General features: G+C 39.6%; 54 protein-coding genes, 4 tRNA genes and 1 pseudogene (2 of these 59 cut by a window edge). 33 read left to right on the forward strand and 26 right to left on the reverse strand.

All coding sequences use genetic code 11. The features are described from left to right. The 4 genes from N5J47_RS06225 to N5J47_RS06240 all read right to left on the reverse strand — a co-directional run. On the reverse strand, positions 1-442 hold the 5' portion of the coding sequence (locus N5J47_RS06225; protein WP_267979053.1) for a GNAT family N-acetyltransferase. It extends 2 nt beyond the left edge of the window; only the first 442 of its 444 coding nucleotides appear in the window; its start codon is at positions 440-442; the stop codon is cut by the window's left edge — 1 of its three bases falls inside, at position 1. A 98-nt stretch (positions 443-540) separates the two neighbouring features. Then, complete coding sequence (locus N5J47_RS06230; protein WP_267979054.1) at positions 541-849, reverse strand: type II toxin-antitoxin system RelB/DinJ family antitoxin; 309 nt, start codon at positions 847-849, stop codon at positions 541-543. Positions 850-958: 109 nt separating this feature from the next. Then, a complete protein-coding gene (locus N5J47_RS06235) occupies positions 959-1,867 on the reverse strand; it encodes a pseudouridine synthase (RefSeq protein WP_279960301.1) in 909 nt (302 codons plus the stop codon). Between the two features lies 1 nt (position 1,868). Further along, complete coding sequence (locus N5J47_RS06240; RefSeq protein WP_279960300.1) at positions 1,869-2,495, reverse strand: hypothetical protein; 627 nt, start codon at positions 2,493-2,495, stop codon at positions 1,869-1,871. Between the two features lie 106 nt (positions 2,496-2,601). Here N5J47_RS06240 and tsaE point away from each other — a divergent pair, with 106 nt between their 5' ends. The 5 genes from tsaE (at position 2,602) to N5J47_RS06265 (ending at position 7,436) form a co-directional block, all read left to right on the forward strand. After that, complete coding sequence (gene tsaE, locus N5J47_RS06245; protein WP_279960340.1) at positions 2,602-3,078, forward strand: tRNA (adenosine(37)-N6)-threonylcarbamoyltransferase complex ATPase subunit type 1 TsaE; 477 nt, start codon at positions 2,602-2,604, stop codon at positions 3,076-3,078. After that, a complete protein-coding gene (mutL, locus tag N5J47_RS06250; RefSeq protein WP_279960299.1) occupies positions 3,068-5,017 on the forward strand; it encodes a DNA mismatch repair endonuclease MutL in 1,950 nt (649 codons plus the stop codon). The genes tsaE and mutL overlap by 11 nt, the downstream gene beginning before the upstream one ends. Positions 5,018-5,023: 6 nt before the next feature. Then, positions 5,024-5,968, forward strand: coding sequence for a tRNA (adenosine(37)-N6)-dimethylallyltransferase MiaA (gene miaA, locus N5J47_RS06255; protein ID WP_279960298.1), 945 nt, complete (start codon positions 5,024-5,026; stop codon positions 5,966-5,968). Between the two features lie 90 nt (positions 5,969-6,058). Then, positions 6,059-6,496, forward strand: a complete 438-nt coding sequence (gene hfq / locus N5J47_RS06260; protein WP_279996965.1) for an RNA chaperone Hfq — start codon at positions 6,059-6,061, stop codon at positions 6,494-6,496. Positions 6,497-6,575: 79 nt separating this feature from the next. After that, entirely contained in the window at positions 6,576-7,436 is an 861-nt protein-coding gene (locus tag N5J47_RS06265) for a DMT family transporter (protein ID WP_279960296.1), read from the forward strand. Between the two features lie 91 nt (positions 7,437-7,527). On the opposite strand, the gene nfsB is transcribed toward N5J47_RS06265, so the two are convergent. From nfsB to N5J47_RS06280, 3 genes are all read right to left on the reverse strand, one after another. Continuing rightward, positions 7,528-8,181: an oxygen-insensitive NAD(P)H nitroreductase gene (nfsB, locus tag N5J47_RS06270; RefSeq protein WP_267979061.1), complete on the reverse strand. Its 654-nt coding sequence runs from the start codon at positions 8,179-8,181 to the stop codon at positions 7,528-7,530. Between the two features lie 106 nt (positions 8,182-8,287). Beyond that, positions 8,288-9,004 carry a UDP-2,3-diacylglucosamine diphosphatase gene (locus N5J47_RS06275; protein WP_279960295.1) on the reverse strand — a complete coding sequence of 239 codons (717 nt, stop codon included), beginning with the start codon at positions 9,002-9,004 and terminating at the stop codon, positions 8,288-8,290. Between the two features lie 21 nt (positions 9,005-9,025). Further along, positions 9,026-9,535 (reverse strand): peptidylprolyl isomerase, encoded by a 510-nt coding sequence (locus tag N5J47_RS06280; RefSeq protein ID WP_279960294.1) that lies wholly within the window; start codon positions 9,533-9,535, stop codon positions 9,026-9,028. 168 nt (positions 9,536-9,703) lie between these two features. Between N5J47_RS06280 and N5J47_RS06285 the strand changes: the two genes are divergently transcribed. The 10 genes from N5J47_RS06285 (at position 9,704) to N5J47_RS06330 (ending at position 20,031) form a co-directional block, all read left to right on the forward strand. Then, on the forward strand, positions 9,704-11,431 hold the full coding sequence (locus N5J47_RS06285) for a glutamine--tRNA ligase/YqeY domain fusion protein (protein WP_279960293.1): 1,728 nt from the start codon (positions 9,704-9,706) through the stop codon (positions 11,429-11,431). Between the two features lie 347 nt (positions 11,432-11,778). Then, a complete protein-coding gene (locus tag N5J47_RS06290) occupies positions 11,779-13,137 on the forward strand; it encodes an LLM class flavin-dependent oxidoreductase (protein WP_279960291.1) in 1,359 nt (452 codons plus the stop codon). A gap of 80 nt (positions 13,138-13,217) precedes the next feature. Then, the gene (locus tag N5J47_RS06295; protein WP_279960290.1) at positions 13,218-14,267 is read left to right on the forward strand and encodes an NADP(H)-dependent aldo-keto reductase; all 1,050 of its coding nucleotides are present in this window, start codon (positions 13,218-13,220) and stop codon (positions 14,265-14,267) included. Positions 14,268-14,572: 305 nt separating this feature from the next. After that, the gene (locus tag N5J47_RS06300; protein ID WP_279960289.1) at positions 14,573-15,220 is read left to right on the forward strand and encodes a hypothetical protein; all 648 of its coding nucleotides are present in this window, start codon (positions 14,573-14,575) and stop codon (positions 15,218-15,220) included. An 18-nt stretch (positions 15,221-15,238) separates the two neighbouring features. Next, positions 15,239-16,204 (forward strand): D-glycerate dehydrogenase, encoded by a 966-nt coding sequence (locus N5J47_RS06305; RefSeq protein WP_279960288.1) that lies wholly within the window; start codon positions 15,239-15,241, stop codon positions 16,202-16,204. A gap of 105 nt (positions 16,205-16,309) precedes the next feature. Then, positions 16,310-16,897, forward strand: coding sequence for a 1-acyl-sn-glycerol-3-phosphate acyltransferase (locus tag N5J47_RS06310; protein ID WP_279960286.1), 588 nt, complete (start codon positions 16,310-16,312; stop codon positions 16,895-16,897). Between the two features lie 182 nt (positions 16,898-17,079). After that, on the forward strand, positions 17,080-18,462 hold the full coding sequence (locus tag N5J47_RS06315) for a M48 family metalloprotease (RefSeq protein WP_279960339.1): 1,383 nt from the start codon (positions 17,080-17,082) through the stop codon (positions 18,460-18,462). A gap of 18 nt (positions 18,463-18,480) precedes the next feature. Beyond that, a complete protein-coding gene (locus N5J47_RS06320) occupies positions 18,481-18,846 on the forward strand; it encodes a GFA family protein (RefSeq protein ID WP_279960285.1) in 366 nt (121 codons plus the stop codon). Between the two features lie 44 nt (positions 18,847-18,890). Further along, on the forward strand, positions 18,891-19,250 hold the full coding sequence (locus tag N5J47_RS06325; protein WP_279960284.1) for a hypothetical protein: 360 nt from the start codon (positions 18,891-18,893) through the stop codon (positions 19,248-19,250). A 58-nt stretch (positions 19,251-19,308) separates the two neighbouring features. Further along, complete coding sequence (locus N5J47_RS06330) at positions 19,309-20,031, forward strand: hypothetical protein (RefSeq protein ID WP_279960283.1); 723 nt, start codon at positions 19,309-19,311, stop codon at positions 20,029-20,031. Between the two features lie 55 nt (positions 20,032-20,086). Here N5J47_RS06330 and N5J47_RS06335 read toward each other — a convergent pair whose 3' ends face one another. Both N5J47_RS06335 and rpsU read right to left on the reverse strand, forming a co-directional pair. Next, positions 20,087-20,533, reverse strand: a complete 447-nt coding sequence (locus N5J47_RS06335; protein WP_004677044.1) for a GatB/YqeY domain-containing protein — start codon at positions 20,531-20,533, stop codon at positions 20,087-20,089. 23 nt (positions 20,534-20,556) lie between these two features. After that, positions 20,557-20,772, reverse strand: coding sequence for a 30S ribosomal protein S21 (gene rpsU, locus N5J47_RS06340; RefSeq protein WP_004652785.1), 216 nt, complete (start codon positions 20,770-20,772; stop codon positions 20,557-20,559). 145 nt (positions 20,773-20,917) lie between these two features. Between rpsU and tsaD the strand changes: the two genes are divergently transcribed. Next, entirely contained in the window at positions 20,918-21,925 is a 1,008-nt protein-coding gene (tsaD, locus tag N5J47_RS06345; RefSeq protein WP_279960282.1) for a tRNA (adenosine(37)-N6)-threonylcarbamoyltransferase complex transferase subunit TsaD, read from the forward strand. Positions 21,926-22,106: 181 nt separating this feature from the next. Continuing rightward, positions 22,107-22,604, forward strand: coding sequence for a hypothetical protein (locus N5J47_RS06350; protein WP_279960280.1), 498 nt, complete (start codon positions 22,107-22,109; stop codon positions 22,602-22,604). Positions 22,605-22,698: 94 nt separating this feature from the next. Here the strand turns inward: N5J47_RS06350 and N5J47_RS06355 are convergent. Beyond that, positions 22,699-22,806, reverse strand: a pseudogene (locus N5J47_RS06355) (HPP family protein); the annotation flags it as partial. 178 nt (positions 22,807-22,984) lie between these two features. Between N5J47_RS06355 and N5J47_RS06360 the strand changes: the two are divergent. Further along, the gene (locus N5J47_RS06360; protein WP_279960338.1) at positions 22,985-24,511 is read left to right on the forward strand and encodes an esterase-like activity of phytase family protein; all 1,527 of its coding nucleotides are present in this window, start codon (positions 22,985-22,987) and stop codon (positions 24,509-24,511) included. Between the two features lie 50 nt (positions 24,512-24,561). Here the strand turns inward: N5J47_RS06360 and N5J47_RS06365 are convergent, their stop codons facing one another. Further along, positions 24,562-25,434 (reverse strand): ATP-binding protein, encoded by an 873-nt coding sequence (locus N5J47_RS06365; RefSeq protein ID WP_279960279.1) that lies wholly within the window; start codon positions 25,432-25,434, stop codon positions 24,562-24,564. A 177-nt stretch (positions 25,435-25,611) separates the two neighbouring features. Here N5J47_RS06365 and N5J47_RS06370 point away from each other — a divergent pair, with 177 nt between their 5' ends. From N5J47_RS06370 to N5J47_RS06420, 11 genes are all read left to right on the forward strand, one after another. After that, positions 25,612-27,120 (forward strand): DUF3336 domain-containing protein, encoded by a 1,509-nt coding sequence (locus N5J47_RS06370; protein ID WP_267979076.1) that lies wholly within the window; start codon positions 25,612-25,614, stop codon positions 27,118-27,120. Next, positions 27,095-27,913, forward strand: coding sequence for a protein kinase (locus tag N5J47_RS06375; RefSeq protein WP_279960277.1), 819 nt, complete (start codon positions 27,095-27,097; stop codon positions 27,911-27,913). The genes N5J47_RS06370 and N5J47_RS06375 overlap by 26 nt, the downstream gene beginning before the upstream one ends. A gap of 106 nt (positions 27,914-28,019) precedes the next feature. Continuing rightward, positions 28,020-28,104: transfer RNA gene (locus N5J47_RS06380), tRNA-Leu, on the forward strand. 67 nt (positions 28,105-28,171) lie between these two features. After that, positions 28,172-28,245: transfer RNA gene (locus N5J47_RS06385), tRNA-Trp, on the forward strand. Positions 28,246-28,961: 716 nt separating this feature from the next. After that, the gene (locus N5J47_RS06390; RefSeq protein ID WP_279960276.1) at positions 28,962-35,591 is read left to right on the forward strand and encodes a carboxypeptidase regulatory-like domain-containing protein; all 6,630 of its coding nucleotides are present in this window, start codon (positions 28,962-28,964) and stop codon (positions 35,589-35,591) included. A 97-nt stretch (positions 35,592-35,688) separates the two neighbouring features. Beyond that, positions 35,689-38,916, forward strand: coding sequence for a transglutaminase domain-containing protein (locus tag N5J47_RS06395; protein WP_279960275.1), 3,228 nt, complete (start codon positions 35,689-35,691; stop codon positions 38,914-38,916). Positions 38,917-39,467: 551 nt separating this feature from the next. Then, on the forward strand, positions 39,468-40,118 hold the full coding sequence (locus N5J47_RS06400) for a hypothetical protein (RefSeq protein WP_279960274.1): 651 nt from the start codon (positions 39,468-39,470) through the stop codon (positions 40,116-40,118). Between the two features lie 605 nt (positions 40,119-40,723). Beyond that, entirely contained in the window at positions 40,724-41,143 is a 420-nt protein-coding gene (locus tag N5J47_RS06405; RefSeq protein ID WP_279960635.1) for a hypothetical protein, read from the forward strand. A gap of 63 nt (positions 41,144-41,206) precedes the next feature. Then, a complete protein-coding gene (locus N5J47_RS06410) occupies positions 41,207-41,581 on the forward strand; it encodes a hypothetical protein (RefSeq protein WP_279960636.1) in 375 nt (124 codons plus the stop codon). A gap of 12 nt (positions 41,582-41,593) precedes the next feature. Beyond that, positions 41,594-42,439 carry a hypothetical protein gene (locus tag N5J47_RS06415; RefSeq protein ID WP_279960637.1) on the forward strand — a complete coding sequence of 282 codons (846 nt, stop codon included), beginning with the start codon at positions 41,594-41,596 and terminating at the stop codon, positions 42,437-42,439. Positions 42,440-42,740: 301 nt separating this feature from the next. After that, positions 42,741-42,974: a hypothetical protein gene (locus N5J47_RS06420; protein WP_279960638.1), complete on the forward strand. Its 234-nt coding sequence runs from the start codon at positions 42,741-42,743 to the stop codon at positions 42,972-42,974. Between the two features lie 36 nt (positions 42,975-43,010). Here the strand turns inward: N5J47_RS06420 and N5J47_RS06425 are convergent, their stop codons facing one another. Genes N5J47_RS06425 through gspG form a run of 11 tightly spaced genes read right to left on the reverse strand, consistent with a single transcriptional unit; the run spans position 43,011 to position 51,129 of the window. Continuing rightward, entirely contained in the window at positions 43,011-43,472 is a 462-nt protein-coding gene (locus N5J47_RS06425) for a hypothetical protein (protein WP_279960639.1), read from the reverse strand. Next, positions 43,447-43,833: a prepilin-type N-terminal cleavage/methylation domain-containing protein gene (locus tag N5J47_RS06430; protein WP_279960640.1), complete on the reverse strand. Its 387-nt coding sequence runs from the start codon at positions 43,831-43,833 to the stop codon at positions 43,447-43,449. Before N5J47_RS06430 ends, N5J47_RS06425 begins: the two co-directional genes overlap by 26 nt. Then, the gene (locus tag N5J47_RS06435) at positions 43,820-44,293 is read right to left on the reverse strand and encodes a type II secretion system protein (protein WP_279960641.1); all 474 of its coding nucleotides are present in this window, start codon (positions 44,291-44,293) and stop codon (positions 43,820-43,822) included. Before N5J47_RS06435 ends, N5J47_RS06430 begins: the two co-directional genes overlap by 14 nt. 2 nt (positions 44,294-44,295) lie before the next feature. Continuing rightward, a complete protein-coding gene (locus N5J47_RS06440; RefSeq protein ID WP_279962405.1) occupies positions 44,296-46,095 on the reverse strand; it encodes a secretin and TonB N-terminal domain-containing protein in 1,800 nt (599 codons plus the stop codon). Continuing rightward, entirely contained in the window at positions 46,096-46,590 is a 495-nt protein-coding gene (locus N5J47_RS06445) for a hypothetical protein (RefSeq protein WP_279960643.1), read from the reverse strand. Next, positions 46,587-47,069 carry a hypothetical protein gene (locus tag N5J47_RS06450; RefSeq protein ID WP_279960644.1) on the reverse strand — a complete coding sequence of 161 codons (483 nt, stop codon included), beginning with the start codon at positions 47,067-47,069 and terminating at the stop codon, positions 46,587-46,589. The genes N5J47_RS06445 and N5J47_RS06450 overlap by 4 nt, the downstream gene beginning before the upstream one ends. Beyond that, positions 47,066-47,542 carry a hypothetical protein gene (locus N5J47_RS06455; RefSeq protein ID WP_279960645.1) on the reverse strand — a complete coding sequence of 159 codons (477 nt, stop codon included), beginning with the start codon at positions 47,540-47,542 and terminating at the stop codon, positions 47,066-47,068. The genes N5J47_RS06450 and N5J47_RS06455 overlap by 4 nt, the downstream gene beginning before the upstream one ends. Beyond that, the gene (locus N5J47_RS06460; RefSeq protein ID WP_279960646.1) at positions 47,539-48,108 is read right to left on the reverse strand and encodes a hypothetical protein; all 570 of its coding nucleotides are present in this window, start codon (positions 48,106-48,108) and stop codon (positions 47,539-47,541) included. Before N5J47_RS06460 ends, N5J47_RS06455 begins: the two co-directional genes overlap by 4 nt. Next, the gene (locus tag N5J47_RS06465) at positions 48,092-49,669 is read right to left on the reverse strand and encodes a GspE/PulE family protein (RefSeq protein ID WP_279960647.1); all 1,578 of its coding nucleotides are present in this window, start codon (positions 49,667-49,669) and stop codon (positions 48,092-48,094) included. The genes N5J47_RS06460 and N5J47_RS06465 overlap by 17 nt, the downstream gene beginning before the upstream one ends. Further along, positions 49,666-50,715: a type II secretion system F family protein gene (locus tag N5J47_RS06470; RefSeq protein ID WP_279960648.1), complete on the reverse strand. Its 1,050-nt coding sequence runs from the start codon at positions 50,713-50,715 to the stop codon at positions 49,666-49,668. The genes N5J47_RS06465 and N5J47_RS06470 overlap by 4 nt, the downstream gene beginning before the upstream one ends. Beyond that, entirely contained in the window at positions 50,716-51,129 is a 414-nt protein-coding gene (gene gspG / locus N5J47_RS06475) for a type II secretion system major pseudopilin GspG (protein ID WP_279960649.1), read from the reverse strand. 544 nt (positions 51,130-51,673) lie between these two features. Between gspG and N5J47_RS06480 the strand changes: the two genes are divergently transcribed. The 3 genes from N5J47_RS06480 (at position 51,674) to N5J47_RS06490 (ending at position 53,333) form a co-directional block, all read left to right on the forward strand. Beyond that, positions 51,674-51,758 (forward strand) — tRNA-Leu (locus N5J47_RS06480). Between the two features lie 67 nt (positions 51,759-51,825). Next, positions 51,826-51,899 (forward strand) — tRNA-Trp (locus N5J47_RS06485). A 264-nt stretch (positions 51,900-52,163) separates the two neighbouring features. Continuing rightward, entirely contained in the window at positions 52,164-53,333 is a 1,170-nt protein-coding gene (locus N5J47_RS06490; protein WP_279960650.1) for a crosslink repair DNA glycosylase YcaQ family protein, read from the forward strand. A gap of 111 nt (positions 53,334-53,444) precedes the next feature. Here the strand turns inward: N5J47_RS06490 and purB are convergent, their stop codons facing one another. The 4 genes from purB to N5J47_RS06510 form a co-directional block, all read right to left on the reverse strand. Then, positions 53,445-54,833 (reverse strand): adenylosuccinate lyase, encoded by a 1,389-nt coding sequence (gene purB, locus N5J47_RS06495; protein WP_279960651.1) that lies wholly within the window; start codon positions 54,831-54,833, stop codon positions 53,445-53,447. An 85-nt stretch (positions 54,834-54,918) separates the two neighbouring features. Continuing rightward, positions 54,919-55,650, reverse strand: coding sequence for a high frequency lysogenization protein HflD (gene hflD, locus N5J47_RS06500; protein ID WP_267979080.1), 732 nt, complete (start codon positions 55,648-55,650; stop codon positions 54,919-54,921). Between the two features lie 33 nt (positions 55,651-55,683). Then, positions 55,684-56,817: a tRNA 2-thiouridine(34) synthase MnmA gene (mnmA, locus tag N5J47_RS06505; protein WP_279960652.1), complete on the reverse strand. Its 1,134-nt coding sequence runs from the start codon at positions 56,815-56,817 to the stop codon at positions 55,684-55,686. Between the two features lie 4 nt (positions 56,818-56,821). Next, the gene (locus N5J47_RS06510; RefSeq protein WP_267979082.1) at positions 56,822-57,310 is read right to left on the reverse strand and encodes an NUDIX hydrolase; all 489 of its coding nucleotides are present in this window, start codon (positions 57,308-57,310) and stop codon (positions 56,822-56,824) included. 143 nt (positions 57,311-57,453) lie between these two features. Between N5J47_RS06510 and N5J47_RS06515 the strand changes: the two genes are divergently transcribed. Continuing rightward, positions 57,454-57,671: the 5' portion of a hypothetical protein gene (locus N5J47_RS06515; protein ID WP_279960653.1), read on the forward strand. Its footprint extends 7 nt past the window's final position; 218 of the gene's 225 nt are visible here — the first part of the coding sequence; its start codon is at positions 57,454-57,456; the stop codon falls past the right edge of the window.

The following is a 57,671-nucleotide window of genomic DNA, read 5'->3' on the forward strand; positions in this document are numbered from 1 at the left end:
ATTTTAGAAAACAGTGGAAAGTCTTGAACTCATCGTCCCGAATAAAGCCCATCTGCTCATAAAGACGGTGGGACTGGTAATTGTTCTTTTGTGTTTCGAGACTGATACGTTGGGCATTTTCATGGCGGGCGAAGAGAATGGCGGTATCAATCAATTGTTTCGCTGAACCTTGTTTGCGGAAAGATGGTGTCACATAAACATCATCTAAAATATAGTAGGTTTCACAGGCAACAGAGGAAAAGGCGAGATAAAGCATAACAAAGCCTGTAAATACATCATCCTTAACATGGATAAAAATGACACTGTCTTTATTGTCGAAACGATGTTTGAGAAATTGATAGGATTGTTCAATATTTGATGATGCGCCATAGAACTGACGGTATTCGTCAAATAGGACAGCAAGTTGATGAAGATCTTCTTTTGTGGCTCGCTTAACAATCATCCTGACCTATCCTTAAGCTTATCGTTCTATTTGGAATCACAGGATAGCGAAAAAAATTCAGCTTAAAAAATAAAAACTTGTGTATAAATGCAACATTGTTAAGTTTTGTCACTTTCGCCTAAAAGTGCGTTGAGTTCTTCAAACAGGTCTTCGTGGTCATCTTCAATATGATTGGAAGCAGGATTTTCGGCAGAATGGTTGGCTTTTGACTTACGCAGTTTAAGCAACTGTTCCATATTGATATTCTGGTTTTCAATCGCAAAGGGAATGGATTTGGTCAGTACCACCTGTTTAAAGAAAAGTCGTACAGCCTGAGCAGGGGAGATACCGAGCTGCTTAAAAACGGCAAACGCCTGTTTCTTTTCCTGGGAATCAAGTCGAACCTGATAAACTTCTGTTTTTCGCATGAAAGATATGACCAAATATTTTTAGTTATCGTCATGTATTTTAAACGATCACAGGCTAATTTCAATATTTTTGAAGTGAAAATAGTGATTTTTTGTCATTACGTTGTGTTTACAGTGTGAGTTCAAAATTAGAAATAAAATGCATTTCCTGCTGGGAAATAGGATCAACAAACTGAATCTGCTTGGCCAGTAATTGCAACGGGCAGCTAAAATCATCATCCGCCTTATGCTGAACAGTTGGATAAAAAGGGTCGTGTAGGATTGGGATACCCAGATAATTGAGGTGTACACGGAGTTGATGTTGTTTGCCTGTTTTGGGTTTAAGCAAATATTTGGCATGATGCTGTGTCTGTTCCAGCAATTTTATGTGTGTTTCTGTATTGCTCGGTTTTTCTGGATTAATTTGCATGGTGTAAAAAGGATTACCCTTTTCTAGATGCAGTTGAATACTCTGTGGAAATTTGAGTTCGGGATGATAAGCGGCAATAGCATGATAGACTTTCTGGACTTTGCGTTCGGCAAAAAGTTGTTGGTATATTCCGCGCGATTCAGGTTTTTTGCTGAATAAAACCACGCCTGCCGTTTCCCGATCCAGTCGATGAATCGGGGTTAGGTCTTGATTGCCTGTTTGTCTTTTCAGGCGAACCAGTAAGGTTTCCTGAACGTATTGTCCAGTTGGTGTCATGGTCAGGAAGTGAGGTTTATCCACCACCAGTAAATCTTCATTTTCAAATAAAATTTCATGCTGAAAAGGCACATGAATTTCATGCGCCAGAAAACGATAATAAAAAATATGGGTATTTGCTGTATAGGGACTTTCCAGCGTCAGGATTGAACCATCAGCAGCGTAAATCAGTTGGTCTGCAAAACGCTGTTGCCATTCTTGCGGCTGAATATGGGGGAAATGCTGGCAAAGATATTCAAAAACTGTGTTTACAGTGAGGTCATTGGGTAAAAAGACTTTGCTGGCACTGACACCATTGATGAGAGGTGGAGTAAAACTTTCAATAATATTCATATTATTTGAGTGAGGCTGAATGGTGGAAACGAGGTATAAATCCCTCATCAAATGCTTTAACAAAAGATTCTGGCGTGAGGACGTTCACAATCAGGTCATTTGGTAATTCAACTTCCTGTTGATAGCCATCAAAAGACCAAATCAAATAATGATTGTCTTTAAAGATCACGATTGCTTTTGAGTCATGCTCAAAGAAAGTGCCAATTGGTAAATCAGAAATTTTGGCTTGAAATGTTTTCTTGTTTTTATCTGCTGTTAGGCGGTCTTGATGAATTTTTTTATCTATCTCTTTTACAGGTAGTGAAATACCAGTGTTGTTTGCATGAATCCATGCATTTTTAAACTGTTTATAGCGCTGGTTTTGACATTCTCCACAAGGACGGTGACCTGCCGCCAAGGCGGTTGCTTCATCTAAAAAGAACAGTTCAGAATAAGACTGACCAAAAACCTCTCTTTTGACATTACCGAATATGGTTACGCAGTTGATCCATGATTGAGTGGAAAATTGCTTAATGATTTGCTTGTCTGCATTATGCAGCTTACCACCTCGATTCCCCATTAAAGTCGCACTTTTTGAGGGATGCGTGTTCAATTTTCCCCAAGGATCAACCCGATTTTGTAGAGTCATGTCTTCTCTTTAATGTTGTAAAAAAGAACCAAGGTATTGCTATGGATTAGGCTTTGAAGCTGTGCAATGTTATCATAGCCGCCATTCCAGTTTTGTTTTATTTGCCATGTCGTATTCAGTGAAATTTACCCTAAATCATGAACAGGATACCCAAGATTTTGCACAAGTGCTTTCCCAGTATGTGCATTCAGGCATTATTTATTTAATTGGTGATCTGGGGGCAGGGAAAACCACATTCACCCGTTATTTCCTACAAAGTTTAGGGCATCAGGGTTCTGTTAAAAGTCCGACCTATACTTTGGTTGAACCGTATAGCATTCAAGGAAAAGAAATTTTTCACTTCGATTTATACCGTTTAGATGATCCCTATGAACTGGAACTGATGGGAATCCGTGATTATTTGGAAACACCTGATGCCTTATTCCTGTTTGAATGGCCATCTAAAGGTGGTGATGAGATTCCTCAAGCGGATGTGGTGATTGATATTCAGAAATCTGATGATGAACTGACGCGTTTTGTGACGTTAAGCGTAAATTCACAAGAGCTAGCGAATACTTTGCAGGAACAATTGAATGGCGCATGATTCAACACATCGTTCAACCCGTCGTATTCATACCCTTGATGCTGCCTTAGCCAACCAGATTGCAGCGGGCGAGGTAATTGAACGTCCATCGTCAGTGATCAAGGAACTCTTGGAAAACTCGATTGATGCGGGCGCAACAGAATTGATCATTCGGGTTGCCCAAGGTGGTTCAACGCTGATTGAAATCATTGACAATGGTCATGGTATTCATCCAGACGATTTATCTTTGGCAGTCATGCGTCATGCCACCAGTAAAATTAGAACTTCAGAAGACTTACATGCGATAGTGAGTCTGGGATTTCGAGGCGAGGCATTGGCCTCGATCGCAGCGGTATCCCGTTTAACCTTAACCAGTTGTCAGGATGAACAAGGGATAGGTTATCAGGTTGAGGTGAATGGTACGGCTTTTGACCATCAACAGGTTCAGGCGGTGGCGGCACAAAAAGGCACTCATATTCGCGTTCAGGATTTATTCTTTAATGTGCCTGCGCGCCGTAAATTCCTGAAAAAACCAAGTACAGAATTTGGTCATATTGAGGAAATTGTACGCCGTTTGGCTTTAACTCATTTTGACATCCGTTTTGTGCTTGAGCATAACGATAATATTCGCTTGAACCTGCCGATTGCTGATAGTGGTGAGTTGCGTTATCAGCGTGTTCAGCAGTTGTTGGGCCAACAGTTTATTCAAAATGCCTACTGGATGGATGCTGAAAGTATCAATATGCGTTTGTCTGGCTGGCTGGGGCATCCGTCTGATGCACGGGCACAGGCTGATTTGCAGTATGTCTATGTGAATGGTCGTATTGTCAAGGACAAGACCATTTCCCATGCGCTGCGTATGGCGTATGAGGGGATTTTGCATGGTCATCAACATTCCTCTTATTTGCTGTTTTTAGAGGTTGATCCTGAAAATATTGATGTCAATGTCCATCCAACCAAGCATGAAATCCGTTTCCTGAATCAACGTGAAGTGCATGAATTTGTACGTCACTATGCGAAAGCCATTTTGTCACAATTTCAGACAGCAACTGCTGATTTAGCCCAAGCCATGAAAGTGGATGCGGCGGCTGCAACAAATAGTTCAAGTTATCAACCCCAACCAAAATATCAGGAACAGTTTCATTTACATCGCGCAGACGTTGAACCTGAACCACAGCTAAACCAGCAAACAGAAGTATCAACAGATTTGCTGACTGAGTTTAATCAAAGTCGTCCACAAGCGGTTCAATACAATGTGTCACAGCCGCGTTACAGTGGTTCCACGCAAATCAACAATGCCTTAAAAAGTTATCTGGCACCTTTGCGTGAAGAGGTTGATTCTGAACAGGATCAAACAGTAGCAAAGGTGGATGAATTTCCACTGGGTATTGCCATTGCACAACTTCATGGCATTTATATTCTGTCGCAAAATACTGAGGGTTTAATCATTGTTGATATGCATGCTGCGCATGAGCGGATTTTGCTACAGCAGATGAAAGCGGCGTGGGATAAACCTGAATTCTGGATGTCACAGCAACTACTGATTCCAAAGGTGGTTTCGATTACCCGTATGCAGGCCACACGTATTGAGGACCTGCAACCTCAACTGCAACGACTGGGGCTGGAAATTGATCAATATGGTGATGAACAAGTGATCGTGCGTGGTGTGCCAGCCATTTTGCATAAGGCAGATTTTGGCAATTTAATTCCAGAATTATTGAATGACCTTGACCCGAATGATGAGGCTAGAGGTTTATTGCAAAAACGTGATGAACTGTTGGCTGGAATGGCCTGTCATGGTGCGGTTCGTGCCCATCGTCAACTCAGCCTGTCGGAGATGAATGCTTTATTGCGCCAAATGGAGCAAACCGAGTTTGCCAGCCAATGTAACCACGGTCGCCCCACCTGGCGGGCATTTCCACTACATCAACTAGATAAATTATTTGCTCGAGGAGAGTAGGGTTTCATGTCAAATCAATTGCCCGTGATTAATTTAATGGGGCCTACCGCAAGTGGTAAAACTGCTTTGGCATGTGAACTGTATGAGCGTGGAAATTTTGAACTGATTTCTGTCGATTCAGCCCTGGTCTATAAGGATATGGATATTGGAACGGCAAAACCGACTAAAGAAGAGCAGCAACAATATCCACATCATTTGATTGATATTATTACACCGCTGGAAGTGTACTCGGCAGCCCAGTTTGTTGAGGATGTTTGCCCCTTGATTGATGATATGCATGCACGGGGCAAGACACCGATTCTGGTCGGTGGGACCATGCTGTATTTCAAGTCCCTGCTTGAGGGGCTTGCCGATAACCTGCCCAATGCGGATCAGGCGATTCGTGATGCCATTATTGCCAAGGCTGAACAGGAAAGCTGGCAGGCGGTTTATGATGAACTGGTTGCTGTTGACCCCATCGCAGGTCAAAAGTTTAAGGTTTCAGATCGGCAACGTATTATTCGGGCATTGGAAGTGTACCGAATTACGGGTGAACCAATAACAAAACTACAGGCAGAACAACCTAAAAATCAACCATATCGTTACACTTTTTATAACTACGCCCTCATGCCAGATCGGTTAGAATTACATCAACGCATTGAGCAAAGATTGAGCAAGATGTGGAGTATTGGTTTTTTAAATGAAGTAGAGGAATTAATTAAAAAATACGATTTAAATGATAATTTACCATCTATGCGGTCTGTAGGTTATCGTCAAGCTTTAGATTTTTTATTGAAAAGTGACTTGAGTCTCAAAAATAGGGTTGAAATGGAGAACAAAGCGCTATTTGCGACACGGCAACTTGCCAAACGTCAATACACTTGGTTACGTTCTTTGCAAGAATTACACGATTTTAAAACTTACGTGACGATAAAGCAGGCGAAAGAAGACTTGCGAAACTTCTTTGGATAAAGCAAAATTCGCAGGCTGTCTTTTTATAATTTTTAGTTAAAAAATAAAGATAGTTTTTTTGCGCTGATTTAAAATTTTTTGGAGTTAAAAATGTCTAAAGGTCAAACTTTACAAGATCCGTTCTTAAATTCTCTCCGTAAAGAACGTATTCCAGTTTCTATTTTCCTTGTGAACGGTATTAAATTGCAGGGGCATATTGAATCTTTTGACCAATATGTGGTTTTACTTAAAAACACAGTAAGCCAAATGGTTTATAAGCATGCGATTTCTACTGTCGTTCCTGCACGCAACCCACGTCCAGCTGGTGCTCAAGGCACTGGTGGTTTCCCTGCACAAGGTGCTGCTGGCGGCTTTGGTGGTGGTCAGGCTACAGGTGGTGGCTTCGGTGGTCAAGGTGGTGGCTTCGGTGGTCAGGGCGGCTTCGGTGGTCAAGGTGGCTTCGGTCATCAGGGCGGCTTCGGTGGTCAAGGCGGCTTCGACGGCGAAACTAAATTTGAAGATGGTCAAGAAGACGAAAATAATCGTTAATTGATTGATGTTCTTTAAAAAATGCCAGTCTTATTTCAGACTGGCATTTTTTTGTGTCTAAAAAGCTAGAATACATCTCATGGAAATTATTGTTGCGGCTGCCTGTTGCAGCGTCATTGTGTCAATCTTGCTGAAATATCTAAAAGAAAAAGGTTTTGATGTTTGGCAAATGATTGCGTGGAACTATTTAAGTGCAAGTGTGTTATGCGCTTATTGGTTTAAAACGGATATTACCCATGTTTCATGGCAGCATACGCCGTGGTGGCTGATTTTAATTTTGGCGGTGTTGTTACCTAGCATCTTTCTATGTTTAGCCAAGTCATTGCAGTTTGCGGGTATTGTGAAAACAGAAATTGCGCAGCGTTTGGCAGTGATCCTTTCTTTATTGGCTGCCTATTTTATATTTGGTGAGCAGTTTAGCCAGTTAAAGCTGATTGGTGTTGCTTTGGGTGTGGTGGCAATTTTGGCGATTATTCTTGGGCAGGCGGCGGAGAAAGCCACACAAGGCCTAAATCTAAAATCTGCCCTGTTTCTGTTTTGTGTCTGGGCAGGCTATGCTGCGGTTGATATCTTACTTAAATATAGCAGTAGTCTGGGCCTACAGTTTGCAGTCACATTGAATCTCACCTTTATTATGGCATTTGTTTTATCAATTGCCTATCTCTCCATCACCCAGCCGAATTGGCAGCCCAAGAATATTTTTGCAGGTCTAGTCCTTGGTGCAATCAATTTTGCCAATATTGCCCTGTATGTTAAGGCACACATGATGCTGAAAGACACACCAGCAATTGTGTTTGCGGGTATGAACATTCTTGTGGTGATTTTTGGGGTAATCAGTGGGGTGGTGCTGTTTCGGGAAAGGCTTAAAGCCTATACATGGATTGGCCTGGTCTGTGGAGTACTGGCTGTATTGTGTTTGGCAAAAGCGATGATGTTGTAGCGGCTAATGGTTTCATTCCATCAGAACACCACATTTTAATTCGGGCAGATAGTTAATCTGCCCTTACAAACAACCACAATCATTATGATAATTATAAACGGGTAAAAATCACATCATCCGCAAGGCGTGATTTGGGTAGCTTCGCATTGAAATCATTTTCACTACGATAGCCCAAAGCTACAATCACGGAGGCTTTCAAGCCTTTTTCAGCCAAACCAAATTCATGGTTAATAATATTTCTGTCAAAGCCTTCCATTGGTGTGGCATCAATATGTTCAAGGCCTGCGGCGAATAACAGTTGTCCAAGTGCAATATAAGTCTGGTTTTCCATCCATGCTGCAAGATTCTTGAGTTCATTACGGTAAAATTCAACATAACCCGAACGGGTATCTCGTTGTCCCTGCTTTGCTGCCTCATCCTTAAAGCGGCCACTGTTATGGTCCTGTTCAAGTAACTGCTCAAGATATTCATTAGAAATATCGGTGCGTGTACAGAAAACCAGGGTATGTGAAGAATTGAGCACTTTTGCGGCATTATAGGCATAGCCACCTGTTAAACCTGCTGCAATACGTTGTTTTGCCTCATCTGTTTCTGCGATCAGAAAATGCCAGGGCTGAATATTCACGGAAGAAGGACTAAAACGTAAAATTTCTAATAATTTTTCAAACTGTTCTTTTGGAATTTTTTTACTCGCATCGTATGCCTTGGTGGTGTAACGTGTTTTTGCGGTATGTAGGGAATCCATCTATTATCAACCAAATAAAAAAATCAGTTTATTTTACTGGATCTATCAGGTAGGAAAAGTGTCTAAATGTGATTTGAATATAGATAAAAGTCGAATGGAGCAAAGGTCAATAGAGCCACTTTTTAAAATCCAGGCTGCTATTTTCTTGTTCGTTAATTTCTAGAATCCATGCAGAGTCTGCTCGCCAGTCACCCAAAACAATACGTTGTTTATTGCCCAACAAATGAATTTCTGGACGGTGGGTGTGACCGTGAATTAAAAAATCCACCTGTTCTATCACTGATTCTACAGCCTGGGCATTCACATCCATGATGTCATAATTTTTGAGCTGTTTGGTTTCACTGCTCTTTTTACGGAAACCATTGGCAAGTTTCTGTCTAAAACTTAAGGGGGTTCGTTTCAATAAACCCAGCAGAACTGGATTGCGGATTACGCTTCTAAAGCGTTGATAGGCAATGTCATCAGTACATAGGGCATCGCCATGCTCCAGACGGAATTTTTGATGGTTAATTTCCAGCGTATAGACATCAGGGAGTAGGATTCCATTAAATTGCTTGAGGAAATTTTTTCCTAAAACAAAATCACGATTACCGACCTGAAAATAAACCTGATTGCCTGCATGACTGAACTCTTTTAAAGCCTGAACGATTTCATCCAGCCAAGGGGCGGTGTAGTCATCCCCAATCCATGCGTTAAACCAGTCACCTAAAATATAGAGCTGGGTGTTTTTATATTGATATTGTTTTAGTAAGTCTAAAAACCCCCGAACCAGTCGAGGGTGATCAGGTGACAAATGCAAATCTGATATAAACAGATGGGTCACAAAGAATCCTGTTGGATCAAATTATTCAGAGATAATTTTAGCAGATTCAATCACAACGTTCTCTAAAGGAACATCTGCGTGATAACCACGGTTACCTGTACGCACGCCTTTAATTGCGCTTACAACATCCATACCTTCAACAACCTTACCAAATACTGCATAACCCCAGCCTTGTGCGGTTGGCGCTGTGTGGTTCAGGAAAGCGTTGTTTTTAACGTTGATGAAGAATTGGGCAGATGCAGAGTGAGGCGCCTGGGTACGTGCCATTGCGATGGTGCCTTCATCGTTGCTTAAGCCGTTGTCCGCTTCATTTTCGATTGAGTCACGGGTTGCCTTTTCTTTGAAGTTCTCGTCCATGCCACCGCCCTGGATCATAAAACCATCAATCACGCGGTGGAAAATCACACCGTCATAGAAACCGTCACGTACATATTCTAAGAAATTTTCAACCGTTTTTGGCGCTTTTTCAGCGTTAAGCTCAAGAACAATACGACCTTTATTGGTATTTAATTCGACTTGAGGAAAACTCATTACATTAATCTCCTAAACATGGGCTTGTGACCATGGGTTTTTGGTTGAGAGAAGCATAAGCAAACTGTAAACTACAAGGCAAGTAAAAAACGTTAAAATCTTTGATAAAAAGCAAAGATTGCGTTTTTATGTTCTATTTTTTTAACCGTAAGAAGTGATTTACACCCTATGAAGCCAAATGATGTTGTTTCAGAACTGCCAAAGACCCCGACACCGAATACTCATGCCTCTGTCGATGCTGCGCAGCAAGAACAACAGGCAGGCTTGGACTTTGTACGTCAGGTGATTACCGATGATTTAAAAGATGGCCGCACCCAGAAAGTGGTGACACGTTTTCCACCTGAGCCAAATGGTTATCTGCATATCGGCCATGTAAAGGCGATTTGTCTGAACTTTGGAATTGCCGAAGAGTTTGACGGCGTATGTAATTTGCGTTTTGACGATACCAACCCTGATGCTGAAGAGCAGGAATATGTCGATGGGATTGCCAACGATGTGAAATGGCTGGGCTTTCACTGGAATGGTGAGCCTCGCTATGCTTCTGGTTATTTTGACCAGCTTTATGCATGGGCGGTTCAATTGATTGAACAGGGTGATGCCTATGTGGATTTACAGACACCTGAAGAAATCAAGTTGAACCGCGGTAGCTTTGTGGAGCCAGGTAAAAACTCGCCATACCGTGATGCGACTGTGGAAGAAAACCTGTCTCGTTTTGAGCAGATGCGTAATGGTGAGTTAGGTGAGGGTAAAGCGGTTTTACGTGCCAAAATTGATATGGCAAGCCCGAATGTACACATGCGTGATCCAATCCTTTATCGCGTGTTGCACTCAGAACATCACCAGACAGGTGACAAGTGGAAAATGTATCCAATGTATGACTATGCTCATCCATTGTCTGATGCAATTGAGGGTATTACCCACTCACTCTGTACCCTGGAGTTTCAGGACCATCGTCCGTTTTATGACTGGGTGGTTGAGAAAGTCCACTCTCAGGCTGTGCCACGCCAATACGAATCATCGCGTTTAAACATTGACTATACCATCACCTCTAAACGCAAGTTGCGTAAGCTGGTTGAGGGAAATCATGTTCATGGTTGGGATGATCCGCGTATGCCAACCGTGGTGGGGATGCGTCGTCGTGGTTTTACCCCAGAGGGCTTGCGTGATTTCTGTAAGCGTGTTGGTGTGTCAAAAACTGATGGTATTGTGGATGTGGCAATGCTGGAGTTCTGTATCCGCCAATCGCTAGAAAATGCGGCAGCACGTGGTATGGCAGTGTTGAATCCTTTAAAAGTGACGCTCACCAATTTGCCAGAAGAACTCGATTTAACCCATGCACGTCATCCGAATGTGGATATGGGCGAGCGTGTGATTCCATTAACACGTGAAATCTATATTGACCGTAAAGACTTTGAAGAAGTACCACCAAAAGGTTTCAAACGCTTGATTCCAGAGGGTGAGGTACGTTTACGCCATGCTTATGTGATTAAATGTGATGAAATCATTAAGGATGCCAATGGTGAAGTGGTTGAATTGAAGTGCTCAATTGACCCTGAAACTTTAGGCAAGAATCCTGAGGGACGTAAGGTTAAGGGCGTGATTCACTGGGTATCGGCAACAAAAGGTATTCCAGCCGAAGTACGTGTCTATGAGCGTTTATTTACAGAAGCTGCACCTGATGCCGATGATGATTTTCTGGCACATTTAAATCCTGAATCTTTAAAGGTGGTTCAGGCGGTGATTGAACCTGCCTTGGCACAGGCCAAACCAGAAGACCGTTTCCAGTTTGAACGTGAAGGCTATTTTGTGGCAGACCAGTATGATCATGTTCCTGCAAAACCTGTGTTTAACCGTATTCTTGACTTAAAGGATAGTTTCAAGGTCGAGAAGAAATAACACCTATTCAAGAATGGGTAGTCAGTCAACCGAGTTAAGCGATTAACTCGGTTTTTTATTTTGTAATTGATTGGAGATAAACATATTCAAATAACATAAAAGGGTTTATTCAACAAAATATAGGTTGTTACCGTATTTTTGCGCTTGATGAACTTCAATTTATCCATAATTTGTAAAACTGTTGATTTTCCAACATAGCCTCAACAAAATTCTGTTGAGTGAAAAACATGGAAAATTTTTAATTTATATAAATTATTGATTTAAAATATAAAAACATATGGCATCTAATTTGTAATGTTAGAGGTGAATCTTTGATTGCATTTTTAACAACAAATTTGGAGCAAGACATGAGTAGAAAAATTCGATTGGGTGCTTTTATTCCCGCAACTGGACAGCATGTTGCGGCATGGCGACATCCAGAATCCCAACCCTCAAAAGCGGTAGATTTTGATTTTATCAAGGAACAAGTTCAGCTTGCTGAAAAAGGTCTATTTGATGCCTATTTTCTGGCGGATGGTTTGGCAGTGAATTTTGGACAGGCTGAAAAAACTGGGTTGAGCGACAAGGTTGCTGGCTTTGAACCTGTGACTTTATTTGCCGCATTATCCACCGTGACAAAGCATATTGGGTTTATTGCAACAGCTTCCACCACCTACGAAGAGCCTTATTTGCTGGCACGCAAGTTTGCCTCACTGGATCATTTGAGTCATGGTCGGGCGGGCTGGAATGTGGTGACTTCTGCCTCGGAAGCAGCCGCTGCCAATTTTGGCTACGAGCAACAGATTCCACATGCAGAACGTTATGAACGTGCGCAGGAATATGTCGAGCTGATTAAAAAGCTGTGGGATAGCTGGGAGGATGATGCGTTCATTCACGATAAAGCATCAGGTGTGTTCTATGATGCTGAGAAAGTTCATAACCCGAACCATAAAGGTAAATATTATTCAGTCAAGGGTGCGCTGAATGTACCTCGTACACCACAGGGCTATCCTGTGATTGTTCAGGCAGGACAATCTGGACCAGGTCGTGATCTGGCAGCCCGTTATGCCGAGGTGATTTTTACCGCCAATCAAAAACTGGAAGATGCACAGGAATTTTATCGTGATGTGAAAAGCCGTTTGGCGAAATATGGACGATCACCTGATGAGCTTCTGATTTTACCTGGGGTTTCCGCATTTGTTGGACGGACTGAGGAAGAGGCACGGGAAAAATATCAACAATTGACTGATTTAATCCATCCAGAAGCAGGCTTGGCATTATTGAGTGGTTTAAGTGGTGGCTTTGATTTCTCGGGATATGATCTGGATGGTCCATTTCCTGAATTAAGTGAGGGACAGGGCATGGTGAGCCGACCAGCCCTCATTGCCGATATTGCCAAGAAAAATAACTTTAGTATCCGTCAACTGTATGAATGGGTGGCAGGTGCTCGTGGGCACTGGCAGTTGATTGGTACGCCTGAACAAATCGTTGATCAGTTACAGGAATGGTTTGAAAATGAAGCGGCGGATGGCTTTAACATTTTGCCACCAAGTACGCCAGCAGGTTTGAATGATTTTGTGGAATTGGTTATACCTGAATTACAACGTCGTGGTTTGTTCCGTACCCAATATGAGGGTACAACTTTGCGTGAAAATTTAGGTCTGGCACGTCCAGAAAATCAATATGTGTTGGCTCGACAAGCTGCTGAACAACATAAGGCAAGCTAAGATTAAGCTAAACATTTCTAGCCTTGAAAAATGGTGGCAACTTGTCACCATTGAACTGAAAACAATGATTTGAGTGAAATATGCAATATAGAAAATTAGGTCAAACTGATATAGATGTCAGTGTGATTGCGCTGGGAACAATGACATGGGGCGAGCAAAACTCGGAAGATGAAGCACATGCCCAACTCGACTATGCTGTAGAGCGTGGTGTGAATCTGATTGATACCGCAGAAATGTATCCAGTACCACCTAAACTAGACACTCAGGGCTTAACGGAAAAATACATAGGGTCTTGGTTAAAGCAGTCGAAAAAACGTGATCAAGTGCTAATCGCAACCAAAGTGGTTGGTCCATCACGAAAATTAATTCAGGCGAGCCATTTCCGTTCGGGACAAACCAAGCTGGATCGTGCCAACATTGAGGCGGCATTGCATGAGAGTCTGCAAAGACTCCAGACCGATTATGTTGATGTATATCAACTGCATTGGCCAGACCGTAGCACCAACCATTTTGGTGAGTTAGGGTATAGCCATGTTGAAAATGAAGACACAGTTCCCATTCAGGAAACCTTAACGGTTTTGGCTGATTTAGTAAAAGCGGGGAAAATTCGTCATATTGGCCTCTCTAATGAAACGCCGTGGGGTGTCAGCCAGTTTTTAAAGTATTCTGAAAATCTGGGTCTACCGCGTGTGGTTTCAATCCAAAACCCATACAACTTATTAAACCGTAGTTTTGAAATTGGTAATGCGGAAGTTTCGATTCGGGAGCAGGTTGGTTTGCTGGCCTATTCTCCTTTGGCATTTGGTGCCCTGACAGGGAAGTATTTAAATGGTGCACAGCCTGTTGGTGCACGTTTAACATTATGGGAACGTTTTGCCCGTTATAAAGGTCAGGCGGCTGAAAATGCCATCCAGCGTTATGTGGAACTGGCAAGGCAGCACGGCATAGACCCTGCACAACTGGCGCTGGCCTATGTGAATAGCCGACGCTTTGTAACCAGTAATATTATTGGTGCAACCAATCTGGAGCAACTCAAAACCAATATTGACAGTATTGATGTGCAACTGGATGATGAAATTATTCAAGCAATTGAGCAGATTCATTTATCCCATCCGAATCCAGCACCTTAGTGTAAATAGCCTAAGCAGTGAGAAACTTTTTTAAGGGTTTCTTGTGGTGTCCTATAAAGTATGCTGATTCGTATTCACTCATAAGGTCTCTCTCCTAAGGGGGAGAGACCTTACTATATTTATGATATTCCCTCTCCTAATAGGAGAGGGCTAGGGAGAGGTAAAATAGAGGGATTAATGTGATTGCACAAAAGCAAGCCATTTAGGGTGGAGTGGTTTATGCTAGACTATGAGGAATTGAACGTTATGTTATAAATACTTTTAACATTACACATCCTGATAGATGAAAGGAATAAATAGCGAAGATGATCGGGCGGCAGCGAAACATATTGGCAACTTTGGGAATAGATGTTTGGATTCCTCGAGAAGTCGTATGCGAAAAAAATACCGCGCCGAGCTTATGGCGAGATCAAGAGGCTGAACAGATTCAGTCCTTGCCAATTCAATTCGAAACGCCAGCACAAAACAAGCCTGAGCTGCAAATAAAGCATGAACCAGTTCAGCCGATCACGATGGTTGAACCGCGGAATAATGCTGAAATCATTGTGAAACCCAAAGCTGTTGAGATGATGTCTGACAAAGAGCAGGTTATTGTCACAACACAGGTTCAAAGCTTTGAGTTGCAAATGTATATTCTGGAAAGCTGTGCAATCCTGGTGGAAAGCAGTCGATTCAATGAAGCACAGCAACAACTCTGGCAAAATATCCAGAAAGCGAAACTGGGGCAGTATGCCGAGTTAAAATGGCCTTTTCCATTGGCTGATTTTCAGGAAAGCCGTGGCTTGCCCTCCTACATTCAGGGTTTTCTGGATGCGACAGCCATGAATAAAAAGATTCTATGTCTAGGTCATCTCGATTTTATCCAGCACTCTAATATCCTACATTTAGCAAGTTTAGAAGAAATGATTGCCCAGCCTTTGTTAAAAAGACGACTGTGGCAACTGATGCAATAAAAGAGCGGAATTCCAACAATGAAGAAAGTTGTCGTATTTAGCCAAATAGACCAAGATGTTTTAGCACAGTTACAGCAAAATTATCAGGTGGTGGTGCTCAACCCAAAATTGGGTGAGATCAATGAGCAAATCCGTACTGAAGTGGTTGATGCTGATGCCATGATTGGTGCAGGACGTTTACTCAATGAAAGTAATTTAGCTCCCGCACAAAAGCTCAAGATTATTTCGACCGTCTCCGTTGGTTATGACAATTATGATGTCGATTATCTAAATCAGCGAAAAATCTGGCTGGCGAATACCCCGCATGTGCTCACTGAAACTACCGCCGATTTAGCTTTTAGTTTACTTCTGAGTGCAGCACGTAAGATTCCACAACTGGATACATGGACCAAACAGGGGCAATGGAAACGCACCGTTTCGACTGAACAATTTGGTGTGGATGTGTTCGGTAAAACGCTGGGGATTATTGGTCTGGGCCATATTGGTGCAGCCATTGCCCGACGTGGTTTTTATGGCTTTAACATGAATATCCTGTACCATAACCGCCGTGAAAAAATTGAAGTGGCTCAGGCATTCAATGCGCAATATCGTGATTTAGACCAACTATTGCAGCAGTCCGATTTTCTTGTGGTTGCAGTTGACTTAAACCATGAATCAAAGGCCCTGATTGCGGAGGCACAGTTTGACCTGATGCAGAAACATGCTGTATTCATCAATATTGCGCGTGGTTCGGTGGTTGATGAAAGTGCGCTTATTGATGCATTGCAGAAAAATAAAATCTTTGCTGCGGGTTTGGATGTATATGCCAAAGAACCATTACAAAGCTCTCCATTATTTGACCTAGCAAATGTTGTGACTGCACCACATATTGGTTCAGCCACTGTCGAAACACGCAAAAAAATGGTCAATCTGGCCTACCAAAATCTAGTTGATGCCTTGGAAGACCGTGTCCCACGCTATTTGGTTAATCCAAAATTCGAATAAATGCTTACAACTTGATTGCTGAATTATTCATCTACGCCATCTTTTTAAACTGGTGAATATTGCTACACTTGCGCCCTTTGTAATTTGTCTTTGGGGTGTTTGCTTGTGTTTGAGAAATTGGCTGAGAAAAGTTTAAATTTAATGGGATGGGAACTGGATAATCACTGGGACCTGAATGTGGATCAGTGTGTCATGATTGCCGCCCCGCATACCAGTAACTGGGATGCCTTATATGCGCGTCTGGCATTGAAAGCATTAGGTGTCAATGTACGTCTAACCATTAAAGACAGCTACATGAAACTGCCATTTGGGCCTTTTGTCCGTGCAATGGGCGGTATTGGGATCGACCGTAGTGTGAAGCAAGAGGGACAGGAACGTCCAAGCATGGTCCAACTGATGAGTGACCTGTTTAAAACGCATCCTAAATTGGTAATGCTGGTGACACCAGAGGGGACACGGGCAAAACAGGAGCAGTGGAAAACTGGTTTTTACCATGTCGCCATGACGGCAGGCGTACCGATTGCTTTAGCCTATATGGACTATGCCAAGAAAAAAACAGGAGTTGGAAAAATGATCTACCCAACAGGAAACTATGAACAGGATATGGCTGAAATCATGGCATTTTATGCTGAAATCAATGCAAAGCATCCTGAAAAATTTAGCGTTGACCAACGCTATGCGAATAATAAATAATTTGGTTGATTTCAAAAATATAAACTAAGGTGGGATTTTCCTGCCTTTTATAACACTTCGTTGCAAATTTCTCCTATTTTCAATGCTATAGTCATTTTTTATTCATACCTTAGAGAAACCACTTGAGATCTTTATTGCTCGCATGTGGCCTTTTTGCCACCACCCAACTCAGCCATACCCAGATTTTTTTGCCTACACAAAATATGGGTCAAACAGAAGTGCCTGATATTGGAAGCGGTATTGGTTTGCTTGATCAACAAAAAGAAAAGCTCATTGGTGAAAAGGTATATCGTGAAGTGCATCGCCAGATGCCCACCATTCAGGATGCATGGCTGGAAGATCAGTTTCTACAGGTATTCTCAGGTATTTTAAGTCAAACCCAACTAGGGCAACCGATTGGATTGGTCATTATCAAAGACCCCCAGATCAATGCGTTTGCTGTACCAGGTGGCTTGTTTGCACTCAATACGGGACTCATTACCTCAGCAAAAAATCTTGATGAGATTGCAGGGGTGATGGCGCACGAGATTGCACACGTCGCACAACGACATTATAGCCGTTCGCAAGAGGCATTTAAGGGACAGGGTCTATTGGCCTTGGCTGGTATTATTGTCGGGGCCGCGATTGCCTCACAGTCAGATAGTGATGTAGGCTCTGCTGTCATGCTTGGAACGCAAGCTGCCTTAATGGACAAGCAACTCAGCTATAGTCGGAATCAGGAACGTGAGGCTGACCGTATCGGCATGCAGTTTATGTACGCGGCAGGCTACAATCCGCAAAGCATGGCTGATTATTTTGAAACTATGCATCGGGCAACCAGTCGAGTCAGTTTTTTGCCTGATTTCTGGCTTACCCATCCACTCACCACAGAACGTATGAGTGAGGCGCGGTTACGTGCCAATCAGTTGCCTCAAGTCAAGTCTAAAATCTATGACCTCGATTTTGACATATTAAAATGGTACACCCAGGTTGTTTCAAATCAGGCGACAGAAATCCAGTTACAGGCGCTTGCCAATCAGAAGAATATCGCGGGCTTATTGGCGCTTAGCAAGTTTTATCTGATGCAGGGAGACTATGCTCAGGCACAGTCCAACCTTGATCTGGTTAAGGTAAAATTAAAGTCGCATATTCTGGTTCCCCTGATTCAAACCGATATTTATCTGGGACAAAACAAGTTCGATCAGGCATATGACAGCATCAGTTTACTACAAAAAACCATGCCTGAAAATCGAGCTTTATCCTATAAATTGGCTGAGGTCTTAATCCGCCAAGGCAAGATTGATCAGGCACAAACTCTGGTACAGCGCTTTATCAGAAAAAATCAGCGTGATATAGAGGGATGGCAGCTTTTACAGCAGGCGACCAATCTTGATAAAAGTTCACCACTGCAAGCGGTAAATGTGCTGTGCTATCGTGCGGAAGCTGAATATTGGTCTGGCTATGAAGAAAATGCGATTAAATCCATGCTACATGCCCAACGCTTGGCAAAAGGTAACTTGGCAATGTCAGCAAAAATTGACTCGCGCTTGAAACAGATGCAAGATGATCGCCGTATGAAAATTTAAAAATTAGGAAAAATAGAAATGATTAAAGGGCAGTGTCTATGTGGGGAAGTGCAGTATCAATATCATGGGGAAATCGAAAATAGTATTTTGTGTTATTGCCAACATTGTCAGCAGGCACAGGGCAGCATTGCAGGATGGAATAGCCCTATAGATCAACAAAAATTTGAATTTTTATCAGGGCAGGAGCAACTCAAGGAATATTTTCATACTCCAAATAAGGCCCGCGTATTTTGCCAACATTGTGCCAGTCCAATTTATTCTTATCGTACCGATTTACCTAATATCATCCGTTTGCGTTTGGGAACGGTAACTGAGGGGAATCTTCCAGCACCGCAAGAAGAATTTTTTACTGAACATAAACCAAGTTTTATTGAATTACGATAAGATGATGGTGGTAAGTCATATTCATTGATGAAGTTAAAAGATTTATGAAGAAGTTTATTTTTTTTATTTTTATGACTGGTTGTATGGGGAACAGTTTTGCTGCATCCATTGAGCAATATGTCAATGCTGTAGATAAAATTAGGGAAACCTATGCGCAGGATTTGCGCGGATTCTTACGTAGCCTAGACCCTCAGCTCTCTCAATTTAGTCCTGAGCAACAAGCTAAATATTGTGGCATTAACCAGCGTTACATTCAGGATATGTCAGGTGCGATTGAACAAAACCGTTCATCACTACCAGCACAATATGCAAGTATGACCAAGCAGGATTTAATTAAACAAGTGGTTGAGTCTAAAGAGATGCAGATGCTTGCCAAATATAATGTTCAGTGTGATTTTAAATAATAGAAAGACTTTGGGTGCATTGTTAAAAATGAATCCAGTTTAAAATAAGAGAATAAAAATGACAGGATTTGTTGCAGGGACATTGGTACATACCGAAAGAGGTTTAGTTCCAATTCAGGAAATTAAGGTTGGGGATCGGGTTTTGTCTCGTTCTGAGAATAATGAAGAAGAAATGGTATATAAATCTGTTTTAAATATTTCTTCTTCACTTGATAGTATTATTTTTCAACTTTGTTATTACAATATTAAAAATCCTATGTCTGATCTTCAAGCCCAAATATTATATTTGGCAGGTGGTAATTTAATTTGGGTAGTAAAAGATGAGGATGGAAACATCATCGACAAATGGCTTCCAGTAGAGAATATTATTGGCGGATCACAAGTCGTATTAAATAATGGAGATTTAGCTGAGGTTGACGGTATACAGGAAGTATTGAGAACGAATAATAAGAATGTTGGAGATATTTTTGATATTTTGAATGATAGACCAGAAATCTTAGTTGATTTTAGTCATGATAAACTGGAATACTATTACATTGAACATCTTTTTAGAACAAATGAAAGTTATAGGTATGAATATCATAGTGATATAGAACATAATTTTTCTGATAAAATATCTATGATGGTGGGGAACTATAATATTAAAGTTGTAAAAGAATATTTTGATTTTTTTGAAGTACGCACATGCCCTCAACCTTATACAAGGTCAGTTTATAATCTTGAAGTTGAGGATCATCATACTTATTTTGTCGGACATGACGGTATATGGGTTCATTGTTAAAAATGAATCCAATTTTTTAATTCAGTAGATTATATAAAAGGGATGGTTAAGCAAATTAGCTTAATTTTGCTTTAATTTTGGCAGAAACTTGTGCAGGATCGGCACGCCCGGCTATGATCGGACGTAGAGAATTCATCACCTTACCCATATCTTTCATGCTAGTAGCTTCTTGAGCAGCAATCGTTTGCTCAATGATAGAATCAAGTTCTTCCTCAGTCATAGCTGCTGGTAGAAATTGAGAAATAACCTCAACTTCGGCTTGTTCTTTACTAGCTAAATCATCTCGACCAGCGCCAGAAAAGGCCTTGATCGATTCTTTACGTTGTTTAATTTGTTTTTCAATGACCGCAAGAACCTGAGCATCATCAAGCTCAATGCGTTCATCGACTTCGATTTGCTTAATTGCTGCCTGTACACCACGAATAACCGTTACCGTTGCCATATCTTTGGCACGCATAGATGATTTTAATACGTCGGTAATCTGGTCTTTTAAAGTGGTCATATCAGCAGTCAATCACAAATTAATTAGTAAAGGCGAGTAGTACGTACAGATTCGCGAGTCAATTTCTTTTGATAACGCTTAACTGCAGCAGCTTTTTTGCGCTTACGTTCCTGAGTTGGTTTTTCATAGAATTCACGCTTACGAACGTCAGCTAAAACACCCGCTTTTTCGCATGAACGCTTGAAACGACGGATAGCTACGTCTACTGGTTCGCCTTCTTTCAATTTAACTTGTGGCATGTAAAATCCTCTAAGATGATGGGATAGACCTAACGTACCATTACGCCAGATCACAAGTGAAGTGCACTATTTTACTCATTTACAACTCAGATCACAAGTCTATAATAGCCCCGACATTATTTTTAAACGATGTAAAGGCAGTTAAATGATTGTTTTGGGCTTGGAAACTTCGTGTGATGAAACTGGGTTGGCACTCTATGACAGTGAACTCGGCTTGCGTGGACAGGTTTTATATAGCCAGATCAAACTGCATGCTGAATATGGTGGTGTTGTGCCAGAACTTGCTTCACGTGACCATGTTCGTAAAGTGATTCCCCTGATCAATCAACTACTTGAGCAAAGTGGTGTTCAGAAAAAACAGATTGATGCAGTTGCCTATACGCGTGGACCTGGGCTAATGGGTGCCTTGATGACAGGCGCATTGTTTGGTCGTACTTTAGCATTTGCCTTTAATAAGCCTGCAATTGGTGTGCATCACATGGAAGGGCATATGCTCGCACCATTACTTTCAGAGACCCCACCAGAATTTCCATTTGTTGCGTTATTGGTGTCAGGCGGACATACACAGTTGATGGCAGCCTATGGCATTGGTCAATATGAATTACTGGGGGAGTCGATTGACGATGCGGCAGGTGAGGCCTTTGATAAAGTCGCTAAAATGATGAAGCTGCCTTATCCAGGTGGACCAAACATCGCAAAACTGGCATTGCAGGGCGATGCTTTAGCATTTGAGTTCCCTCGTCCAATGTTACATCAAGGTTTGGATTTTTCATTTAGTGGTTTAAAGACAGCGGTTTCTGTGCAGTTGAAAAAACTGGGTAAAGAAAACCGTGATGCTGACGTTGCTGCCTCTTTTCAGGAAGCAATTGTCGATACATTGGTTAAAAAATCGGTTAAAGCCTTAAAGCAAACAGGTTTAAAACGTTTGGTGATTGCAGGCGGGGTCAGTGCAAATTTGCGTTTACGTGAGCAATTGGAAACCTCACTGAAAAAGATTAAGGCACAGGTTTATTATGCTGAACCTGCCTTATGTACCGATAATGGCGCAATGATTGCGTTCGCAGGTTATCAACGTTTAAAGGCTGGGCAGCATGATGGTTTGGCTGTCACCACAACACCAAGATGGCCGATGACTGAGTTACAACCAACCTGAAAATGGAATTGATGATTCTTGTTGGTTGATAGGCTTTAGGTCGGTTTACGTTCTTATTTTATTTAAAAATCAAACCACTATTTATATGGATGGCAATGGCTTGGAGTCAACGCTATTGTGTTAAAGTATTGGATAAATTATTTATTTTGATGAGCTAAAACTCATTAGCGGAGTTCAGAAGTTGAAAATTTCTTATGTTTTTACCTGTGGTCGATTAGAGTCTTTGTTTAAGATTCTGAATCTTATTCAATCTAATGAAAATAAAGAAAAAAATGATAAAGTGATTGAACAGTTTAGAAAGGATATTTCTTTAGGGCGAACTTTTGAGGAGACTGAACTTTATCAATTGATAGAAGACAGTGAAGAAAAAATTGTGGTCAATCGCTTGAACAATATTCTTCGGGACAAACCTGATCATCAGAATAAATTTGATTTTCAGGAATATAAAACGGGTGCCTGGTCTGAGTTTAATGACTATAAGCTGGCAGTTCGTTTCTCTAATGCCAAAACAGAGTTAAGTGAAAAGCACTTTGAAAAAACGGGTGAATACATGACCAGCCGAGGTATTGCAAAACTGACAGGTTTCAATCCAGCTAATATCAAGAATATGTTGCAACATAAAAGAGCTGTCGTGAAAAAAATGCTCATCACATTGGAAAAGTTGGCAAAAGAATATTGATAATCTCTAAAATAAAAAATTGATGCAGAGAAAATTTATTTTTCTGCATCGAGATTTAATTTAATATCTGAATAATAAGAAGAATGATAGCAATTTATTCAAGATTGTTTTTACTATGGATAAAAGCCAATTCATACACAGACCATTTCTTCTCTGATTTAAGATTATTGACTAAGTAAGCAATACACACCAATGCAATTGAAACTGATAAGGCTCACTAAAAGAGCGAGATAACAAGGTACATGTTTTAAATGTCAACAGACCCTAATTAAAAGCTTGGTCAGTTATCACATGATTTTAAGAATTGTCATTCAATAGTCATGGTTTTGTCATTTCGGAAGATTAGGCTACAGCAGTAATTTTATGGGGTAGCTATTATGATGAAGCAAAAAGTATTATTGATTTCAATTCTTACCAGTTTGGCATTAATGGGCTGTGGCAGTGACCATGATGATAATCAAAATACAGCAAAAATGTTAAGTACCGAGCAGACATTAAACTTTGGTGATCGGGATTGCTGGTTGGGTGGAACAGTTAAATTGACAGGGCAAGATAAAAATAATAATGGAATTTTAGAGACTGATGAAATTCAGCAAACCACGCCGAGTTGTATCACAGAAAATGCTTTCGCTCGGGGTGTGCAGCTCACTTATCAGGTGATGGATCATCTGAAAGGTATTGCAGATGGAGCAAAGGCGGGCAATACCATTGAGTTTAGACAGGGTGGTTTCGGTTCTGATCTAGTGGCACATCCAACCAATAAAAACCAATTTTATGCCATTACAGATCGAGGCCCCAATGCCGATTACAACTTAAATAAAGACAATGGCAAGATGTTCCCTGATCCAGCATATGTGCCGCGTATTGGTCTATTTGAAGTACAAACCAATGGCACAGTGAAAAAGATTAAGGAAATTTTACTTAAGGATCGTAATGGGCAAAATATTTCGGGCCTACCTAATGCCAATTTTGGTGCAACCAAAGAAGCAGCTTACGACATTTATGGCAAATTATTAAGCCGTCAAACAGATGAATATGGTCTAGATGCAGAAGGTTTGGTTGCCATGAAAGATGGTAGCTTTTGGGTGAGTGATGAATATGGCCCACATATTGTTCATTATGATGCCAATGGTGTAGAAATAGACCGTATTAATGCTTTTGAAAAAGATACCCGCCGTGTTGGTGGCTATTTACTGCCTGCGGAATTTGCCAACCGTCGCCCGAATCGTGGTATGGAAGGTTTAACCATTACGCCAGATGGGAAAACCTTGGTGGGGATTATGCAATCCACGATGGATAATCCAACAACAGCAGTCAATAAATCAGACTTAACCCGTATTGTAACTATTGATCTAGAAACTAAAAAGGTGAAGCAATATTTATATAAACAGGAAGGTGGAGCAAAAGCTTATTCCAACTCTGCAATTACAGCTTTAAGTAATACCAGCTTTTTAGTTTTAGAGCGAGATGGGGATTTTTATCGAGATAATCCAAGTGCTTTTAAACGTGTTTATAAAATTGATTTGCGTAATGCAACCAATTTAGAAGATATTGCTGAAACAGCTCAGATTAAACAGGATGCTAAACTGGGTTTAACCATTGATGGACAGACTTTAGAACAATATGTTTTAGCAAAAGGTTGGGATGGGTTAAAAACACAGGGTATTTTACCCCCAACAAAAACGCTGGTTTTAGATATGATTGAGAAAGTCAAATTCCCTCATGATAAAATGGAAGGGTTGTGGCTGATTGATGATAAGCGTTTAGGTTTAATCAATGATGATGACTTTGCACTATGGGTAACCAATGGTGTTCTGGAGCAGAAATATTTAGATCAGGATAAGAAAAAAATTGACAGTAATACTTTATATATTATTGATGGATTGGATTTAAAAGCAATACCGTAAATTTTTGAGATGAGAAAAGCCATCAATTGATGGCTTTTTATTTGGGTGAATTACACCATTTTTAATTGCTGCGAACCAATCCAGTGTTTTGAGAACTGGTATGCCGCACGGCCTGAACGCTGCCCACGTGCCTGACACCATCTCAGTGCCTCAGCCCGTACTGTATCATTATATTCCAGATCAGCCTTGCGAATATAATGTTCCACAATGTCCAGATAGAGCTGTTGATCCATTGGATAAAATGAAAGCCATAGTCCAAAACGATCAGAGAGTGAGATTTTTTCTTCAATCGCTTCCTGTGGATGCAACTCGGTATATTGCGGAACATCAACCTTGCGCACAGGCGTATTTTCGTGCATAAATTCAGGCAATAAGTGACGGCGGTTACTGGTTGCATAAATAATGAAATTGGTCGAACCAGATTGAAGAGAACCATCCAAGACACTTTTTAAACTACGGTAATTTTCATCTTCCGCATTAAAGGCCAGGTCATCACAATAGACAATAAACTTTTCTGGACGCTCGGCAATCAGTTTTTGAATTTTTGGTAAATCTGATAAATCGTCACGCTCAATTTCAATCAGGCGTAAACCCTGTGCTGAGTACGCCGTGAGCAGGGCGCGTACAATGGAGGATTTGCCTGTACCACGGGAGCCTGTCAGCAAAATGTCATTGGCAGGGAAACCATTTAAAAACTGTAGGGTATTTTGGATAATCTTGTCTTTTTGGCGTTCAATTCCTTTTAAATCTTCCAGATACATTTTTTTAGGTTGTTGAATTGCGACCAGTTGCTGATTTTCCCAGCGAAAAGCAATTGCTGAAAAATCAGTGGGTTGTTTTGGAACAGGGAGGACTTGCTGGAGCTGTGTTAAAACACTGGATAATGACTGGAGAATAGATTCGGGTAAATCAAGGATAGCCATAAATACAAACCAAACTCAGTGATCAATAAATAGGGATACTATCACTGCTATAGCTAAAATAAAGGAAATATCATCAAAAATATGGAAATAAGTTGATTTTATCCTTGATTGTTGCAGCTGGTTTTTGCATTGTATAAGTGCAGGATTAGAAAAATATGATGCACATCAGGATAACGAATGTTAAATAGAGTTCAAGAAAAAAAGAATACATATCAAACATATAGAATAGATGTGTTACAGGAACAATTACAACATGCCAGTTCTTATGAGGAATGGAGAGAAATTGCACTCAAATTGGACGAGGAATCAGGCACAGAAGCATGGAAATATGACAATGAATCGCCCTATTTTGATGCTGAAATTTTGTCCAAACGCTATAATCTGCTAAAAAGATATCGGCTGCACCATCGTACCCTTGACCTGATTTATGTGTTAAGGGAGGGGCTGACCTATGATTTTGCCAATATTGGGCATCCCATGTTGTTTGCTGAAACGTATATCGGCACCAAAAAAATTATAGAAAATTATGTGGATGAGGTGAGTGACTGTTTAAGGTATTTGGCATCCAGTGAATGTATAACGTTTCAGCTCAAGGAGAAAATCCAGTTTTTTGAGGAATGTCAGAAAGCCTATGGTCAGCCTGCCTTAATGCTTTCTGGTGGTGCAACTTTGGGACTGTTTCATACTGGGGTATGTAAGGCATTGCTGGAACAGGACCTATTACCGAAAGTGCTGTCGGGTTCAAGTGCAGGTGCAATCATGACGGGGATGTTAGGTACCTCATCCGCTAATCAAATACCAGAACTACTCACAGGAAAGCATTTCTTTCATGAAGCATTTCGTTTTAGAAAGGTGATGGAACTCATTAAAGGGCATGGCGGTATTGCCGATGTGATGTACCTTAAAAAATTCCTGATTCACAATATGGGAGACCTTACCTTTGCGGAGGCATATCAGCGCTCTGGTCTACATATCAATATTGCGGTTGCGCCTTACAATGCGTCACAAAACCCGCGTATCCTCAATGCCTTGACTGCGCCGAATGCCTTGGTCTGGAGTGCGGTGATGGCTTCCTGCGCGGTTCCTGTTCTGTTTCCACCCGTCCATCTGACCAGCAAACGTTACGATGGACAGCATACACCCTATATGTCAAACACCAAATGGGTGGATGGCAGTATGCGTAGTGATTTTCCACAGGAAAAAATGGGGCGGTTGTATAATATCAACTACACCATTGCCAGTCAGGTGAATCCGCATATTGTTCCATTTATGCAGAGTGACTTGCAGCGTTATCGTAATGATGTGTTGAGCTGGCCTGAGCGGATTATCCGTCATCAGGGTAAAACCATTGCACTGGATGTGATGGATTTGACCCGTCATTATGTGGGAAGATTTTTCCCGATTCGCCGTGCTCTGGATCATGGTTATGGTATTTTAGGACAGCGCTATTATGGGGATGTCAATATTATTGCCAAATATGGGCTGCGCCACTATGGCTATATGCTCAAAAACCCTCGTCCCAAGTTGTTTAAGATTTTGCAGCAGGAGGGTGAGCGGGCGACCTGGCCTAAAATCGCCTCTATTGAAACCCATGCACGTATTGGTAAAACCATTGAACATTGTTTAGCGTCATTACGCAAACAGGCAGAAAAGCAGCAGAATGAGTTTTATTACGTGGACCTTTGATTCGCAACTTCGGTTGGATGATCTTGCATTAAAAACCAAACCCCAAAGTTATGCCTTTGGACGGCGTTTATATACATTCCAGATCGAACAGCAAAAATATTGGCTTAAATTTCATCAAGCCCATATTCATCAGGTCTTAGAACATGCTTTTCTAAATGAGCTGGATTTTTATCGGCAGAATTCAATATCCAGAAAGCAATTTATTGTTCCTCATCAAATCATTCAGTTTAAAGAAAACACGCCGTTTCACGGACTTGCTTCCAGTGGGCAAGGACTGATCTTGGTGGATACAGAGGATTTCTTTACCAGTATCCCCAGCGATGTACAAGCAATTCAAGAGCAGATATTAAAGGCATTGGAAACACTGGAAAATATGCATCAACTAGGGTGGGTGCATGGTGACCTTAAAATTGAACATTTCCGTTGCCATGAAAATAGCTGCAAGCTGATTGATTTTGAGCAGAGCTTTAAATCACCCTATGCAACCCAGAATTTAACTGCCACACCGCACTATATGGCGCCAGAGCTTTTTCATGCAGAAAGGAAAACAGTTCAGAGTGATTTATATGCTTTTGGTATCATTGTCTATGAATGGCTCACTGAAACAAGGCTACAGGCCAAAACATATCATGATTGGGCGGTATTGCATTGCCAACAACTGCAAATCCAGCTTCCTAAACAGTTTGAATGCTTTTTTCCATTGCTGAATGGGTTGATGCAGAAGCATGTTGAACAGCGTTTTAAGTGGGTTTCAGATGCAAAAGACTGTCTAAACTCGACTATTTTGCTGTAAAAATAAACATAAATACTTGATTTGAATATTATATGTTCATTTGATTGGTTTTTTTAACAGAAACACTTGTCATCAAGGGCATTTCTCACTAATATGCATACCCATCGGGGGCGTGGCGAAATTGGTAGACGCACTGGATTTAGGTTCCAGCGCCGCAAGGTGTAAGAGTTCGAGTCTCTTCGCCCCCACCAAATTTAAAAAGCAAGGGTAACTTGCTTTTTTTATGGTTAAGTCGTTATGATTTGATCATGCTGTTATAGAGGATTGGTGTAATGGTAGCATGACGGTCTCCAAAACCGTTCGTCAAGGTTCGAGTCCTTGATCCTCTGCCAAATATTAAAAAAACCTGTTGAAATATAACAGGTTTTTTTATATCTAAAATTTCGTCCTACATAAAAATTTGGATTGAATAGTATGCTTGCTATTTCATAAAGTAAGAAAATTCATGTATTGGAAGCAGTATGTAACTTATAAATCTGTTTCTTTAAGTTGCCTTTTTATGCAGGAGGGGTGAAATAATTAAGGTAATTTTTTAAAGCTTCTGCATTTTCTATTTTCTAAATGGATTGTCTTTGGAGCGTGAAGTGAACAATACATTTATAAGTTAAAAAAATAGATTCAATATCTTCAAACTAAAAATGCTTTAAATTTTTATGATGTAATAAAATTATAGATTCACAGTAAATATTTTATTGTTATTTTATAGCTGTATTGAATAGCCAGTCAGCCTTTTATTTATATTCAATTCTCTATGTGTTTTACCCAAGGTTCCATTGTGTTTTGTGTGGTAGGGAATATTGTTAAGTTTTAAGTGTATTCAAGTAAATGTAAGAGATTGGTGTAGTGATTTACTCTTAATTTAAAGATTAGCCTTAAATTAATAACTGATTTTTTGTTTAGATTTTATAATTATTTTATTTGGATTGTTAATCTATTTTTTACAATAAGTTTGATCATTTTTAAAACGTTGTTTATTTTTAAAAAATATAATAAAATTAACAACATACATTATTATTCTTAAACTAAACTTAAATATTGAGGGGTTAATATGTCATTAAAAATATGGCAAAAAATGTTATTGGGTGTTGGATTGACTGTAGGAATACAGCAGGTATCTTCTGCAAGTGAACAGCAAGGGGTGACTTGGTTAAAATCTACAGGAAATTCTAAAATAGCCACGCCAATACAGGCTATTCATGAAAAAGAAGTGACTTTAGGATTATATAACCAAACCAATAATAATATTAATGTTGATGAATTATTAAGCGATGAGCAAAGTACAGAAGCTCTGGTTCGGGCTATTATCTTATTAAAATTACAGCAGAAACCGACAGAGCAGATTGTTAATAAAATCTTAAGTTATCAAAATGAAGATGGTGGTTTTGGACACTTATCGGATTGGCAAAGTAATCCTTTGGATACCGCTTGGGTGCTTCTTGCGCTTAAACAGATAAATTCTTCAGATACAACTAGGATTTCCAAAGCCATCAACTATCTGGCAAGTCAACAAAGGGCAACAGGCGCATTTCAGGTTGTTTCTTTAGATGAATACTACGTTACAGCATATGCTCTCACAGCATTAACAGAATATATAAAAGTATATCCACAATATAATGCAGTTGTACTAAAAACGGTAAATTATCTGGAATCCAAACAATTAAGTGCAGGTACATGGACAAATGATTCAGAACAACTTTTTCTGGATGCTTTATTAAATGAAGCTTTACATCCTTATCGAGCTGTAGACCATTCTGCACGTTCTGCCTTTAAAACCAAAGCACTGGAAAAGCAAGCACAGGATGGTAGCTGGAATGAGGATGTGTATACAACTTCAATTATTTTACGTTCATTAAAGACCCAATCGACAACGCCAGTTAATCCGATTACTTCAACCATTAGCTTTAATGTGATTGATGCAGAGACTAAGGCAAATATCTCTAGAGCAAGCATTACTAGCTCAGCAGATAGTGCATCGGCTTTAACATTACAAACTAAAGAAGATGGTAGTGCCATTTTCACAGATGTGAAAGCGGGTGACTATCGTTTTACGCTGAGTAAAGAGGGCTTTGGTTCACTTACTTTTCAGGTGACGTTAAGACAAGGTGAAAGCCTAAACCTTGGGCAGATTGAACTCACACGTAGAGCAAATGTTACAAGCGCATTGGTTCAGGGGAAAGTAACTGATAAAACTACTGGTCAGCCAGTAGTTGGTGCTGAAATTAAATTGGTGAGTGGTACAAATACATTGACTGCTACAACCAATGCAGAAGGACGTTATCAGATTACCTTGGCACAACCTGCGGCATTTACTGTGAATGTTGTGGCAAATGGTTATGTTGGTATTCGCGGTTCAGGTACAGCTACAGCAGGTGGCACCTTTGATTTTTCACCACAATTAATATCTGAGCAAGCTTATATTGGTAACGTTACAGGAATGGTTACTGATGGAAGTGGAGTTGTTCTTGCAGGCGTATCTATTTTAAAAAATGGTGTCGTTGTTGGTCAAACTGATGCGAGTGGTCAGTTTATTTTAGATAAAACCTCAGCAGGCAGTTTTACCCTGACCTTTGAAAAAGTAGGTTATCAGGGGCCAAGTGTCAATATTAACCTGCCTGCTGGACAAACAACGAATATCGGCACAGTACAACTCTTTGCTCAAGACCCTGGCAATCCAAATCAACCTGATCCAGCATTATCCACAGGCAAGTTTGAAATTACAGTTGTTAATGCAAACGGTACTGTGATTCAGAATCCAACTATTATCGCTGAAAAACTGGATAATAATAATCAGGTCATACAACGTCAAAGTTTTAACCCACCAGAAGATGTAAGCAATAATAAACTTTTGGCAGAACTGACAACAGGACGCTGGCGTTTAACAGCACAGCATCCAAGCTATCAAAATAGTACAGGAGCTATTTTTACACTTACAGCCAATCAAACCCAACAAGTACAACTCAAGCTGACATTACTTGCTTATGAATTAAAGGGAACTGTAGTTGATTCGCAAACCAATAAAGCCATTTCAAATGCAAATATTACTATCTACCGCCAAGATAATAATCAACAGTTATATACAGGCAAGACTGATGTATCTGGGAATTTTAGTGCAAAAAATTTAAATACAGATTTAGTCAAAATACAGGTAGATTCAACTCCACATCTAAGTACAACTCGCTTTTTTGATAAACAATATGTTGAGGGAACTATAGCGAATTTAGGTGAAATCCGTTTACGTCCACTGTCAGCGGACACCAGTATGCCTGACCTTAAGGTGATGGCAACGAATACGGTAGGTTTAAGCAGTGATCAACAAAGTCTACAAACAACAGGTGTACTAAAAGCGACTATTGCGAATGTAGGAAATAAAGCATTTACCAAGACTCAGGATGTTGAAATTCTGGCTTTTGCCGATATTAATAACAATCGAATCCTTGATGAGGGAGAGGTTGTACTTGGTAAAACCAAGTTGCCAAAAGGTTTGGAAATACAGGAAGAGGTAGAAGTCGGTTTACAGATAGAAGGTAAGTCTTTATTTAGGGATGCACCAATTGGTGTATGGGTGGATAGTACCAAGCAAGTTGCCGAACGAGATGAAAACAACAATATTCGTTTGACCAGTGATGCAGTAGAAATTAAACCGCAACAGGGAACACTTGAGGCGGAAATTGTATGGAAACATTCAGCATCTACTGACTCTAGTCCAACGGTTGCACCTTTAGAAGATACCAATGGAGACGGTGTAATTGGAAAAGGAGATATTGCCACTATTTTATATCGATCTGGTGGACAGTATCGAGCGATAGATGGAAAAACAGGGGCTTTAAAGTTTACTTTAGCAGGCTCTGGTTCTCAGGAAGTAGCTGCTATTGCTGATTTAGATCGAGATGGTATTCCTGAAATTGTGGTTAAAAATAGTAATAGTTTACTTATCTATAATAATAAAGGACAAATCAAGAAACAATTTTCAACTCCAAGTGTTAGTTTGAATGCAAGTGGATGGTCATCTGATGCATATCATCCAAATATTGCAGATCTAGATGGAGATGGAGTTCCTGAAATATTAGTGAATAATAAAATTTTTAATTATGAGCAAGGGTTGCTTGTTGGTAATTTAACATCTGGGGAAACACAGGCTGTAGCAGATATTAATGGCGATGGTTATCTAGAAATTATTGGTTTGGTAGGGGTAAGTGATCATCAAGGAAATTTGCTATATAGGTTTAAAACAAAAACAGGTACACAGCTTATGCTTAAGTTTTTGGCTGTGGGTGATGTCTTGGGCAGTTCAAAACCTCAAATCATTGCGGTTTATGGAAGCTTGATTTATATTTTTGATGCAAAAACTGGTATTGAAATAGCATCTTATAATGCTCCAAGTGGTGCGGGTGGATCACCTGTTATTGCTGACTTTGATGGAGATGGTATAGCTGATATTGGGCTAGCCAGAACATATAATTATGTTGCTCTTCGGGGAGATGGGAGTGTTATCTGGTCTACTCCAATTAGTGATGGTTCTGGTGGAACAGGTTCTACCGTTTTCGATTTTGATAATGATGGTAAATTAGAAGCAGTTCATTTTGATGAGCAAAATATTCGTGTTTATGATGCTTCAACTGGTGTAGAACGAATCAAGATACCTAATAGCACCGCAACCGCACATGAGTATCCTGTTGTTGTAGATGCAGATGCAGATGGGCATGCTGATATTATTTTAGGATCAAGTGGTCATGGGATTCGCATGATCTCAGGCAAGAACAAAGACTGGGCAAATACTCGCAATATCTGGAACCAATATAGCTACCATGTCACCAACATCAACGATGATCTTACTGTTCCGAACCATGAAGTAAATAGCTGGGAAGCACATAATACCTATCGTGCCAATCTGTTACTTGACCAGAATGCTACAGCAGCAGCCGACCCAACAGCGTCCTATATCCGAGTGAATGACCAAGGTGGATTGAATAAAGCAGACTTTACTGTTCGCATTGGTAATGCAGGAGGTAAACGCATTACTAAAGACTTGCCAGTGAGTTTTTACCGTGTTACAGCCCAACAGGCTGCCAATGGAGAAAAGGGCACTTTACTGGGAACGGTGCTCACCACCAAAGCACTGAATGGCGGTGAATATGAAGATGTGACCTATAGCTATACAGGTAATCTGACAGATTTTGGTGAGATTGTGATCATTGCCAATGATTTAGGTCAAAGCAGTGCGATCAAGATTCAGGAATATACTGAAACCAATAACACTGCTCGTTTAAGTGTCACAGGTGGCTATGAGTCATTAGGTTTAACTGCCAGTCTGGATAAGGCAAATTACCAAGCCAGTGAAAATGTACAGATCACCGCCAATGTCAGTAACTTGGGAAGCTTCGCCAGTGGCGCAACAGTTCGCCATAGCATTTATGATAGTGCCAATAACCTCATTGCCACTTTACCAAGCTATGAAGTGAGTCTTGCAGCAGCAAATCAAAACAATGATAGCCATAGTCAGGCAATGCCTTGGTCATTGGTGGGTATCTATAGTGGACAATATAGGGTACAAACTGATCTGCTCAAACAAGGCAGTGTGATTGCCACAGCCAATAATACTTTAACGGTAGAAAGTGCAGCGGCAGCAAATGGTTTAACCGATACCCGTATACGGACAGATAAACAGCAGTATCCAGTCAATGGATTGGTCACACTGGAAATGCAACTGCAAAACACCTCAAGCAATGACCTGGGCGGAGCCGCAACCGTTGTCACAGAGGTTCTGGACAGTACAGGGCAGGTCATCTTTAACCAGACAGCAAACTATGCACAATTGGCTGCCAATGCCCTGAAACAGGAACAGTACCCATTACAACTGTCCAATGCGAAAGCAGGTAACTATACCGTCCGCACCACAACCACATCAGGGCAGCAAAGCTATACACGTCAAACCAGCTTTAATGTCATCAGTTCAACTCAAACAGGCTTAGGGTTGGTTGGTGCATTAAGTGCCACACCAAATGAAGTCCCAGTAGGTGATACTGTATTACTCAACCTCCAAGTCCAGAATACAGGCAGTGAAGTCTGGTCGAACCTGCCACTGAATATTCGTTTATTTAAAAATGATGATGTTGATGCCATTGCTACACTGAGTACAACAGCCAGTCAGCTTGCTCAGGCACAAAGCTACCAGCATAGCCTGAGTTGGAAAACGCTGGGACAAGGTGGAGATCGAATTACCGCAGCTTTAACCTATATTGCAGGTTCAGGTGAGGAAAAACCACTTGCTCAAGCGAGTTTTAAGCTGGCGCAAGTTCCTGTAGAGGTTGAATTACCAGACTATAAACAGGTGAATAACCAGCTTTTGGTGTACTACAGTTGTGAAGCAGGTTGGCATAAATCAGTGCTGAATTGGGCATTTGGCAAGTTTGATTACGCTTGTTTTAGTGAGCGTGGAAACACACTTAATCGTTATCTGAACGAGATCAAGCTGGAAACAGGTCTGAATTATAAAATTACCTATAGCCCAAGTGAATTTAAAAAGCTGATGCGTAGTGGACGCTATAACAACTACTGGGTTTTGGGTGCGGTTGAGAAATTCCAGATCAGCACCAACGATGAACTGCGTGAACTGAGTTTTAATGGTGAGTCAGTTCTATTCGACAAAGGCATTTTAGACTGGACCAACTATGAATTATTGAACCTGACCGATATACGCTATCGTGGGCATCTACTGCTTTCCAATGCAGAAATGAAAGCACATCAGCCTGTGTATGAAACCAATTTCCCTGTACTCAAGCCAACAGGCGACACGCTGGCATGGTATTTGGGTTCAAGAGCCAAAGTCACAGCAGATTATGATGGACGCTACTGTGCAGGCTTTGATAAAGACTGGATCACCTCAATCGAAACCATTGTTGATCTAAAATTCTATATCTGTAATAGCCAAGCCAAGTATCCAGCAATGGTGACTGCCAACTATGGGGATGGTAAACCATTGGCAATGTCCTTTGACCTACTTAGAAGTCTAATGATTGATGGCTCATCCTCAACCACTAAACAGCAGGCATGGAAAAACCTGCTTAAACAAAGCCTCAGTTATCAACAGGTGGATGCGACTAAACGCCTGAGTTATGCACCGAAAGAGCCTGTATATCTAAGTGTTAAGCTCAACAGTAACCAGAATGCCCAAGCCACTATTGTGGTGCAGCTACCAACAGGTGCGCAATGGCTGGGTGCTGGTACGGTGAGCAATAATCAGGTGAAATTCACAACCTCACTCAATGCGGCAATGGTTGACAATCTAACACTACCGATTGTACTCCCATCCAATGCTGGAACACATGCCATTAAAGTCACGGTCTATAACGGAACGGATACCAGTACAACGGCATTAAACAGTAAGGAATATCGTTTCCTTGTACGGGGAGTGAATGAGCGAGTCGCGTTATTGGATGGGGAAATCCGTAAATGGCGTGTCGGTTTGGGAGATCTAGTCCAAGTCACAGCCATTAAAACTTTATTGGGAACTGCCAAACTTAACAGCACTTTGGGTTTACATGACCTTGCGATTGCGGGCTATGCCGAAGCAGGTGGGGCGATGGATCGTTTAAATAACATTGATGCCAAGGCAGCGAGAAAGGAACTGGATGAACTGATTCGTACCTTGCAAATCCAGTGGTATCAAAACAATCAGTAAATTTTAGAGGGGATAGTGTGGCGTGGATATTTCGTCCTGTCACGCTAACAAAAAGTTAAATACGAAGATAAGTTAAGTTTTAACACTTGGTGAAACAATGAAATTTAGTAAAACATTAAAACGCTGTATAGCGGGGACAATTGTACTTTGTCATGCAGGAGTACTGTCTGTACCCGCAATGGCTGCGATTGAACAGGAAGCCTTTGGACGGGTCAAGCCAGGTACTGAGGGTTCAGTGAGTCAGTCTGATCTGGAGCAAATGCAAGAGTTGGTCAAGAAAATGCAGATGCGTTTGACTGATCTACGTCCTACAGCAAAGACCAGTGCATCACAATTACAGAAACTCAACCAGCAGCAGGAAACGCTCAGAGCAACCACCACCAAGCAGATTCTGGAATTACGTAATAATATTGCACAGGAAACAGCCAAAGCCGTTGCAGACATCCGACAGGAAGCACAGCAGTTTAAAACCAAGAAAGTTGCCAGTAGCATTATTGCTCGACAGGAACAAACCGCCAAACTGATTGAACAACGCCAAGCAGTGATGGATGGTTTATTTGACCAGTTGGCAGCAGCCAAGGATAGCAGTAGCCGAAATGCAGCTTTGGACAAAATCTCAAGTCAAATGACAGCATGGGAACCAAAGAAATTACAGCGTGATTTTAAGGAACTGCCGTGGGGACGACCAGACAGCAAAGTTCCAGCTCCAGTGACAGCACAGGATTTTAAACAACTTGCACCTGCACTGGAACACTATCGGGTCAAGAATGATAAAATCACCATTAACCCAAAATACAAACCCTTGGCGGATGCCTCAACCTTAAGCCCCGACCAACTCTGGCAACAGGCAACGCCAACGGTGTTGACCAGCACCAGTGTGGGACAATGGCAAAAAATTGCCTTTAATGGCATGACGCTGAGTGACCAGAATAAATGGCCTGTACTGGCTTCACTGCCTGTAGCAACACAGACAGAAGACCTTACAGCCAATGAAGATGTACAGATCACCCAAGAGATCAAGGATCTTGCAGCACAGTTAAAACATAACCCAGCACAGATTTATAAATGGGTTTATGACAATATTGAATTTATTCCGACCTATGGCTCGATACAGGGTTCAGCCTATACACTGGAAACCAAACGAGGCAATGCCACCGATACCAGTAGTTTATTGATTGCCTTGTTACGTGCATCAGGGATTCCAGCCCGTTATGTATCAGGAACGATAGATGTGCCTGCCGAAGTTGCAAAAGACTGGGTGGGAGGCGTCAATAATCTCAGTGCAGCAGGGAACCTGATTGGACAAGGCGGTGTACCGAGTGTGATCATGACCAGTGGTGGCAAGGAAACCCATTTGCGTATGGAACATATGTGGGTCGAAGCAAAACTGGACTTTATTCCAAGTAAAGGCGCAGTACAGACCAATGGACAAAACAACCCGAATATCGAGGATAGCTGGGTGCCACTGGATGCAAGCTATAAACGCTATGAACGTACCAAAGGTATAGACCTCGCCAAAGCAGTACCATTTGATGCAGAAGACTTCCTCAACAAAGCCCAACAAGGTGCAACTGTTGATGAGGCTAATGGCAGTGTACAAAACCTGAATGCAGCCAATATTGAAACAGCAACCAAAGCCTATCAGGACAAGGTTGAAGCCTACCTCAAACAACAACACCCAACGGCAACAGTGGGTGATGTATTAGGCACAAGCAAAATCAAGACTTATAAAAGTAAGATGCTGAGTCCAGTCCTGCCATATCAAGTGGTTGCAGTGGTACGTGACTATCACACCTTGCCAGACACTATGCGTCATTACTTCCACCTCAATGTCTATGATGCAGCCGACCCTTATGCTTCAATGATGGGGAGCTATGCAGTTCAGTTTAAGATTCCAAGTACCCAGTTACGTGGTAAGTCACTAGCACTATCATTCCGCCCAAGCACAGAGGCAGATGCACAAGCTATAGCGAATGCCTTACCAAAACCTGATGCGAGTGGCAACATTGACCCAAGCAAGTTACCAAAATCCTTATCCAGTTCAATTCGGGTGACAGGAGAAATCACACTGGATGGACAAGTATTAAAGACCTTGCCAAGCTATAACCTAGGCACAGACATTCAAGCCAAAATGGGCTTTATGAGTCCAAACAACAGTTGGAGTTTACCAAACAAACAGTTTAGTGCAGGTGAATACCATGCGATTGGTTACAATATGCAGGGGATTGGCAAGCCACAAATGGAGAGACTGAAAGCAAAACTTGAAACAGCCAAAACCAAGATTGAAACTAAAGATGAAGCGCAGATTAAAACACTGAATGGACATGATGTCACAGGCTCAATGTTACAGGCTGTGGTACAGAGTTACTTTGGTCTAAATGATACTCAGGATGAAGTCTTGGAACGTCAATTAGGAGTGATCAATCATTCCTTTATGAGCTTTGGGACATTCTCAACAAGTTTGCAGGGTGTATATAGTTGGGGAGTACTCAGAACGGCAAAATTTGCTGGAATGGTGATGGATATCGACCGTATCGGTGCAACGATTGTTGATAAAGATAATAAACAAGCAAATTTGTTAGCCTTTACTCAACAGCAAGGACCACGGCAAAGTCTTTATGAAAATCAAATTCCTGAGATGTTTTTTAATGATCCAAACAGTACACAGAAGAATGTAGAGGGCGTAAGTGCAACCAAGATTTTAAAACTAGCCAATGACCAAGGGCAAAAGATTTATCAAATTGATCGTAATAATATTAACGCAATTCTTCCTCAACTTAACCATGAAAGTCAGGTTATTACAGATATAACTAATGCAGTTGCAGTAGGGAAAGTGGTGACCACCAGTGAGAAGAGTATTACCTTTAATGGCTGGAAAGGTAGTGGTTATATTATCGTCGATCCAAATACAGGTAGTGGCGCTTATATGATTAGTGGGGGTATAGATGGTGGACACACAACAGGGGCGATGTTTGTAGGATTGATGTTAGGAGCATTAATAGGTTTGGCTATGACTTTTATATCTATTCCATGGGTAGCATTAGCATTTTTGTTGTTAGTAGCTTTAGCAGTATTGCTTTATATATTTGTATGGGATGAGGCTGAAGATGCGTGTTTCTTAGGTGGCTTGGGGGCAGGCTTATCTCTTACGGGATCTGTTATGACAGCAACTTTGAAAGCTTCAGCAAAGGGAATAATTGGTGCAAAAACGTATGCTAAATTAAAAGCAGCAGAAGCTTCAGAAACAGGAGCTTTTTGGGCAGGTATAGCAGGAACACTTGTTTTTTGGAGTTTTCCTGGAACTGATTGGCCAAATTGTATATAAATTAACTGGTTTACTCCTTTGTTTAAGGGGTAAACCAAACCTAAATAAAGAGATTAAATATGAGAAACTCTGAAATGTTATCTTTAATAATAATTGTATTAATATCAATAATGATTTGTATTTTATTTTTTTTTGATACTAATTTTATATTAAAGAAATTTTTTCTATCGCTTGTAATGTTTTTCACTATTCCTAGTGGATTTATGATTTATGAAAATTTAAAAAACAAACTCAATATTAAAGGTAATTTCTTAAAAATTGATATCTTATATTATTTTCTTGTATTTTTGGGGGGAGGGTGGTGCTTTCTTTTTTTATTTGGATATATTGAATCGTATGAGGATTTTAGTATTTTAAAGTATTTTATTTTGATTTTTTATTTATTTATTTATTTATTTATTTTTATTGTTAAAATACTTAAAGGTTAATTTATTTAAATAACAATGATAAAAAACTAACTTGTTAACCTTTACTTGTACTTGGTTGCAAGGGTCACGTTAGAATTTATATGAAAATTAATCTCATGAGATGATTTTTATAATCCAAATATTGTGCAAAAGAATATAGAGGGGATTAGTACAACTAAAATTCTAAAATTAGCCAATGATCAAGGGCAAAAAATTTATCAGATAGATCAATCGAGCGTCAATACTATTCTTCCTCAATTAAACCATGAGAACCAAGTAATTACGGATATCCGTAATGCGGTTTCAGCAGGAAAAACAGTAACTACTAGCGAGAAGAGTATTAACTTTAATGGCTGGAAAGGTAGTGGTTATATTATTACTGACCCGAATAGTGGTAGTGGTGCTTATATGATTAGTGGAGGGCTGAATGGTGGCGAAACAATGATTAATCCCACTTTATTAATTGGCATATTTTATGGTTTCCTCTTGGCTGGTATTCTAACCGCTATTTCAATGGGAGCGGTAATGTTCCCTATTTGGGTTGCACTTGCTTTAGTACTATTATCAATAATTATTATACATTTATTATATAAGTGGCTGTATGATGAATATGATACCTCAATAGCAGATTGTTTTGCTGCTGGAATAACAATTCCTCTATTTTTTGTTAGTGTGATTTCCAATGAACTAGGAGTATCTTGGACTAAAGGGATGACTAGAATTGCACTTCTTATTGGTGGTTATTTTATGGTTCAGGGGGCTAGTGCTGTAAAACCAGGTATTTGTTTTAATTAGCAAAATAATAGAGGGGCTTATGAAAAGCCCCTCATTGGAGATTTTAAATGATACATAATTTTATTATTTTAACATTAGTGTTATCTACATTTTTAATTCTATATGGTAATAGTTTAAGTGTTTTTGTTAGATTTTTTTCAATTTTTAATTTTTTAGTTTTTCTTTTAAGTTTTTTTTAAATTTATATTTTCAATTATTTATTATTTATTAAACGGGATTTTTTAGCTTTATATTCTATTTTTTTAGGAATTTTTTTGAGTGGTGTTGCTTTTTTTTCTAACACTTTAATAACAGTTTTTTGTTTTTTATGTTTATGTTGGGTTGGTGTTTTTTTTAAAGATTACTTAAATTCAAAACTAAATAAAAAAGATTTTTAATTTTTTATAAAATTAAAAACTGATTTAAGACAGGATGTAATGGAAAAATTGATATATAGATACAATGATTTTTAATCAAGTTAACTATAAATTCAGGTTGTTGCAGATGTTCGTAATGTAGTTGTAGCAGGTAAAATCGTAACAATAAGTGAAAAAAGTATTAACTTTAATGGATGGAAAGGTAGTGGCTATATTATTACTGACCCGAAAAGTGGTAACGGTGCTTATATGATTAGTGGTGGGGCAAATGGGGGGGATGTTTTAAAGGGAGCAGGAGCAGCTGGTGATGAAGCTGCAACAGTTTTTACATGGATAGATGTACTAGCACTATCGCCATTGAGCCAACTTGTAGATTTTTCTTCAAAGATTTTGGATAAATTTGGGCAATTTTTAAATATTGGCGCAGATACTTTAGGAACATATACTGTGTGTGGGGAGGAACAATGGGGATGGGTGGCATTTGCTTTCATGACTTCATTAATTTTAGTACTTCTTTCTTTTGCAATGTTATTTGTCGGAGGTGCATTACTAGCAGCTTTTGTTGTGAATCGTATTATTAGCGCTATTGCAATAGCATTGCTTAACTATATGTTATCTACAATTAAAACAGATGCGATTACAGGCATTCGTAAGCAATGTGAAGCCTAAAAAAAATTAGTCTAAATTTAGCCCACTATAATTCTTAGTGGGCTTTGGTATTTTGGAGTTGTAATGGACTTGTTGATTTTTATTTTTAAAAGGCCTTTTTTATCGTTGGTTATTATTGTTTTAGTTTTTGTTTTATTTATGTTTTTTGCTTCTAATTTTTCAAATTCTGAATATAAGAATGCTATAAATAATCCTAATAAAATTGTAAAGTGTGGTATTTATAAAGGAGTTAAAGAGATAAGGGAGACTAACTTACATAGAGGTAAATTTTATAGAATTTTTGTTTTTGATGGTGATAGTTTTGCTTCTGATATTAATCTGGCAAGTTTTAACTTAGGCCCAAATAAGCATAAAAAACCAGAAAATTTATTATTGGGAGATAGAGTATGTTTAACTATCTCCAATGGCTTAATTATTGAATTTAATATACAAAAATAGAGTTAAATTTTTATGAGTTTTGGAACATTCTCAACGAGTTTGCAAGGAGTATATAGTTGGGGCGTGCTAAGAACTGCAAAATTTGCAGGTATGGTCATGGACATTGACCGTATTGGTGCAACGCTTGTAGATAAGGATAATAAGCAATCCAACTTATTGGCTTTTACTCAACAACAAGGACCACGCCAAAGCTTAAATGAAAATTTAGTACCAGAAATGTTTTTTAATGATCCAGATAGTACAAAAAAGAATGTAGAAGGTGTCAGTGCTTCTAAGATTCTTAAATTAGCGAATGATCAGGGACAGAAAATTTATCAAATTGATAAATCCAATATCAATACGATTCTTCCACAACTTAGCCATGAAAGTCAGGTGATTACAGATATACGTAATGCAGTTGCAGCAGGAAAAGTAGTCACCACTAGTGAAAAAAGTATCAACTTTCATGGGTGGACAGGGAGTGGTTATATCATTACTGATCCGAATACAGGTTCTGGTGCTTATATGATTAGTGGGGGGATGGATGGATCATGGTTAATGGGGTTTGGTTTAGGTAGTGGAATAATAGGAATAACGGGTTTATTGGGTACTTCCCTTATTGTTCCACTTACTACAGTAGGATTATTATTGGCAATGCTTGCAATTTTATTAATTATGGTTGCAGTGATTACTTTATTTATAGGACTTACTTTAGCTCTTTATCATGGAGATTTTTCTTGGCAGTGTTTTGCTGTAGGATTATCAGCAGGATTAGTTGGGGGAGCGTTATTTGGAATAGCAGGGGTTAGTGTAGGAGCTGGTATATTGGGATTATTTAGTCTTGTATTTGGTTTGACTAGAGAGGGGTGGGGCCACTAACGGGATATGACGCAAAAACATGTTTGACTTAAATATAAACTTATTAGCTTCTATTTTTGGCCTAATATCACTTTTTTTATTCTTTATAATAAAAAAAAGATATAGATTCATACTGATTATTCCAATAGGGTTATGTTATTTACATTTGATGATATATCCTATTTTTGATGAGATATTTACATTTCTCCTCTCTTAAACTAGGTAAATTCTTTTAATTTAATACTGAGTTCCACTGTTCATACAGTGGAACTCAAAAAATTTTAAGATAGAATTTAATGAAAATAAGAAAATGATTGCTAATATGAATATAAGAAATCTATTTGAAAGTTTTTTAATAGATTTATTCCAAAACATTGCTCAGGAAACAGCCAAAGCCGTTGCAGACATTCGACAGGAAGCAAAGCAGTTTAAAGCCAAGAAAGTCGCCAGTAGCATTATTGAACGTCAGGAACAAACCGCCAAACTGATTGAACAACGCCAAGCAGTGATGGACGGTTTATTTGACCAGTTGGCAGCAGCCAAAATGCAGCTTTAGACATAATTTCAAGTTAAATTTTTGTGTGAGAGTAAACTAGTTTATAGTATGAGGAATTATAATTTTAAACTCTAAGTTCCAATAATTATTTACTTGATAATTCTCTCGTAATCTTGCATTAATAACTTCGCCTTTAGCACGAGTTTTCACACCAATAACTTGTTTCTGTTCATCATAAATATAAATAAAAGATTGATGAGTCAGCGGGTCTTTATACAACTGGCGGAGATAGCGTTTACAAGGATAAGTCTGACCATCACATAAAAGTAGTTTGATGTCTTTAGGCAAAGCTTGATGATCTTTATAATAGCGCTCTAGTGCTTTGATATAAAGTTGAGCTGTATAAATAAAATCTTGTTCTTTCAACCGTTTTGATTGAGTCGATGTAATTTCAATATAGCTACCGAGTAAAATTCCATAAATCAAAATAAACCATAAGAAAAAAACATAGGTCATGCCTGTTTGTTGGGATTTACCAAGTTTGGTAATTGCTACCATCTATGGATACTCCCTTGGCATTACTTTTTATGTCATAGACCACCTGTTCACCATCCATATTGATATAAATAGGCTGCCAATTTGCTTGTTTGGTCATCGGATCAACTGGAATATGTCGAATATATTTTTCTGACACAAGCTCATCTAGGGTTTTAGGATAACGTCCTTTATCAGAATAAAACCGATCAATCGAAATCCGAATGGTGGCTAAATCGCTTTTAAGCGCAGATTCTTCTGCCTTGTCTAAGCTCTTAATATATCTAGGTAAAACTACGCTTAATAATGATGCAATAATAACCAGCACGACCAAAAGTTCAACTAAGGTAAAACCCCGTTGGATTTTAAACTTACCATGTGTCATAACGAGTTCCATCCAAAGCAGTTCTTTTACTTTTGGAGCGAATGTCATACACGTCATCTCCAGCTTCAGGTGCATCAGCAGGGCTGGCATAACTCCTTAATGCCCATGATTCTGCTTCACTGGTCTGATCAGGTACAAAAGGGTCAGTAGGAATACGTCTTAAAAAATAGATTTTTCGTCCTTTAATGTCCTTTAAATCTGGAACACCCTCGACCAAATCAGTTAAGGTTTTGGGATAACCTGAACTATCCGCAGACATATAAATTCTTCCCTCATCAACAGCCTGTTTATAGTTATCTAAAGCAGTGCGTATTTGTATCAGTGCATCTTTTAATTCACGTTCTTGGCGACGTTTTTGATCCAATTGAATCAGTGGAAAAGCCATAGAGGCAATGATTGAAATGAGGGTGAGTGTTACTAACATTTCAACCAGAGTAAAGCCCCGAATCCTTGCGAGCATGATTATTTTACTTCCACTGTCTTACGATCAGAGCGATGACCAAATTGATCATGTGAACTGGCTAAAGTAATTTCGCCTTTACCTTTATAGCCAGGCAAGGGCTGTAAGGTTAATAAAGCGAGCGACTGTTGCTTGAGGTCGTCATTTACCAAAATTTCAATGCCCTCTAAAGTGGTATTGTAAGTGACGGATTGACTGGCTTTTGTCATGAGTCGAACATCAGATAAATTAAAGGCATGCCGATCAAACTTGATCAGTACTTTTGAATCCTTGGCAATGGATTGAGCTTCTACCAGTACATTTAAGGGATCAGTACTGATAATCTGTTCAGGTACACTCAAATTGATCATATTTTCTGAGATAGTTTGAGGCTGTGCTGCTGCTTGAGGTGGCGGCACAGGAATATAAGCAGATGGCGGTGTATTATTTGAGGATGAACCCGAAACTTCACCTTTAAACTTTGCGAGTGAGTTTTGGTTATTGCTTAAACTAATATAGTTGTGAGTTCCTGAATCAAAGGCATCGGTATAGTTTAATCGTTCGGTATTACGACGAATGATTTTAGGCGTAATGGATAATAAGATTTCTGAGCGACTTTTGTCTTTAGAGCGACTAGAAAATAAATGTCCTAATATAGGAAGTCTGCCTAAGAATGGAATATTGGTTGCACTCTTACGTTCCTGTTCTCGAATCAAACCAGCTAAAACCTCAGTTTCACCATCTTTCAGTTGAAGTACAGTATTGGCATTTCGTGTACCAATTTGATAGGTCAGTAATCCTGTATTGGTTCTGATTTCTTTGACAATATTGCTGACTTCTAAAGAAACTTTAATCCCGACTTCATCATTGATCTGAATTTCGGGCTGGACTTCGAGGGTTAAACCGACATCTAAATAACTGACAGATTCAGTGACCGAACTAGACACCTGATTCATGGTTGAAGTAATCACAGGGACTTTATCACCCACCACAATTTTAGCTTTTTCCAGATTTTTAACTCGTAAAGAGGGGCGAGCGAGTAGGTTGACTTGACCGTTGGTATCTTGCAAATTTAAGGTGACCAAAGGAGAAATACCACCAACAGAGATACGATCTCTAGATAGATTTAGCAAATCGTTTAAGACCACACTTGAAGATTGCGCTGATAAACCGACAGGCGATAATGAAACTTTATTTGGAATGGCAATTCCTAAATTATTTAAAATCTCATTACTCACTTCAAAGACCTTAACTTCTAAAACCACTTCTGGATCTGGTTGATCATAGACCTGAATCAGCTTTTCTGCGGCTTGTAGAATCTCAGAACGATCACGTAAGGTAATTAGGCGATTTTTATCATCAATATAAATAAACTTTGGATTTAAAATGGTCTTTAAAACATCCTGTGTCTTTTTGGGATCACCTGCTTTTAAGACAAAGGTTTTGATTTGCAAGTCTTCATACTGTTGCGTTTTATCTGCTGTATCATTAAAAATCAAATAAGTATTCTGATTTACGAACTTATAACGAAGCTTATTGGTCTTCAAAATTAGATCCAGCGTTTCGGAGATTTTGGCATTGCTGGCATAAATCGTGGTTTTAAGATCAGTCCCCACATCACTGTCAAAGATAAAGTTAATTCCTGCTGTTTGAGACACTACATCCATGACCTGTCTGACATTGGCTTCCCTAAAATTAAGGGAAATCTTTTTATCAAGTAATGACTGTGAAGTTGCTACCTCTTCATTTGCAAAGGCAAAAGCAGAGTAGGTGAGTGTTCCCCAGAACAAAGTTGCGAATAAATAATATTTTTTCATCATCATTTAAATATAAAGCACAAAAAATTGTTGGTTGGTCAAATCAAGAATTGTGATTTGGTCATTTTGAATAGCATCAATTTTCCAGCGATTCCCCAATATATCGCCTGTTTTAACCACATAAGTTTCGTCATCGCTGGATAGAAATATCCGCTTGAGTCCATTAGGGTCAACCATTTGACCTATATATTGGAAATTAGGTGGAATGACGGGTGGCGGAGCTTGAATGACTGGTGCTTGTACAATCGGTTTAACTATTGGCATTATTGCAGGAGGAGCCGTTTTTTTCGGAACCTCATTGACCACTAAAAATTGCTGGAATATTTCAGCACTAGGCGTTTCATTCTGCTGCAATTTCATAGAATGAAACGTTAATGGGGTACGAACATCCTCATTTTCTGTCACTTCTATCTTTTGATAGGGTTCGGGAATTAACCATGAGGCTGCTGTTAAAGCCAGTGTCATGGTGAGTGCAGAAATGAAAATAAATTGTCTGATCATGTCTGTTCCTGCACTTGCCAAATGATATTCAAATTAGGCTGTTTCTTTAAATCATCCTGTACAAGGCTTAGGCTCAACAACTGGATATTTTGATACTGTTTTAAATGATTGGTTGTATCAATCAAATTGCTAATTTCACCTTGGAGTTGTAGCTGAACTTGTTGATTCTGTGGATCGTATTTTGCATCTAGAACTTGAGCATTCGCATATTGATAAGATTTTGAAATCTCGATAAGTGGGGTACCTGTTAGAGTTTTGCTTGCAATATTCTGAATATCTTGCTGTTTAATATTCCTTTTTACTTCACGCTGTAGTTCTGCATTTTCTGCTGTGATTGCATCCAGATTTTGCTCATATTGGGGCAATACTAGTAGGTAACTAAAGACTGAAAATAAACCCAAAAAGGCAATGATCAGATCAATTTTGGTGAGTTGATCAATAGATTGGCATATGATCCATTTTATTTTTTGATGATTCATAGTGTACCTTTTAAAGAAAATGCAACTTGATAGGTTTTACTTTCAGTCAAGGTTGAGGTGGAAAGTATTTCAGTTTTTTGAATGAGTTGAGTATTTGATAAATATTCTTTAAATAGACCTAAATCTTCAATTGAACTGGCTTCCCCTGAAATCTCAAATTGATTTAGACTTTTTTTATAGTCCAATTTTTTTAATAGAATAGTGTCTCGAGGATATTGATTCAGTTGCTCAATTATTGGCAAAATTTCGCTATGATTGGTTGAAACTAAATCTTGTGGTGTTTCTTTGGCTTGTTTATTCAGCTTCTCTAATTGCGTTTGCAAGGTCATTTGGCTTTCTTGTTGAGTATTAAATTGTTGCTGTTTCTCCCATACGGTGAATAATATGGATACAGAAATCATCACCAATACAAGTAACAGACAATATCGGATAGGATGCTTAAAACGTTTGTGGTCATAAATGGTAAAACTCATTTTATGTCCATCCATGTTTTAAGTGCTAACGCTGTAACCTCTAATTGAGGCTTACGAATAATCATATCGAGTACGTCATTCACTTGAATAAATGTGGTTTCTATTGATGGTTCCAAACAGGAAAAAATCTGCTCTTGCTTTAGGTTATTTTTAAAAAGATAAGTCGCAAGCGGCTGAATATCAGTATTGAAAAATTTACGTTGATTCAGATATTGTTTGAATGACTCCAACCAGTATTTTTCAATGGCTATACCTAAGTAAGGCTGATTAAATTGAGGCTGATCAAAGAAAAGCTGATAATTTTCGATTTCAAGATGCGGAAAGTGCAGTATAAAATTATGTTGGTTCTGTTTTACAAACTGCTCTGTGGAATAAACCTGTTCTGCTGAGTTAATAAAAATCTCATAACAGTCAGCTCCTAATAAAATAAGACTCGGTTCAGCCAATTCCGTATTTGAAAGTAGTTCTGAAAGCTGCCCTAAAGGTTTTAGCTGAGTTGTTGTAATCAGATATAACTGCTGTTGGGTAATATAGTATCGAGGCTTGGCTTTATTGAAAGGTAACACGGTTGACCTCCTCCAATGAAGTTTCACCCTTTGCTACCATTTCCAATGCCTGTTCACGCATGGAGCTAATCCCATATTGCAACGCTTTTTGCTTCATTTCTGCTAAAGATGCCCGATGAATAATCATGTCTTTGAGTACATCATCCAGCACCAAAATTTCTGCAATGGCTTTTCGACCTTTATAACCTGTTTGATTACACGCTTTACAGCCTGAAGCAATGTAGTGATCTTGTTGTTGCTTCTTACAGTGGGAACACAATATGCGAATTAAACGTTGTGCAATGATGCCATTCAATGCGCTGACAAAATTAAACTGATCAATTTCCATATGCTGGAATCGTCCAACCACATCAAATACATTATTGGCATGCACGGTGGTAAAAACCAGATGTCCAGTCAATGCGGCTTGAATGGCAATTTCGCCTGTTTCCTTATCCCGAATTTCACCGACAAGAATTTTATCGGGGTCATGACGTAGGATTGAACGCAGCCCCTTAGCAAAAGTTAAGCCTTTTTTGGCATTGATGGGTACTTGTAAGACATTATCTAGTGCGTATTCAACAGGGTCTTCAATGGTGATTAGTTTTTCATAGGGTTTAAGAGTTTCATTAATCAGTGCATATACAGTTGTTGTTTTTCCCGATCCTGTTGGACCTGTCATCAGTACCATGCCATAAGGTTGACTGGCAATTTGATGTAGTTTTTCTCGATACTGCTGGTTATAACCCAAATCAGATAATAGAAGTTTTTGCCCTTGTTTTAAAATTCCATCCTTATCCAAAATCCGTAGAACAGCATCCTCACCAAAGATTCCAGGAATAATTGAGACACGAAAATCCAGAAGTTTATGTTCTAAACTAATAGTAAAACGTCCATCTTGGGGAATACGACGTTCACCAATATCAAGCTCAGCCAATACTTTAATTCTTGAAACGATTTGTTGAGCAAGTTCAGTTTGATAGATGTGCTTGACCTTAATTAAAATGCCATCTAGTCGGTAGCGAATCACTAACCCACCTGAGATATTTTCAAAATGAATGTCACTGGCTTTTTTAATATAAGCATCATATAGCGCAGCATTCACCGTTTGGATGACTTCATTGGTTGCATTGGCAATACTATTGAGAGAGATCACCTCAACGTGTTCACTATTTGCAGTATCACTTTGGTGAGCGTGTTCTTGATCTAAAGCATTGTTGGAAAAGCTTTGTATTTGCTGTAAATGTTGCTTGATAAACTCAGGATTTGAAAAATAAATATGAGTATTCTGAATCTCATTTTTTAAAAGTGAGGACAAGTTAAAATGCCACGGAGAGGGAAGAATCAATACATCCTGCTCATGATGTTTGGCAAGAAGTATGTTATAGCGAAACATCTCCTGATAGCTGATTGAATGATCAGAAATATTCAGTTGAATATCCATATCCCAATAAGGAATTTTATATAAACTTTCCAGTTGTGTAATCAACTGAGTCACTTGCTCAGATGAAACTTGCTCTAACCAATTTTCATGATTTAAGGCTTTATTTTTAAGTGTATTTAAAACGATTTGACTGTTCATAATGAGCCAACCATGTCGAAAATTGGGAGATAGAGCAGGATGACAATAAAACCAATAGCACTACCAATCACGATCATTAAAAGTGGTTCAATGACTTTTGAAAGTTTTTCAATAAATCTTGAAATCTCAGCATCATGAAAATCAGCTGTTTTTTCCAGCATTCGACTGATATTGCCATTACTTTCGCCACTTCTAATTAGACGATTGGCAATTGGAGTAGTGAGTTGGTATTTTTCCAATAGATCACTCAACTTCTTACCTTGTTTTAATCCTTGCTCAATAAACTGGATCTTATTTTTTTGGTTTTGATCTAGGATATCTTTACAGTTTTGCAGGGCATAGATAAGAGGGTATCCTCCCTCAAGCATCAGGCTTAAACCACGATAAAATCTGGTAAAAATGACAATATTATAATAGTAGGAAAAAACCTTAATTTTGATCAGACTGGTTAGACTAATCTGAATGATATTTTTTCTATAATAGAAAGTAGTTGCAAACAAAATAATAATCAAGCCAATAATATAAGCTTGATACTGGGCAATATAGTAACCTGATTGAATTAATAGGTTAGAAAAAAAAGGCAGCTTTAAATCTAAATCGCTATAGATCAGTGAAAATTTTGGAATTAAATAAAGTAAAAGAAATAGGAAAATGATGACACCAATCACCAAGACCGTAAATGGATAGATGGATGAATTGATAAGCTTGGTTTTGATCTTGTCGATATTTTCTGTATAAGCTAAATAACGCTCTATGCCAATCACCAAACTTCCTGTTTTTTCATTAGATTTAATAATTGCAATACACAGGTCTGGAAAGTAAGCTGATTGATAGGCCATACTTTGAGACAAGGTTTTACCCGTTCTAAGATGATTATAGATAGGTTGTAAAACATCATGGTAAATTTGCCCTCGTTCCAAGAGTACATCTACAGTTTCTACAATACTTAATCCAGACTCTAATAAGGTTTTGAACTCGTATAGAAAAACAGTGAGATTAAAATTTGGTTTATAAGACAGACCCTTAAAGACAGCATGGCTTTTCATTTACCAGTTACCAATATCTGTATTGTCGTTCTCACCACCTAATTTTTTATCTTTACCAAATGAAAAGACATCATAGTCATCATTATGTTGACCAGGAGCAGCATATTGATATTGGGTTCCCCAAGGATCAGCAGGAATACTTTTCTTTAAATAAGGACCATTCCAGCCCTGTAAATTATTTGGAGCATTTAGTAGGGCAGATAAACCCTCTTCAGTGCTAGGATAACGACCTGTATCAATCCTAAAGTTATCTAGGGCTTTCACAAAAGTATCAACTTGAGCTTTGGCGGTTGTCACTTCAGATTTATTGATGTTTTTAAATAGCTTTGGACCGACAATTCCAGCCAATAATCCTATAATCACAACAACAATTAACAATTCTAAAAGCGTAAACCCCGAATTATTCTTTCTCATATTTTTCATATATTTAAAGTGTATCGGGCGAATGTTAGCAAAAAGTTACAGAAGAATAAATACTATTAGGAATTATTTAAATTAATCATTAATCAATATTTAACAATTAATTATTTTTATTTAATATAATTAAATACTGCTTTTTATATATGTATATTAACAGTATTAAAATCCATTTTAATTTATGTAAAGTACGAAAATTGACCTAGTCATCAGCCATTCATCCTAAGATGTGGAATGGAAATGATATCTCGTCATTACCCGCTTTTATTTTAGATCAACATCACCATAGTATCTTTACTAGTTGATTGAAATATATACGTTTGATAGCTATCATTGATAGCATTCACCTTAAGAGCTAATAATGTATATCTATCTATACCCTAAGCTTTAAAGCAGCCAAAGTTTCCTATCAGTCAGCCATCTTTTTTATTGTCATAATTTTTTATCTGTATATTAAAAAAGCATTAAGTTTCAGATGCATGGTTTTTTTATAAAAAGGGCTTGTCATCAGAAACGTTTATCTCTAATATACACATCCATCGGGGGCGTGGCGAAATTGGTAGACGCACTGGATTTAGGTTCCAGCGCCGCAAGGTGTAAGAGTTCGAGTCTCTTCGCCCCCACCAAATTTAAAAAGCAAGGATAACTTGCTTTTTTTATGGTTAAGTCGTTATGATTTGATCATGCTGTTATAGAGGATTGGTGTAATGGTAGCATGACGGTCTCCAAAACCGTTCGTCAAGGTTCGAGTCCTTGATCCTCTGCCAAATATTTAAAAAAGCCCTTGTTTTTTGCAAGGGCTTTTTTATGTTCATCTTTTCAGATGACTTTTCTTTTGAAATGGTCTACGTGTATTCAGCTAATATTGACCCTCTATTGATGGTTTAATTACTACACAATCTAATCTGTTATATGTGCCAAATAAAATAAATAAAGTGCCACTTTTGGTATAGTTGTCTGTGTAATATGTTCATGACAATAACGACATATAGGTCTTTTGACCATAATGAAAATATAAATAGGATCGTTTTATGACATCTTTGCTCAGGCGTTTGGCCTTGATCAATCAGGGCTTGGGAAAGCCTGATACATTTGGTAGAGGCCTGGCTGGAACTCGAAAAGCGATTGAGCATTTGGGCTATGTGCAGATTGACACAATATCGGTTGTAGAGCGCGCGCACCACCATGTGTTGTGGAATCGTGTTCCTGATTATGATTTAGAGCATTTGAACTATCTTGTTCGGGAGAAGCATATTTTTGAGCACTGGGCACATGCAGCTTCCTATCTTCCAATGCGTGACTATCGCTATGCAATTCCATTTATGACAGCCGTAAGAAATGGAGAGAGTCGCTATTTTTCTAGGGGTGATGCTCATCTGATGAATGAAATTTTGGCTCGGGTTAAAGCTGAGGGGCAGATTAAACTAAGAGATGTGGGAAGCGGAAATAAGAAAAACACAGCAGGTTGGTGGAATGCTGGTCCAAGCCGTCGAGCCATTGAGCAACTGTTTATGCAGGGCGACTTAATGGTGTGTGAACGGAATGGCATGGAGAAAGTCTATGATCTTGCAGAGCGTTGTCTGCCATCCAATATTGACTTAACGCCACCCAGTACGCGTGAATTTGCGCAGTATTTATTTGATACGACATTGAGAACTCATGGTGTATTCACATGGAAGCAATTGGTGCATTTGCGGAATGGAAAAGAATTGCGAGAGGTGATGCATCGAATATTGAACGATCAAATTGATTTGAATGTTGTGCAAAGCTTAAAAATGCCCGATGGACAAACAATATATGCTACAACGGATGTACTAGAGCAAGCTTCATGTGTAGAGCCAATCGTTAGGATTCTTTCTCCTTTTGATAATCTTGTTATTCATCGTGACCGCTTGAGCTGTTTATTTGGTTTTGACTATCGAATTGAGTGTTATGTGTCCGCACCCAAGCGTGTATATGGCTATTTTTGTTTGCCTTTACTCTATATGGATCATTTTGTTGGCCGAATTGACTGTAAGGTACATCGTGCTGAGCAGCGGCTGGAGATTCTGAGTTTGCATTTAGAGAATGAAGCCATGCAAAATAAGGATGCATTCATTGAGGCTTTAAATACAGCAATACAGGAATTTACGGTATTTAATAAATGTTCTATCATTGAAACTAAAAAGCGTGATTTGCAATTTTTGAGTATGTTAAATTAACAGATTGATGATTTATTTTTTTCAAAATTATCAATTAAAAATATAAAAATTAAAATGTTGGCGCATAAAAAAGCAAAGCCGAAGCCTTGCTTTTTTGGAGCTGAATAAAACTTAGATTTTGCTGATCAAGTCATTGATTTGTTTTGCTTGCTCAGCCGCATTTCCTGTATATGTTGCAGGGCTAAGCTCAGCTAGGCGCGCACGCTCATCTGCTGGAACCTGTGTGAGTTCATCACCATTCACAAAGTTCACCATCATGTCACGGGTCATGGCTTGACCACGAGTCAATGCTTTTAGTTTTTCGTAAGGCTTTTCAACGTTATAACGGCGCATCACGGTTTGGATTGGTTCTGCAAGAACTTCCTGTGCCTGATCTAAATCTTCATTTAAACGTGCAGCATTCAATTCAAGTTTACCAATACCTTTTAAGCAGGCATCAAAAGCAATCAGGCTTTGTGCAAAACCAACACCCATATTACGTAATACAGTTGAGTCAGTTAAGTCACGCTGCCAGCGAGAAATTGGAAGTTTTTCACCGAGGTGGCCCAATACCGCATTGGCAATACCCAAGTTACCTTCAGAGTTTTCAAAATCAATTGGGTTGACTTTGTGCGGCATGGTTGAAGAACCCACTTCACCATCTTTCAATTTTTGTTTGAAGTAACCCAGTGAGATATAACCCCAAACATCACGGTTAAAGTCGATCAAGATGGTGTTGTAACGGCGTAAGGCATCAAACAATTCCGCCATATAGTCATGTGGCTCGATTTGTGTGGTGTACGGGTTAAATGCCAAACCTAAAGACTCAACAAAAGCCTGCGCATGTGCGGCCCAATCAATTTCTGGATAAGCAGAAAGATGAGCATTGTAGTTGCCAACCGCACCATTGATTTTGCCTAGTAATTCCACATTTTCAAACTGCTTGATTTGGCGTGCCAAACGATAGGCAACGTTTGCCATCTCTTTACCCAACGTGGTTGGGCTAGCAGTTTGACCGTGTGTGCGGGACAACATTGGCTGTTCAGCATGCGTTGTTGCCAAAGCAGAGATCGCGTTAAGGATTTGTTTCATACTTGCAATGAGAACTTCACGACCATTTTTAAGCATCAATGCGTGAGACAAGTTATTGATGTCTTCAGATGTGCAGGCAAAGTGAATAAATTCGCCTGCATTTTGTAATTCATCAATGTTAGCAATTTTCTCTTTAAGGAAATATTCAACTGCTTTTACATCGTGGTTGGTGGTGCGTTCGATCTCTTTGATACGGTTTGCATCATCTTCAGAAAAGTTTGCAACGATGGCATCCAGAGCTGCATTGGTTTCGGCTGAAAACGCTGGAACTTCGATGATTTCTGCACGATTGGCAAGTGCTTGTAACCAACGCACTTCAACAGTGACACGAGCGTGGATTAAACCAAACTCAGACAAAAAAGGGCGTAGTGCATCGCATTTGCTCGCATAACGTCCATCAAGTGGTGAGAGTGCGGTTAAAGCATTCATACAGATTCCTTAATTTTAACTCTCTCCTTGCAGGAGAGATTTAGAGAGGTTGTAAAACGGTATAAAAATAAATTCGTTGCGGCATCTATACTACCTGATACTGCAAACGAGCGAGAGCTTGAATATCTTGTAGCAACTTACGTTTACTAAAGATCATACTCCACGAGCTACCACCAAGTTGCCGCCATAAATGGGCAAGCTGTAAACCTGTAAACAGGCAGGCTCGAATACGATTGGTATGATTGATGTCTTTAAATGCTTCGGCATTGCCACGCACCAGAATGCGTGGATTGATCTGGCCCGCCGTTTCAACATAGGTTTGTGCCAGATTGGCGATGATACTCGGGTGCAAATAGTTGTTATCGAAAAAGGATAACTGTTTTAGGATCTTTTGTTGGGCTGTTTCGATAATCTTGACATATTCAGGATTGCCATAGACTTTCTTTTCCAGTTGTAACAGGGCCATGGCATAAGACATGGGTAGCTTTGCAGTGGCAATTTTAGGAACGCGTGATTTAGGTGCGGTATTAAAAGGCTGGGTAATGCAACCCTCTAATGTTTTTAAACCCAGTGAAATGTCCGCAAGCTGGTTAAAAAAATCCAGGGTTTGGGTCGCATTATTGGTGGCAGGACGGATGTTTAGGCTGGCCTTGATCAATAACTCGAAATAAAAATTACCACTTTCACCAATACTTTGCTGACCTGCCATCGCCGTCATATGCGTTAGCTGGGTTGCCTGAAATACCGCAGCCAATGCCAAAGCACGGTTTTGTCGAACATTCAACGCCTGAGTGTGCTGAAAGGGTAACTCCACCATGCTTTGCTTCCAATCGGTTTAAATAAAATCAGCTTAAATAAAATCTGGTTGCGGTGCATTGGTGTGGTGAATCACTCCACCACCTAAACAGACCTCACCCGAATAGAACACCACGCTTTGTCCAGGAGTCACGGCACGTTGTGGTTGGTCGAACTCAACCCGAATGCCATTTTCTGTGTGTTCATCACGATAAATTGTACACGCTTGATCAGGCTGGCGATAACGGGTTTTTGCCGTGCATCGGAAACCAGTGGCTGGGATGTCCTGTTCACCAGCAACCCAGTCAATTGACTCACTCCAGAGCTGTGTGCTTTGCATGAGTGGGTGATCATGTCCCTGGCCAATCACCAGTCGGTTATTGGCAATATCCTTATGCAATACGAACCATGCCCCTTCTTGTGCACCTTTCATACCACCAATACCAATGCCACCACGTTGACCGAGCGTATAGTACATTAAGCCGTGATGTTCACCAACTTGTTTGCCATTGTCCAGAACAATTTTTCCAGCCTGAGCAGGAAGATACTGTTTTAAGAAATCACTAAAACGGCGTTCACCGATAAAACAGATACCTGTGGAATCCTTTTTCTTCGCCGTCGCTAAATCAAGCTCTTCTGCAATTTTACGCACCTGTGGCTTTTCAATTTCACCGACAGGGAATAAGGTTTTGTTGATTTCACGACCATGAACGGCATGGAGGAAATAGGTTTGGTCTTTGTTGTTATCGACACCACGTAACAATGGTGCGTAGGTTTCACCACGAGAGTTTTGTGTACTCGTACCACGACGTGCATAGTGACCTGTTGCAATAAAGTCTGCACCCAAAGTCATGGCATGATCGAGGAAAGCGCGGAACTTGATTTCTTTGTTGCAGAGAATATCAGGATTGGGCGTACGACCTGCTGCATACTCTGCCAGAAAATGCTCAAATACTCGATCCCAGTATTCCATCGCAAAGTTGGCTGTGTGCAGTTTAATACCAATTTTATCGGCAACGGCTTGCGCATCCGCCAGGTCTTCAAGTGCTGTGCAATACTCCGTACCATCATCTTCTTCCCAGTTTTTCATGAAAAGACCTTCAACCTGATATCCTTGTTGAAGTAACAGTGCGGCAGAAACAGAGGAGTCTACACCACCAGACATACCGACGATGACACGTTGTTGCATCTAATTAAGCGTCCAAATGAGAGGTTAATGAGGGAGAGAAAGGGTGCTCATAAATAAGCGATAAAGGATATTTTTTGCCAGCAAGGGCATCTTCAACTGCTTTTAAAACCAATGGACTACGCGCACGCGCTGATTCTTGTAACTCGTCCAGATTCATCCACACTGCACCAACAATACCTGTATCCAGTTGCGCATTTTCTTCTACAGCAGTGACGTGTGCCAAGAAGCAAAAACGGTAGTAAGTACGGTTAGGAAACATCGGTGGGGTATACGTATAGATACCGAGCAAGTGATCAACTTCGACGTGATGACCTGTTTCTTCTAAGGTCTCACGTATTGCTGCTTCGATAATGGTTTCACCACATTCGATATGACCAGCAGGCTGGTTAAACACGGTATGTACAAAGCCTTCGCTGTGTTCTTCGACAAACAGGAAACGTCCATCTTTTTCCACAACAGTGGCAACTGTGACATGAGGTGTCCAAGCGGTCATAGAAAGCACCATGGTTTTAAAAAACGTATTCTACAAAATTTGAGGGTTTTTGGCTATGATTCAAAATGTATTCAATTTTTTAATGTAATTTTGACGATCAAAATTTATGCTATATTATTTTAATATTATGAGAGGAGTTTGATATGACAACAATTATACTTGATTTACCTGACGATATTGTAGAGCAAGCACGACATGCAGGGTTATTATCATCATCTGCGATCGCAACATTATTAAGACAAGTGATAGCACAACGTCAGGAAAAAACGGTATCGCTGATTGAGGTTATGCAAAACTCACCTTATAAAGAAATTGAGCTAACACAAGTAGAGCCTGAATATTCATCTATTCGGGAAATTAA

Source organism: Acinetobacter sp. GD03645 (genome assembly GCF_029845285.1).
Lineage (GTDB): Bacteria > Pseudomonadota > Gammaproteobacteria > Pseudomonadales > Moraxellaceae > Acinetobacter > Acinetobacter corruptisaponis.

Excerpts from the sequence above, each read along its gene's own strand:
- nfsB (WP_267979061.1), bottom strand. The coding sequence starts at position 8,181 with ATGGATTCCCTACATACCGCAAAAACACGTTACACCACCAAGGCATAC.
- purB (WP_279960651.1), bottom strand. The coding sequence starts at position 54,833 with ATGAATGCTTTAACCGCACTCTCACCACTTGATGGACGTTATGCGAGC.
- N5J47_RS06450 (WP_279960644.1), bottom strand. The coding sequence starts at position 47,069 with ATGAATCATCAAAAAATAAAATGGATCATATGCCAATCTATTGATCAA.
- N5J47_RS06405 (WP_279960635.1), top strand. The coding sequence starts at position 40,724 with ATGATTAGTGGTGGGGCAAATGGGGGGGATGTTTTAAAGGGAGCAGGA.
- N5J47_RS06325 (WP_279960284.1), top strand. The coding sequence starts at position 18,891 with ATGAAGAAGTTTATTTTTTTTATTTTTATGACTGGTTGTATGGGGAAC.
- N5J47_RS06265 (WP_279960296.1), top strand. The coding sequence starts at position 6,576 with ATGGAAATTATTGTTGCGGCTGCCTGTTGCAGCGTCATTGTGTCAATC.
- N5J47_RS06280 (WP_279960294.1), bottom strand. The coding sequence starts at position 9,535 with ATGAGTTTTCCTCAAGTCGAATTAAATACCAATAAAGGTCGTATTGTT.
- miaA (WP_279960298.1), top strand. The coding sequence starts at position 5,024 with ATGTCAAATCAATTGCCCGTGATTAATTTAATGGGGCCTACCGCAAGT.
- N5J47_RS06420 (WP_279960638.1), top strand. The coding sequence starts at position 42,741 with ATGAATATAAGAAATCTATTTGAAAGTTTTTTAATAGATTTATTCCAA.
- N5J47_RS06300 (WP_279960289.1), top strand. The coding sequence starts at position 14,573 with ATGATCGGGCGGCAGCGAAACATATTGGCAACTTTGGGAATAGATGTT.
- N5J47_RS06370 (WP_267979076.1), top strand. The coding sequence starts at position 25,612 with ATGTTAAATAGAGTTCAAGAAAAAAAGAATACATATCAAACATATAGA.
- tsaE (WP_279960340.1), top strand. The coding sequence starts at position 2,602 with ATGTCGTATTCAGTGAAATTTACCCTAAATCATGAACAGGATACCCAA.
- N5J47_RS06430 (WP_279960640.1), bottom strand. The coding sequence starts at position 43,833 with ATGACACATGGTAAGTTTAAAATCCAACGGGGTTTTACCTTAGTTGAA.
- N5J47_RS06440 (WP_279962405.1), bottom strand. The coding sequence starts at position 46,095 with ATGATGATGAAAAAATATTATTTATTCGCAACTTTGTTCTGGGGAACA.
- N5J47_RS06365 (WP_279960279.1), bottom strand. The coding sequence starts at position 25,434 with ATGGCTATCCTTGATTTACCCGAATCTATTCTCCAGTCATTATCCAGT.
- N5J47_RS06410 (WP_279960636.1), top strand. The coding sequence starts at position 41,207 with ATGGACTTGTTGATTTTTATTTTTAAAAGGCCTTTTTTATCGTTGGTT.
- N5J47_RS06360 (WP_279960338.1), top strand. The coding sequence starts at position 22,985 with ATGAAGCAAAAAGTATTATTGATTTCAATTCTTACCAGTTTGGCATTA.
- N5J47_RS06305 (WP_279960288.1), top strand. The coding sequence starts at position 15,239 with ATGAAGAAAGTTGTCGTATTTAGCCAAATAGACCAAGATGTTTTAGCA.
- mutL (WP_279960299.1), top strand. The coding sequence starts at position 3,068 with ATGGCGCATGATTCAACACATCGTTCAACCCGTCGTATTCATACCCTT.
- gspG (WP_279960649.1), bottom strand. The coding sequence starts at position 51,129 with ATGAGAAAGAATAATTCGGGGTTTACGCTTTTAGAATTGTTAATTGTT.
- N5J47_RS06415 (WP_279960637.1), top strand. The coding sequence starts at position 41,594 with ATGAGTTTTGGAACATTCTCAACGAGTTTGCAAGGAGTATATAGTTGG.
- hfq (WP_279996965.1), top strand. The coding sequence starts at position 6,059 with ATGTCTAAAGGTCAAACTTTACAAGATCCGTTCTTAAATTCTCTCCGT.
- N5J47_RS06235 (WP_279960301.1), bottom strand. The coding sequence starts at position 1,867 with ATGAATATTATTGAAAGTTTTACTCCACCTCTCATCAATGGTGTCAGT.
- N5J47_RS06445 (WP_279960643.1), bottom strand. The coding sequence starts at position 46,590 with ATGATCAGACAATTTATTTTCATTTCTGCACTCACCATGACACTGGCT.
- N5J47_RS06455 (WP_279960645.1), bottom strand. The coding sequence starts at position 47,542 with ATGAGTTTTACCATTTATGACCACAAACGTTTTAAGCATCCTATCCGA.
- N5J47_RS06230 (WP_267979054.1), bottom strand. The coding sequence starts at position 849 with ATGCGAAAAACAGAAGTTTATCAGGTTCGACTTGATTCCCAGGAAAAG.
- N5J47_RS06295 (WP_279960290.1), top strand. The coding sequence starts at position 13,218 with ATGCAATATAGAAAATTAGGTCAAACTGATATAGATGTCAGTGTGATT.
- N5J47_RS06240 (WP_279960300.1), bottom strand. The coding sequence starts at position 2,495 with ATGACTCTACAAAATCGGGTTGATCCTTGGGGAAAATTGAACACGCAT.
- N5J47_RS06510 (WP_267979082.1), bottom strand. The coding sequence starts at position 57,310 with ATGACCGCTTGGACACCTCATGTCACAGTTGCCACTGTTGTGGAAAAA.
- mnmA (WP_279960652.1), bottom strand. The coding sequence starts at position 56,817 with ATGCAACAACGTGTCATCGTCGGTATGTCTGGTGGTGTAGACTCCTCT.
- N5J47_RS06435 (WP_279960641.1), bottom strand. The coding sequence starts at position 44,293 with ATGCTCGCAAGGATTCGGGGCTTTACTCTGGTTGAAATGTTAGTAACA.
- tsaD (WP_279960282.1), top strand. The coding sequence starts at position 20,918 with ATGATTGTTTTGGGCTTGGAAACTTCGTGTGATGAAACTGGGTTGGCA.
- N5J47_RS06290 (WP_279960291.1), top strand. The coding sequence starts at position 11,779 with ATGAGTAGAAAAATTCGATTGGGTGCTTTTATTCCCGCAACTGGACAG.
- N5J47_RS06375 (WP_279960277.1), top strand. The coding sequence starts at position 27,095 with ATGAGTTTTATTACGTGGACCTTTGATTCGCAACTTCGGTTGGATGAT.
- hflD (WP_267979080.1), bottom strand. The coding sequence starts at position 55,650 with ATGGTGGAGTTACCCTTTCAGCACACTCAGGCGTTGAATGTTCGACAA.
- N5J47_RS06470 (WP_279960648.1), bottom strand. The coding sequence starts at position 50,715 with ATGAAAAGCCATGCTGTCTTTAAGGGTCTGTCTTATAAACCAAATTTT.
- N5J47_RS06335 (WP_004677044.1), bottom strand. The coding sequence starts at position 20,533 with ATGACCACTTTAAAAGACCAGATTACCGACGTATTAAAATCATCTATG.
- N5J47_RS06395 (WP_279960275.1), top strand. The coding sequence starts at position 35,689 with ATGAAATTTAGTAAAACATTAAAACGCTGTATAGCGGGGACAATTGTA.
- N5J47_RS06490 (WP_279960650.1), top strand. The coding sequence starts at position 52,164 with ATGACATCTTTGCTCAGGCGTTTGGCCTTGATCAATCAGGGCTTGGGA.
- N5J47_RS06320 (WP_279960285.1), top strand. The coding sequence starts at position 18,481 with ATGATTAAAGGGCAGTGTCTATGTGGGGAAGTGCAGTATCAATATCAT.
- N5J47_RS06425 (WP_279960639.1), bottom strand. The coding sequence starts at position 43,472 with ATGGTAGCAATTACCAAACTTGGTAAATCCCAACAAACAGGCATGACC.
- N5J47_RS06465 (WP_279960647.1), bottom strand. The coding sequence starts at position 49,669 with ATGAACAGTCAAATCGTTTTAAATACACTTAAAAATAAAGCCTTAAAT.
- N5J47_RS06330 (WP_279960283.1), top strand. The coding sequence starts at position 19,309 with ATGACAGGATTTGTTGCAGGGACATTGGTACATACCGAAAGAGGTTTA.
- N5J47_RS06285 (WP_279960293.1), top strand. The coding sequence starts at position 9,704 with ATGAAGCCAAATGATGTTGTTTCAGAACTGCCAAAGACCCCGACACCG.
- rpsU (WP_004652785.1), bottom strand. The coding sequence starts at position 20,772 with ATGCCACAAGTTAAATTGAAAGAAGGCGAACCAGTAGACGTAGCTATC.
- N5J47_RS06390 (WP_279960276.1), top strand. The coding sequence starts at position 28,962 with ATGTCATTAAAAATATGGCAAAAAATGTTATTGGGTGTTGGATTGACT.